We start from the raw sequence: 57,671 nt of genomic DNA, 5'->3' as shown, positions 1-57,671 counted from the left end.
TATGAGAAGAGCTTTTGGAAAAATACAAAACAGTCTGATCTGTATGGCGAATTTGTAAATCAGGATCGTTTTGCGCTTGGATTTACTTATAGCGCCAAAAAGAATGTTAGAAGATACTGGGATCGAGTAGGGTATGCTGCTGGTGTAAATTTTGACAACGGTTACCTCGAAGTCGATGGACAGCGTGTTAATAGCGCATCTGTTTCTATTGGACTAAACCTACCAATTGAAAATACATTTTCGTCACTCAATATTTCCTATTCTTACGGGCAGAAAGGTAGAATCGCGAATGATTTGATAAAAGAAAATTACCATAAAATATCACTCAATTTATCGTTGGACGGAATTTGGTTTGTCAAGCGAAAGTTTGAATAATACTTAAAAGTCTTTTTTGATTACTGGATATTTATGTTCTAAAATTGATTCTAAAACTTTAGGGTCTGAGTTTACATAAAATATTGGATCGTGATCTGTACTTTCAGAAAAACCAACCTTATCACGAAGCAGATTTTTTGTCTGGCGTGCAACAGCTTCTCCTGAATCTATTATTTTAATATGATCTGGGAGAATTTTTTTTATTTGAGGAATTAAATAAGGGTAGTGGCTACATCCTAAAACCAAATAATCAATATTGGCTTCAATCATAGGCTGAAGGTAAGACTCTAATAATTGTGTCATTTCTGGAGAATACAAATTGCCATCTTCAATAAGCTGTACAAGTCCATGACCAACTTGCTCAATGATTTTTGTATTGTGAAACATCTCAGCAGTTTTATTAAAGAGCTCACTGTTAAGTGTTCCTTTTGTAGCTAAAATTCCAATTACCTGTGTTTGAGAATTGGTTGCAGCTGGTTTAATAGCTGGCTCAATCCCTACAAATGGAATGTTGTAATCTGCACGAAGTTCTAGTATAGCATTTGTAGTTGCAGTATTGCAAGCAACGACAATTAATTTGCAATTATTCTCTAATAAAAACTCTACGTTTTTTTTACTTAACGCAACAATTTCTTCTTTGGTTTTTTGTCCATAAGGCGCATTTTTGCTGTCAGCTAGATAAATGGTTTTTTCATTTGGAAGAAGATCATGAATGGCGCTCCAAATGGAAGTTCCGCCAATACCAGAATCAAAAACGCCTATAGGATTATTGTTTATCATAAAGCAAATTTAAATATTTTTTAAATAAATTGTTATTCTAAGTTAAGTCAAATCTTGAAATAATACGAAAGATTAGCTTTAATTTTTTGTAAAAAAAAACTGCTCAAATTATACAAATTGAGCAGTTTAATTATAGGGATTTAATTTCTTAGAATCCTAAATCTTTTTTAACGTCAGCAGTGATGTTTGGACCATCAGCTAATAATAAAGTAGAACCGTCTAATACATATTGGAAACCTTTAGCTTTTCCAACTTTTTGGATAGAAGCTCTAACTTTTTCCATTAATGGTTTTACGATATCAGTTTCTTTTTGTTGTAATTCTTTTTGAGCATTGTCTCTGTAATCAACAATTCTCTTTTGCATATCTTGAACCTCTTTAGAACGCTCACCGTTTACAGCATCAGTTACAGTTGCAGCTTCAGCTTCGTACTTTTTGATTTTTACTTGATATTCGTCAACCATTTTTTTGTATTCAGCATCATATGTACCACTTAATTTTTGCAGTTGATTTTGAGCATCTAGCATAGCAGGCATTTTCCCCATGATCTCGCTTACATCAACATGTGCTACCTTCGCTTGCGCGTTCATTGTGTTACTTGCTCCTAAAATAAGAATTGCAGCAATTAGTAAAGTTTTGATTTGTTTCATCATTTTTAAAATATTAATTAATTATTGGTCGTATTTGCTTTTTGCGTTTCGGCTTCTTTTGCTTTTTTAGCCGCTTCTCTTTCTTCTAAAATTTTCTTTCTTCTTTCTTCCAATTCTTTTTTACGTTGTTCGTAAAGTAATTGTCTTTCTTCTGCTTTTGTCATTGCAGGCTGTTCTCCGGCAGGTGTTTCTCCCGTAGCTGCAGGTGTTGCAGTTTTAGCAGTTGAGCTTGTTTTAGCGTCACCTGTTGTTGCGGCTGCACCAGGAACTGCTGTTGTAGCTGTTCCAGAAACCGTGCCATTTTTTTTCGCTTCTCTTTCTTCTTGCAGTGCTTTTCTTCTGTCGTCGTATTCTTTCTTCTTAGCTTCCTGTTCTAATTTTCTGTCCTGAATTAGCTTTTCTCTAGCTGCTCTTTTCTCATCTAGTGCTTTTTGGCGATCAGCCATTGCTGGATTTTCGTCAATTGCATTTTCAATATTTTCTTTAGCTTCTTGTTCTTTCAATTGTTTTTTAGACAGTTGCTCACGTTTTTCAGTACGGTTTAAAATTCTTAAAACCTGATCGCTAATATCGAACCTTTTATTGCTAAAAAGCATGGTAAGATCTGACGATTTATCAAAAACAAAATCATAATTTTTTGCTTCTGCTATATCTTGCACAGCAGTAAAAACCTGATCTTGTATTGGTTTTGCTAAAGCTGCTTTCTGTCTCATTAGATTTCCATCAGAACCAAATTGTTTCTGCTGATAATCCATCATTTCTTGTTCAAGAAACTTAATTTCTGTTTCTCTTTCTTCTATTAATTCTTTTGTAAGTAAAGCTTTTTCTGTTTTTAAGCTTTCTTTCAAATTATTTATATTTAATTTTTTAGCCTCTACTTCTTGTTTCCACTTTTGAGCTTTTTGCTCTAATTGTGATTTAGCTTCTTTATAATCGGAAACATTTTCTAAAATATATTCCATGTCGATGTAGCCAATTCGAGTAGTCTTTCCTTGTGCCTGACTTGTATTTGCTACAATCAAGGCTAAAAATATAAATAAAAATTGTTTTCTCATAACATAACTTTATTTGATGATTTTTAACCAAACGTTATTTCACTAAAATTGTTGTCCAATAATAAAGTGTGTTTCCCATCCATTAGCTTTTGTTTGTCCTGGAAGAGCGTCAAATCCGTAACCAAAGTCAATACCCAATAAACCAAATGCAGGCATGAATACACGTAAACCAGCACCAGCAGAACGATTTAAATCGAATGGATTATAATCTTTAAAAGTTGGGTATGATGAACCTGCTTCTAGGAACGTTAATGCAAAAATAGAAGCCGATGCTTTTAATGTAATTGGGTAACGTAATTCCATTGAGAATTTGTTGTAAATCGTTGCTCCAATTGCATCACCTGCAGCATTTACAGGAGTTAAAGAGTTGTTTGGATAACCTCTTAACTGGATAGTTTCTCTACCATCCATTGAGTAGTTGGCCATACCATCACCTCCTAAGTAAAAACGTTCAAACGGAATTACACCTCTTTCTTGATTGTAAGCTCCTAAGAAACCAAACTCTGTAAGTGTTCTTAATACTAATTTTCCATAAACTTTAGTATACCAGTCTCCTCTAAATTTAACTTTATAATATTCTAACCAGTTGTATTTTTTCTGATCGACTTTTGCTACATCTGTATCAGCACTTGCATAATCTGATCCAACACTTACAGTTTTTCCAGAGGCATCTGTTTTGATGTAATCTCCAGTATTAAGTGGCTGGCCATAATCATCAGATGTATTTACACCTGTGTATTGTGATTTGTATTCTTTTTGGTTTTTCAAATCACCATAATCAATACCATTAAATAATGAATATGGAGGCGTAACTTTTGCAGTAATACTAAATTCAGAACCATAAGTTGGGAATATTGGGTTTACCCCTTTATTACTTCTTGAAAGTCCAATAGTATAAGCTAAGTTTCTTGAGGCTCCGTTACCAAAAGTAAACAAACCTGTATTATAATTGTTCAAGTCATAGTGCTGATAACTTACAGATTGTGATAGTACAAAGTAGTCATCTGGCACAGTTAACCTTTTTGCTAAACCAACTTGTACTGTAAAAATATTAAAACTTTTGCTTTTATCAACAGTTCTAGTGATGTAATTGTTAAGAAATTGCTTACTGTACGAAAGAGATGAACTAAACTGTACTGGTTTTTTTCCTCCAAACCATGGCTCTGAGAAAGATAAACTATACGTTTGGAAGTATGTACTTCCTTGCAAACGTAGAGCAACTTTTTGTCCGTCTCCCATTGGTAAAGGCTTGTAAGCCTCTTTGTCAAAAATCTTTCTCGCCGAGAAGTTGTTAAACGAAAGACCTAATGTTCCGATGAAACCTCCACCGCCATAACCTCCTTGAAGTTCGACCTGGCTAGATCCTTTTTCGACTACGTTATATTCAATATCAACAGTTCCAGCTCCGGCATCAACATTTTTAAATTTAGGATCAATTGCCTCTGGGTCAAAGAAACCTAATTGTCCAATCTCACGGATAGTTCTAACCAATTGTTCTTTACTGTATTTTTCACCTGGTTTAGTTCTTAACTCACGGTAAATAACGTGGTCATTTGTTTTATCGTTTCCAACAACAGTAATTTTGTTGAAGTAAGCAATAGGACCTTCAGTAACTCTAATTTCAAAATCAATAGTATCGTTAACTGTTTTTACCTCTACAGCATTAATGTTTGAGAACAAATAACCGTTGTTTTGGTATAAGTTGGTAATGTCTTCTGCGTCTGGTTTTGACTTATCAGCAATTCTTTTTTCTAGTAAAACTCCGTTATAAGTTTCTCCTTTTTTGATTCCTAAATAACGATTTAAAAGCTGATCTGAATAAACTGTATTACCTAAGAATTTAATATTTCCGAAGTAATACTTGTTACCTTCTTCTACATTAATCTTAATTGCTAGAGTATTCTTTTTCTTGTTATACTGAACAGAATCATAGATAATACGAGCATCGCGATATCCTTTTTCTTTGTAGGCAGAAATTACTTTTTCTAAGTCAGTTTTGTACTTCTCTGGAATAAACTTAGAAGCCTTAAATACGCGAATGAAATTTTTCTGCTTAGTGTCTTTCATCGCAGCACGCAATTGACTGTCTGTAAGTTGTTTGTTTCCAGTAAAATCAATACTGCTGATTTTAACTTTATCTCCTTTATCTATTCGGACAAGCATATTAACTTGGTGTCCGTTAATACTATCGGGAGTATTGGTAATAGTAACTTTTGTGTTATAAAAACCTTCTTTTTTGTATTTGTTTTCGATGTAATTTTTGGTAGTGGTAATTAAGTTTTCGTTGACAATTTTGTTCTTTGTCAAGTTATTGTCTTTAATTAAGCCTTCTATTTTACTTTTCTTAACACCAATGATTTTAACCTCATTTAATTTAGGAAGTTCAACAATATCTAAATCTAAATAGATACTGTCGTTTTCTACTTTATTAACGTAGAATGCGATTTCGTCGAAAAGACCTAGCTTGCCTAATTTTTTAATTGCACTACTAATTTCTTCTCCAGGAACAGTGATTTCCTGACCTTTTTGAAGTCCTGAAAAGGTTACAACAGTTTGCTCATTGAAGCTTATTTTACCAACAACAGAAACTTTAGCTAAAATATATTTTTTTCCTTGATCAAAAGGAACTCTTTCTTGTGCTTTAATTTGTGAAAAACTACCCAATAGTAAAAGGGTAAAGACTATTTGTATTTTTTTTTGCAACACTAAAAAATTATTTAATTTGTTCACTGGTTTTTCCAAATCTACGTTCTCTTTTTTGATAACTAATAATAGCCTCATATAAATCTTGGTCTTTAAAGTCTGGCCACAAGACATTAGTAAAATACAATTCTGCATAGGCAATCTGCCACAGCAAAAAATTACTTATTCTATGTTCTCCACTTGTTCGTATTAATAAATCTACGTCAGGTAAATTTTGCGTGTAAAGATGCTCATTTATAATTGAATCGTCAATAGTGTCTATTGAAATTATATTATTTTTAACTTTATCACTAATTGACTTTACGGCATTTACCAGTTCCTCTCTAGAACCGTAGCTTAAAGCGAGAGTAAGAGTTAAGCGAGTATTGTTTTTCGTTTTTTCCATAACATCCAAAAGTTCTTTTTGGGCTGTTTTTGGTAATTTATCAAGATTTCCAATTGCATTAAGTCTGATATTGTTTTCTTGAAGGGTAACTAGCTCTTTTTTTAATGAATTAATCAATATTTTCATTAACGCCTGAACCTCAAGTTTTGGACGATTCCAATTTTCTGTAGAAAAAGCATATAGAGTTAAATATTCAATTCCAAGCTTAGCTGAGGTTTTGATTATCTCTTTTACAGATTTAGTGCCATTTTCGTGGCCAAACGCGCGCATGAAACCTTGTTGTTTTGCCCAGCGGCCGTTACCGTCCATAATAATGGCTAGGTGTCTAGGTAAGTTTTTGTGATCTATCGATTCTATTAAATTCATTTTTTAGTATGCGCAATAGCATGGTTTTTTTCCAAAGGTATAGGTTAAAGTCATACCAGAAAAAATATACCAGTCATTATTATTTAAATTTCCAAATTTCATAATACTTGGATTGCTTGTATTTGGATTGCTTCCGTCAATATTATCCGTAAATGTATAGCGTGCGCCAACTTCGGCAGCTAAAACAAAACGTGGAGATATATTTGATTTTATACCTAATGTAATAGGTATAGACATAGAACTTCTGTTCTTTAGCTCGTATACGGTATTGGGAGTTGCAGTGTATCGGTATAAATTATTGAAGAAAAAATAATTTAAACCAGTAAACACGTAAGGTGTTATTTTTGTGTGATAATCGTGCAGATTAAAATCGAAAAAATTAAATTCTAAACCAGCAGAAAGCTCTTTTATGTCATTGTCAAAACGATAGCCTCTTTGATTTCTTCCTGTTTCATCAGATTTGTAATCATTTCCACTAATATTTGACTGTGTATATGAGAATCTCCATGCGTGTCTTGGGCTTCTGTTCCATTTGTAAAGAACACCAAAAGCTAATTTTTCTGGAGCGATATAAGTTGTTTTTCCAACATCGCCTACAAAGTTGCTTCCGCCAAGAAAAACACCAATCTCATTGATCTGAGCATTAAGTGTAATAAAGGGGAAAAAACATAACAATAAATTAAAAATTTTCTTCATTTAATTCAAAATTGCGTGCAAATATAATAATTATCAATACGAATCAAAGTTCCTTTAGTTAAATGTGCTTTTTTTTCAATTTACGTTATGATTTTGAGCCATTTAATGATGATTCACTACATGCAGAACGAGAAAATGTGGTATTATCGTATAGTGAAGAATCAGAAAAGAGTTTAATTTCTTTTATCTTCTCCCCAGAGCAGTTTGTTTCTCAAGGTTTTTAAGAAAGTCTCGTCTGGTATTTCAACCATTTTAATTTTGTAATCTGTTTTTTTAATTTTTAAAATAGACTCGTTTTTTACCGAAGAAATTCTTGAGTCTAAAGAAACCAAATATTGGTCTTCTCTTCCTGTTACGCGCAAAGTAATTTCTGTATCGTCGGGAATAACAAGAGGTCTGGCAGTTAAATTATGTGGGGCAATTGGCGTAATTACTAAACTTTTGACATCTGGCGTTAAAATTGGTCCGCCACAGCTTAAAGAATATCCTGTAGAACCGGTTGGCGTTGAAATGATTAATCCGTCTGCCCAATAAGAATTTAGATATTCGTTGTTCAAATAGGTTTCTACAGTAATCATCGAAGTGGTGTCTTTTCTACTCACTGTAACTTCATTCATAGCGAAATTAAGTTCTTTAAAAGCTTCGTTGTAAGGTTCGCATGTGATTCCTAATAAAGTTCTTTCAGAAGTGGTGTAGTTTTGATCAATAACGTATTGAAGTAAAATATCTATATTTTCTTTCTGAACTTTGGCAAGAAAACCTAATCGTCCAGCATTTATACCTAATAAAGGTACTCCAGAATTACGAACAAAAGCAGCGGCTCTTAAAATCGTTCCGTCGCCTCCAATACTAATCAACATTTCGAAACTATTATCTAAAGCAGTACTTGGCGAAAAAGTTTTGTATTCTTTTTTTATAAGCTCTTTTTCATAAAGCATATTCAGGAAATTTTCTTCAATTACCATTTCGACGTTGTTGGTATTGAAAAATGTGAAAATGTCTTTTATAATAGGTTCAGTGCTATTCTGATAGTATTGTCCGTAAATGGCTATTTTCATTCGTTGTAAATTAGATAATTTGTCAATGTGTCAATTAGATAATCTGGAAATGCGAAAATTATCTAATTAACTAATTCTCTCATTGGCACATTCATAATTTATATGTTGAGATATTTGTCTAAATAATCTGATCGCTCTTTTAAGCTATTGATATAGTTGTCTTCTTGATGCTCTGAAATAATTTCGTAACCATATCTTCTATACGTCTGAATAATTTCGTTGATTGCTCCCAAGCCAATTTTTACAGTGATTTGAACATTTTCTGTATCAGCTTCAGAAACAAAACAGCCTAAAATTTTACCATTATTGCTTTCTACAATTTGAGTTACTTCACTCATAGAATAATCCAAAAGCCCTTTTTGTACAATAATAATGGCACCAGGTTCTTTTAAAAATGGAGTTTCCTGAAAAAACTTCATGATGTCTTCCATTTCGTAGTAGCCTATATAATTGTTGTTTTCATCAAGAATAGGCAGGATATTCGTGTGGTTTTTTGCAAAAACCTCTAGAACATCTAGCCAAATCATCGATTTTCTGGCAAAGAAACGTTCTAAAGCATATTTGTAATCAATTGCTTTTTTATCAGTGTCAAATGTTTCAACATCATCAGAAGAGATGCTTCCAATAAAAATACCATCTTCTAAAATCGGAAAATGAGAAAAATTTACATCGATAAAAAAGTCCTGAATCGAGGCAATTGTTTCCTGACTGTCAATTGCTCTGAAATCGTTTGTGATATAGTTTGTAATTTCTGTCATAAATCAATTGAGGATATTTGATGCAAAATAATCAAAAAATACCGAAAACCGCTCTGTTTTACTTTGTATTTTTGTCGTAACAAATATAAGATTACTAGAATTAATATCTATTTATATGACAAAATTAAGTGTAAATATCAATAAAATAGCAACGCTTCGAAATGCTCGTGGCGGAAATGTTCCCGATTTATTAAAAGTAGCTGTAGATATTCAGCGTTTTGGCGGACAAGGAATTACAATTCACCCACGTCCAGATGAGCGCCATATTCGTTATCAAGATGCACGCGATTTAAAAACAGTTGTTACCACAGAATATAATATTGAAGGGAATCCGCAGCATAATTTTATCGATTTAGTTTTAGAATGCAAACCAGATCAGGTTACCTTAGTTCCAGACGCAATTGGTGCAATAACCTCTTCTGCTGGCTGGGATACAATCAAAAATCAAGAATATTTGACTGAAGTGATTCAAGAGTTTCAAAGAAACGGAATAAGAACTTCAATTTTCGTTGATCCAATTTTAGAAATGATTGAAGGCGCGAAAAAAACAGGAACAGATAGAATTGAGTTGTACACAGAATCTTTTGCACATCAATATAGTTTAGGAAACGAAAAAGGAATTGATCCTTATGCTAAAGCTGCAGTGTTGGCAAATGAATTGGGGTTAGGAATCAATGCTGGACACGATTTGAGTTTAGATAATATCAAATTTTTTAAAGAAAACATTCCAGGTTTATTAGAAGTTTCTATTGGCCATGCTTTAATTTCGGAGGCACTTTATCTTGGTTTAGATAATACTGTAAATATGTATCTGAATAAATTGAAATAATTCTTTAAAAAGAAAAAATTAAAAATATGCTTTATTCAAAAATAGAAGGAGAAGGAAAACCATTTGTCATCATGCACGGATTTCTCGGAATGTCTGATAATTGGAAAACTTTAGCTGGGCAATATGTAGAAGCCGGATTTCAAGTTCATATTTTAGATTTAAGAAACCACGGTCGCAGTTTTCATTCAGATGAATGGAGTTATGAAGCCATGGTTCAAGATGTGTACGAATACTGTCAAGCAAATAATCTGACTAGAATAGATATTCTAGGACATTCGATGGGAGGGAAGGTAGCGATGCTTTTTGCTACGACACATCCAGAAATTGTAGACAAATTGATTGTGGCAGATATTGGTCCGAGATTCTACAAACAGCATCATCAGGATATTTTGGCAGGATTAAATGCAGTAGATTTTTCTGTAAAACCAAGCCGAAATGATGTAGAAGCAATTTTATCTCAATATGTTCCAGATTTCGGAACGCGTCAGTTTTTGCTAAAAAATCTATATTGGAAAGAGCCGGGACAATTGGCCTTTAGATTTAATTTAGAAGCTTTTAATAATAATCTGGATGCGATTGGAAAACCTTTGGCAGATCATTTGGTTTTTAATAATCCGACATTATTTATTAGAGGCGGAAATTCTGGCTATATTCAAGATGCCGATCTCGATGGAATTCGCAAGCATTTCCCAAATTTAAAATTAGAAACCATTCCAAATGCGGGACATTGGCTTCATGCTGAAAATCCGAAAATGTTTTTTGAATTGACAGCAACGTTTTTAAAAGAATAAAACACTTTTGATAAAATTTTATTATTTTTAAATAAATTTTAAACCTAAAAACTATGAAATTATTACTTAGACTTCTCGTTACGGCTGCTTTGGTTTTATTATTGTCTAACATTTTAACAGGGGTTCATGTTGCTAGTTTTGGTACAGCAGTAATTGTTGCAGTAGTTTTAGGATTGCTGAATATCTTTATTAAGCCAATTTTAGTGTTGTTAACTTTGCCAGTAACGTTTGTTACGCTTGGTTTATTTTTATTAGTCATAAACGCGGTAATTATTTTGCTGTGCACTAATATTGTAGGCGGTTTTGCAGTAAATTCATTTTGGACAGCATTAATATTCAGCATTATTCTATCTATACTTCAATCTCTTACTTATAAAATACTAGGAGACGATAAATAAAACAAATCAGCAGATTAAAACTGCTTCAAATACAATACATTAAAAACTTGGTTGGGTTGCAAAAATTTTATAATTTTGCAACCCAATTTTATTATGTAAATTAAAGAAGAAGATGGATATTAAAAGAGTAGCAATAGACGCTGTAAACGAGACAATCGTTATGAACGTTGTTCATATGGATTATAAAGGTCAAGTAGCAAAAAGAATTAACGAAAAAATGCCTTTAGCGCAAGTAAAAGGATTTAGAAAAGGTGCAGTGCCTAAAGATCTTGTTGAAAAACAATACGGAAAAGGTATTAAACAAGAAGAGGTTAAAAAAGTAGTTGATTTGGCTTTAGAGCGTTATATTCAATCTGAAAGATTAAATCTTTTAGGAACTCCTCTTGCTAAAGTAAACGAAGATTTTAACTGGGATGCTGAAGAATTAACTTTTGAATACGAAATTGGTTTAGTGCCAAATTTCGAAATTGATCTTGAAGCTAAAAACAATATCGTAAAATATATCGTTACTGCTGACGATAAATTAATCGACGGACAAGTAGAGCGTATCCAAAAACAATTTGGAAAAGCAGTTCCTCAAGAAGTATCAGATGCTAAATCTGATTTAACTGGAACTTTCTCAAACGAAGCAAACGGAATCAATAATACAACTACAATTTCTGTAGATACATTCAGCAAAAAAGCTCAAAAACAATTCACAGGTAAAAAAGTTGGAGATGTTGTTACAGTAAGTACAAAAGGTTTATTTGAAGACGATCACCAATTAATGGATTACTTAAAAGTAGGTCACGAAGGTGTTCACGGTTTAGATGTTGAAGTAAACTTTACTATTGAGGCAATCAACGGTTCTGAACCAGCTGAATTAAACCAAGAATTATTCGACAAACTTTTTGGCGAAGGAAAAGTAGCTTCTTTAGAAGATTTAAAAGCTAAAATTAAAGAAGATGCTGAAGCTCAATTCGCTCAGCAAGCTGACCAAAAATTATTATTAGATGTTCAAGATTTCTTGATCGAAAACACAAAATTCGATTTGCCAGCTGAATTCTTGAAAAAATGGTTACAAACTGTTGGAGAGAAAAAACTTTCTGCAGAAGAAGCTGAAGTTGAATACGCAAGATCTGAAAAAGGTTTACGTTTCCAATTAATCGAAGGAAAAGCTTTAGCTCAAAGCAATATCCAAATTACATTTGATGACTTGAAAGAGTTTACATCAAACGCAATCAGACAGCAAATGGCTCAATTTGGTCAAACTAACCCAACTGACGAAGAAGTTCAAGGAATCGTGGCTAGAGTTTTATCTAACCAAGACGAAGTGAAAAGACTTTCTGAGCAAGTTGTAGCGGCTAAAATGTTAGATATCTTCAAAGAAAAAGCTAACCCAACAACTAAAGAGGTTACTTACGAAGAATTTATTGCAGCTTCTTACGGAGAATAAATTTTAGTCTGAAAGTCAAAAGTTGTAAAGTCGAAAGTTAAGAAGTATACTTTTTAAAAATTAAGATTTTATTACAGAAACTGAAAGATAAAAATAATTATATTTGAACGTCAATGGAATTTTTTATTCTGTTGACGTTCTTTTTTTGTTTCAGGTTTGAAGTTGGTAAACGTTTCTTAGAAAGAAAAACTTAGAACCTTAGCAGCTTAGAATCTTAGCATCTTAAAAAAGACGACAAATTGGCATTTCTTATAAAAAGGTATGAACTTTGTTTAATTCGTTTAAGTCACTTGCTGACTTTAGACTTTTCAACTTTAAACTAAAAATATGAACTACGGTAAAGAATTCAAAAAATTTGCTACAAAGCACCAAGGAGTAAACGCAATGTATTACGATAAAATCGTAGCAGCAATGACTCCAACAAACATGACTCCATATATTATCGAAGAGCGCCAATTGAATGTTTCTCAATTAGACGTTTTCTCAAGATTAATGATGGACAGAATTATCTTTTTAGGAACAGGCATCGACGATCAGATCGCTAATATTGTTCAGGCTCAGTTATTATTCTTAGAAAGTGCTGATGCTTCAAAAGATATTCAAATTTATTTAAACTCTCCTGGAGGAAGTGTTTATGCAGGTTTAGGAATTTACGATACAATGCAATACATCAAACCAGATGTAGCAACAATCTGTACAGGAATGGCAGCTTCTATGGGAGCAGTTCTATTATGCGCAGGAGCAGCAGGAAAACGTTCTGCATTGCCTCACTCAAGAGTAATGATTCACCAGCCATCTGGAGGAGCACAAGGTGTTGCAACAGATATGGAAATCAACTTACGCGAGATGTTGAAATTAAAAGATGAATTATACAACATCATTTCTCACCATTCAGGACAAACTTTTGATAAAGTGCACAAAGACAGTGAACGCGATTACTGGATGAAAGCAGACGAAGCAAAAGAGTACGGAATGATTGATGAAGTATTAAGAAGAGGATAATTTTTAGGTTCTAAGTTGCTAAGGCACTAAGATTCTAAGTGTTCTTTGTAATTTTAAAATCAAATAAAAAAATAAAAATATTAAGCTGTAAAGAGCTAAGTTTTTAAGTTTTAGGTCAAAAAGCTTAGAAACTTAGTATCTTTGCAGCTTAGTAACTTAAATAAAGAATGGCAAAAGTAGTATTAGAATGTTCGTTTTGTGGAAGAAAAAAGCCAGAAACTAATTTATTAATTGCAGGTATCAATGCACACATTTGTGATAAATGTATTGAGCAAGCACACGGAATTGTTTTAGAAGAATTAAAATCTAGCGGAAGCGCAAAATTAGTTGGGGACTTAATTTTAAAGAAACCAAAAGAAATTAGAGCTTTCCTAGATCAATATGTTATTGGTCAGGATCAGACTAAAAAAGTAATGTCGGTTGCGGTTTACAATCACTACAAACGTTTAATGCAACAGCAATTAGACGATGAAGTAGAGATCGAAAAAAGTAACATCATCATGGTTGGTCAAACAGGAACAGGAAAAACATTAGTGGCAAAAACGATTGCTAAAATGTTAGACGTTCCGTTGGCAATTGTTGATGCGACAGTATTAACAGAAGCAGGTTACGTTGGAGAAGACGTTGAAAGTATTTTGACACGTTTGCTTCAAGCTGCAGACTACGATGTAGCAAAAGCAGAAAGAGGAATCGTATTTATTGATGAGATTGATAAAATTGCTCGCAAAAGCGATAATCCGTCAATAACGCGTGATGTTTCTGGAGAAGGTGTTCAGCAAGCATTATTGAAATTGTTGGAAGGAACGGTTGTAAATGTACCGCCAAAAGGAGGACGTAAGCACCCGGACCAAAAATTTGTTGAGGTAAATACTCAAAATATCTTGTTTATTGCAGGAGGAGCTTTTGATGGTGTTGAACGCATTATTTCAAAACGCTTAAATCGTCAGGCGGTTGGTTACTCAACTTCTAAAAATGTTGATAATATCGACAAAGACAATTTATTGCAATACATTATTCCAAAAGATATTAAAGATTTCGGATTGATTCCAGAGATTATTGGTCGTTTACCAGTTTTAACACACATGGATCCTTTGGATAAAGAGACGCTTCGTGCCATTTTAACACAACCTAAAAATGCATTGATCAAACAATATCAGAAATTATTCTTGATGGATGATGTTGAGTTTACTATTACAGATGAAGCTTTAGATTTTATTGTAGACAAAGCTTTAGAATATAAATTAGGAGCTCGTGGATTACGTTCTTTATGCGAAGCAATTTTGACAGATGCCATGTACGAACTGCCAACTTCAGATGATACAAGCCTGACAATCGACAAAGAATATGCAGAACATACGCTAAGCAAAAACTTGCTGAAACGTATGGAAATTGCTTCTTAAGCTATAAAATCAACTTTGACAAAGTTCAATTATAAAACCTGTTCATTTATTTGAGCAGGTTTTTTTATTTTCTTTTTTGTTTAGTTTCATGAAAACTTAACTTCTGTTTTAGCCCTGATCGAAACGGCAATCCTTTTGCTGTGGGGTTCACAGCAAAAGATACAGTGAAGAGCAGGACAGATGTTCTTTTGGAAACGAAATGTGCTGCTTTTAATAAAATTATTGCACTCTAAATTTCTCGCGATATTCAATTGGTTTCATGCCAACCATTTTATAAAAAACCTTTCTAAAGGCTTTTGGATCGTTATAGCCAGTTTTTTCGATAATTTCTGAAATCGAAAGCTGGGTTTGCTCTAGATATTTCTTTGAACTTTCGACTCTAATATTTTGTAGATATTCAATTGGCGGAATTCCGGTTACTTGTTTAAAACGGCGTGTCATGTTTCTGGCACTTGTCGGAATGTCTTTTGTAATTTCTTCTAGTTTTTCGATGGTGTGATACTGGCTTTCAATTTTTTGCTGTAGCATGGCAACCAAAGTGTCATTGTGTAAATGGTTTGGTCTGAAAGTGCTAAAATAGCTTTGCTTGTATCGGTTTAAGTCGATAGAAAATATTTTAGCAATTTTAACTGCCATTTCGTTGCCGCAGAATTTTTGAATCAAAAGAATCAATAAATGAAAAGTTGAGGTAGATCCTCCGCTTGTATATAAACTTCCGTCGGCGGTTAAAGTTTCTTCTGGTTTTAATTTCACCATCGGAAAGGCTTTTGTAAAAGCGCTGCAAGCATCAACATGGGTTGTGGCAAGTTTTTCGTTTAATAAACCAGATGCGGCAAACAAAAATGCGCCAGTACAAAAACTGGCTAATTCGGCTCCAGTTTTATGTTGTTTTTGAAGCCAAGGAATAAAGTTTTTATTCTTTTTAATCATCTCGCTCATATTATCAGTAGTAAAAGCGGGAATTAAAATTAAGTCTAGAATAATTTCTGAAGTTTCAATGGAATTACTTTTATATCCAAATATATTTCCTTGATCGTTTTGCTCTTTAGACTGAAAAATCATTATTTCAAATGGTTTTTCTGTTCCCGATGTAAGTTTATTTGCAGTTTCAAAGACTTCTAATATCGCGGCTATACTTAATAATTTATAGTCGTGAGGTACGATTAAACCTAGTTTCTTGCTCATGATATTTGTTGTTTTTGGAATTTCAGTTAACACAAAAATAAGCAAATTGTCTTAAATGCCCCTAAAGTTGACTTTTATTGTCGTTTTAAACTAATCTTAAAATTTTACATTTGCTTTGATTAATTTGTAATTTTATAAAGATGAAAACAAAGATATTCTTAAATCTTGCGGTAAAAGATTTAAATCGAGCAGTGAAATTTTTTAATGAACTTGGTTTTTCTACAAATCCAAAGTTCACAAATGAACAGGGAGCTTGTATAGTAATTAGTGATAACATTTTTACAATGCTTTTGGTTGAAGAGTTTTATCAAACCTTTACTCCAAAGAAAATTTGTGATTCTACTACAACAAGCGAAGTCCTTATTTCTCTTTCTATGGAATCACGTGAGAAAGTAGATGAAACAATTGAGAAAGCGGTAAAAGCTGGTGGAACAGATTATCAAGAAGCAAAAGATTATGGTTGGATGTACCAAAGAACATTTCTAGATTTGGATGGACATCATTGGGAAGTCTTCTTTATGGATGAAAGTCAAATTCCAGCCAATTAAAGATGATTTCGGTAGAAGTTATAATTAATGCGTCAATAGAAAAAGTTTGGGATTTTTGGATTACGCCAAAACATATCCAAAACTGGAACAGTGCTTTTGATAATTGGTATACGTCTTATGCTGAAAATGATTTGCAAGAAAAAGGAAAGTTTAGATATGAAATGAGATCAAAAGATAAAGATGAAAGTTTTGATTTTGAGGGAATATATACAAAAGTTGAAAAATTTCAGTTAATAGAATATAAGCTTTCAGACAATAGAATCGGAAGCGTTCATTTTGAAGATTTTGGAAACAATGTAAAGCTTGTTGAATATTTTGAGCCCAATAAAACTGATTCTGAAAATATGCAAAAGCAATGGTGCCAAGATGTGATTGATAACTTTAAGAAATACACAGAGAGATTTTAAAACGAAATTTATTTATAATAATGATAACAATAAAAAATACTGTAAAAGCATCTGCAGAGAAAGTTTGGAAGTTTTGGAATACACCAGAACATATTACTAAATGGAGTTTTGCTTCTCCAGATTGGCACACGCCTCACGCAGAAGCAGATTTAAGAGAAGGAGGAAAATTTAAATCGACTATGGCTGCCAAAGATGGGAGTATGAGTTTTGATTTTGGAGGTGAATTTACTTTAGTAAAACCAAATGAAGCACTTTCGTATGTTCTAGGAGATGGAAGAAAGGTTGAAATTACTTTTACAGAAACTTCAGAGGGTGTAGAAATTGTAGAAAGTTTCGACCCAGAAACTCAAAATCCAGAAGAAATGCAGCGCGCAGGCTGGCAGGCAATTTTGGATAATTTTAAAAGTTACGTAGAGGCTAATTAATTTTAGCTTCAAAGTCTCAAAGGTCAAAGATTACAAACTTAAATTAGCTTATATCAATTATATGGTTTAAAAGAAATAAATATCTAACCCAACAAAAAAAAACAAAAAATGACAAAACAAATATGGTTGAATCTTCCTGTAAAGGACGTAGCAAAAGCGAAAGATTTTTTCTGGAAAATTGGTTTTTCGTTTAATGAACAGCATGACACCCCAAGCTCTACTTGTATGGTTGTAGGTGAAGGACATTTTGTAGTAATGCTTTTTGAAGAAATGCTTTTTTCTAGTTTCTCTCAAAATAGTATTACTGATACTAAATCGAGTTCGGAAGTATTGATTTCAATCGATGCTGAAAGCAGAGAAGAAGTTGATGAACTAGCTGAAAAAGTAAAACAAGCTGGCGGAATTGTGTTTGCTCCTCCTGCAGAGAGTCAGGGTTGGATGTATGGTTGTGGTTTTGCCGATTTGGACGGTCATCGTTGGAATGTCTTATTTATGGATTTTAGTAAATTACCAGATTAAAATGGAAAAATTAGTTTTTAATATCAAGATCAAGGCTCCCAAAGAAAAGATTTGGAAAGTCTTATGGGATGACGAAACTTATCGAAAATGGACAAGTTCTTTTTGTGGAGAAAGTTACGTTGAATCGAGTTGGAACGAAGGCGACAAAATTTATTTTTTGGGCGCAGCTGGAGAAGGAATGAATAGTTTAATTGAAAAAAAAATCCCAAATGAATACATGGCTTTTAAGCATTTAGGTGAACTGAAAGATTATAAGGAAGTTCCGCCAAATGCAGAAACAGAACAATGGACTGGAGCCATGGAAACCTATCGTTTAGATCAAAAAGGAGATTTGGTTGATCTTCATGTGGAAGTTGATGTGATCGAAAAGCATATAGACTATTTTAAAGAAGCATTCCCAAAAGGATTGGAGACCATTAAAGAGTTATCTGAGAAATAGAGAATGTAGAAGAAAGAAGCGAAAGCAAGACTTTGTTTTGTGCTTCAAACGGAATTAACAATTTATAGTTAACAATTAATAATTTAAAAAATGGCAGCAATAAATCCATATTTAATGTTTAACGGAACTTGCGAAGAAGCGTTCCTGTTTTATAAATCGGTTTTTGGAGGAGATTTTCCGTATATCGGAAAATTTAAAGACGCTCCAGCAGAAGAAGGAGAAGTGCTTTCTGAAGAAGCATTAAATCGCATTATGCATGTTTCGCTTCCAATTGGAAATACCATTTTAATGGGAAGTGACAGTCATCCTAGATACGGAGACGTAGGTTTTGGAGATAATTTTTCGATTTCTATTAATACAGAAAGTACAGACGAAGCAGATAGAATTTTTAACGGACTTTCGGCTGGAGGAAAAGTTGAAATGCCAATGAACAATACTTTCTGGGGATCTTATTTCGGAATGTTTAAAGATAAATTTGGTGTTAATTGGATGGTGAGTTTTGATAAAAACATTCCAAATCAATAGCCAAAAAGTTACGTTATTTTAATAATAAAAGATAATTGTTAAATTACTCGAAAAAGCACATTTATATGTGCTTTTTCTTTTCAAAAAAACAAGGATTATTCTTTTTTATCAACGAGAGATTGCCGATTTTTGTCGCTTCAAAATCAAGAAAGAAAAATGGCAGCAGAAGATAAAGAGATAATTTTATTAAAAGTTTCAGGACACGATAAAATTGGAGTTACAGCAGGTTTAACGGCTGTTTTAGGAGCATACGACGCTAATATATTAGATATCGGCCAAGCTGATATTCATGACACACTTTCTTTAGGAATTTTGTTCGAAATTGCAGCAGGTTCATCTTCGGCTCCGGTTTTAAAAGATCTTCTTTTCAAAGCTTATGAATTAGAAATCAAAGTAAAATTTATTCCGATTTCTATTGAAGATTACGAAACTTGGGTAAAATCACAATCTAAGCAACGATACATCATTAATATTTTGGGCGAAAAACTAGCAGCTTCTCAATTGGCAGCAGTTACCAAAATCATGTCAGATCAAAACCTAAATATCGATTCTATTATCCGATTAACAGGAAGAACTTCTATTGTAGAAAAAGAAGAATATCCACGTTCTTGTATTCAATTGTCTGTGACAGGAGAGATTGTAAATAAAATTGTCATGACAGCAAGTTTTATGGAAGTCTCTAGAGCACTAAATGTCGATATTTCTTTCCAAGAAGATAATATTTATAGAAGAAACCGTCGCTTGGTTTGCTTCGATATGGATTCTACTTTAATCCAAACCGAAGTAATCGATGAATTGGCAGAATTGAATGGAGTAGGAGATCAAGTTCGCGCCATTACGGAATCGGCTATGAATGGCGAAATCGACTTTAATGAAAGTTTCAAAAAACGTATGGCACTTTTGGAAGGTTTGAGCGAAGAAGTATTGCAAAATGTAGCAATCAATTTACCAATCACGCAAGGAGCGCATCGTTTAATGAAAGCTCTAAAATATTACGGTTATAAAACCGCTATTCTATCTGGAGGATTCACTTATTTTGGAGAATATCTTCAAAAAGAATTAGGAATAGATTATGTTCATGCCAATCAATTAGAAATAAAAGACGGTAAACTGACAGGTAAATATTTAGGCGATATTGTTGATGGACAGAAAAAAGCTGAATTCTTGAAAGCAATTGCCGAAAAAGAAGGAATCCACATTAACCAAACCATTGCAGTTGGAGATGGAGCAAACGATTTGCCAATGCTAAACTTAGCAGGTCTAGGAATTGCTTTTCATGCCAAACCAAAAGTAAAAGAAAGCGCATCAACATCAATTTCAAGTTTAGGTCTTGATGGTGTTTTATATTTGTTAGGTTACCACGACAGATATATAGATATGATGTAAAAGTCTAGTTTGTCATTTCGACCGTAGGGAGAAATCACACTAGCAATTCCACAATCAAAATAAAAAAACAAAACCTCAGTTTTCTTCAAAAAAGAGCTGAGGTTTTTTCATTTGAGCATGCCCCTTCGGGTCGGGCTATCCGTTGCAATCTTTTGTACCGAACCTCGCCGCAAAAGGATTTCCACTTCTATCCCTCATGCGGGTTTAGTGGAATTAGCGTTATTATGAACCTTCATAAAAGAGAGTTAAGAAATCTAAATTAAGTTTTGTGATTTATCTGTCTTTTATACGTGTTGTAATTATCTTCATAGAAATAAAAATAACTTCTAAAAACTTTATTATATAAGACATTGTTATGAATGTCAAATGAAAAAGGAGAACTCGTGCCTAATTTTATATATATATATTCAATAATTTTTCGGCAACAATAAAGTCATCTTTTTTCAAACATCTTATTCCGAAAAAGAACATATCATTTTGATCCGTTGGATCTTTTTGTAAATCAAAATATGCAAATACTTGTTCATCATTTTTTGAATGTATAACTTCAACATCATGATTGTTTTGATCTTGATATTTCGTTATTAAAAACGTTTTTTCAAAATTTATATTTAAAAAATTAAGTAATTCAGCTATTTCTGTGCCATCTAAATTAGTTTCCCAATATGAATTTTCAACATTTAAAATTTCAAAAAAACAAGCATAAAAATAAAATTCTACATAATTTAAAGTATGCGAAAGGTTCTTTATTCCGTAATGTAAGTTCTATATCCTCTGAATTCATGATTACTATTTTCTCGATTCCAACTCTCGTTTAATTTCTTTTAAATTTTTCAGATTTAAATAAAGGATAAACAACAAAGCAACCGGAATAATATTCATTGCGCTAAAACCTTTCATAAAAACAATGAATATATTAAGAACAAATAAGACAAAAAGGACAACACAAAATATAGCATTGACAGTTTTTAATGTCTTCTGATTTTTTATCAGCTCCTCAGTAGTCAGGTCACTAAATTTTGTTTCTTTCATCTCTATTAAATAAAATTGTTTAACACATTTCCTTTAACTGTTCCAAATAATCTCTCTGATTGGATAGCCTCGGAATTTTATGTTGTCCGCCCAATTTATCTCTTTCTTTCAACCAGTCATAAAAAAGATTTTCGCGAGCAACATTAATTACCAAAGGATTCAAAGTCATATTATTGTAGCGTTTTGCTTCGTAATCTGAGTTTAAAGTTTGCAATGTTTCATCTAAAACCTTTTGGAAAAGACCAACATCGGCTGGATGTTTCTTAAATTCGATCATCCATTCGTGTGCGCCTTTTTCTTTGTCGTGCATAAAAATAGGAGCAACGGTATAATCTATAACTTCAGTCTGCGTAACCTGGCAAGCTTTTGCAATTGCTTGATCGGTGTTTTCTACCATTAACTCTTCACCAAAAACATTGATATGATGTTTTGTTCTTCCTGTAACTCTAATCCTGTACGGATTCAGTGATGTAAAACGAACCGTGTCACCAATCAGATAACGCCACAAGCCAGAATTTGTTGTGATAACAATAGCATAGTTTTTATTCAATTCTACATCTGCTAAACGAATTACTTTTTGGTTTGGAGTTCCAAAAGTGTCCATTGGAATAAATTCGTAGAAAATTCCGTAATCCAACATTAGCAATAAATCACTTGAATTATTTAAATCCTGAATCGCAAAAAAGCCTTCAGAAGCGTTATAGATTTCGTAGTATCTAAAATCTTTGCTTGGCAGCAGTTTTTTGTATTGTTCTTTATAAGGAGAAAAACTTACGCCACCATGAAAGTAAACTTCCAAATTTGGCCAAAGTTCCAATAAACTTTGTTTTCCAGTATTTTCTAAAACTTTATTCATTAAAACCAGCATCCAAGAAGGAACTCCTGCAAAACTGGTTACGTTTTCATTTTTTGTTTCGTTAATGATGGCAGCGATTTTAGTTTCCCACTCGCTCATAAGTGAAGTTTTACTGCTTGGTGTGCTGCTAAATTCAGCCCAAATTGGCATATTTTCAATTAAGATTGCCGATAAATCGCCAAAGAAAGTATTGTTGTTTTCGTAAATTTGAGAGCTTCCTCCTAAACGAAGACTTTTTCCTAAAAACAATTCAGAATCTTCATTATTATTCAAATAAAGGCATAAAAGATCTTTGCTTCCTTTATAGTGGCAATCTTCCAGCGCTTCGTTACTTACAGGAATAAATTTGCTTTTTGCATTTGTTGTTCCGCTAGACTTAGCAAACCATTTAATTGGTGTTTCCCAAAAAACGTTCTGCTCACCCAAACGTGTGCGCTCAATTAATGGTTGCAATTCTTCATAAGTCGCAATAGGAACTCTTTCTGCAAAGGTCTGATAGGAATTGATACTCGAAAATTCATATTGTTTTCCAATAACTGTATTTTCAGATGCCGTCAATAAGTTGTGCAATAATTCTTCTTGAACTTCATTTGGGTATTTTAAAAAAAGCTCTATTTGATGAATCCTTTGTTTTAGGACCCATGATGCAAACGAATTGATAATAGATAAAGGCATGAATTTGGTTTTTAGTTAACTAATTTTAGGTTTTAAATCTCACAATCTATAGTAAAACTAAAAACTTAAAATTTGAATATCGAGAGACAAGTAGTAACTTTGTATTCATATCAAAAATAATATTTTTTTGTAAAAAACAATTCGATTTGAAGTAAAGATTCTACCCAATAAGTCGAATTTTAACACAAAAAACTTTAAATCTTTTAATAAATCCGAATCAGCAATTATAAATAAAAATACGAATGCAATATCAAGGCGTACTGACAAAAATGCAAACTGAACTTGGAAGCCCAATCCAATATTATTTGGTCTTTGAAGATAGTTTCTTAAATGTTAATCAATTATTAGATAAAGAAATTGAAATCAATTTTGTAGGCTGTCAATGCTTAAATTGTGGTAAAAAGAAAAAAATATACCGACAAGGTTTTTGTTACGAGTGTTTTTATTCAAGTCCTGCTGTTGGAGATTGGATTATGAGACCAGAATTGAGTACAGCGCATTTAGGAATTGCAGATAGAGATTTAGAATATGAATCTAAAGCGCAATTGCAACCGCATATTGTATATTTGGCTTCGGCATGCGAAATAAAAGTTGGTGTAACTCGCAAATCACAAGTTCCAACTCGTTGGATCGATCAAGGTGCTTCTCAAGCTATTGCAATTGTTGAGGTTCCAAATCGATATCTAGCAGGAATTACAGAGGTCGCTCTAAAAGATCATTATACAGACAAAACCAACTGGAGAAAAATGTTGCAGAACTCTGTTCAAAGTTTTGATTTAATTGCAGAAAAAGCGAAGATTGAAAGTTTGATTCCAGCAGAAGTTAAAGATTATTTTTATGCACAAAAAAATGATGTTTACGAGCTTCAATATCCTGTTTTGAGTTATCCAGCCAAAGTGAACAGTTTGAATTTAGATAAGACACCTTCTTTCAGCGGAAAATTAACTGGAATTAAAGGTCAGTATTTATTATTTGAAAACGGAACTGTCTTTAATATTCGAGGATCAGAAGGTTATGTGGTTACAATAAACGTCTAGATTTATTGGGAGATTGTCGATGTTTTTAGTGTAACTATCTAATTGTTTGTTGATTACAGAATAATTTATTGTAATTTTATATCGCTTCCAAAAGCAAAAATGTGAATATTGATACATTTGGTTACAATTTTGTAACAAATGCTTATTGGAAGAATTTATTTTTAGAAAATAAAAGAGACTAGATTTGAGTCTGTCACTTTTTCTAAAATTTAATTAAGATTTTATAATTCGTAAATTATTCCATAAATGAGTGTTTTAAGCAAAATAAATGTACATAGGCGTAGCATAATGCGCAACCTGACTAAGAATGTTGGAAAAACAAATATGCAGAACGATTTTATTTTGGTTGATAAAAGCGAAATTAAAAGAGTTCTTATTTGTAGGCCAAATGGAAGGTTAGGAAACCTTTTATTAATTACGCCACTTGTTCAGGAAGTGTCTGAAATGTTTCCAAATTGTAAAATTGATTTATTTGTAAAAGGAACATTAGCGCCTATTATTTTTGAAAAATACGATACTGTCGACAAAATAATCCATTTGCCTAAAAAGCCATTTAAAAGCTTAATTGCCTATTCAAAGGTTTGGATTTCGTTAAAAAAAACTCCCTATGATCTAGCGATTAATGTAGATCAAAACTCTTCTTCAGGCCGATTAGCGGTTCAGTTCTCAAATGCCAAATACAAGTTTTTCGGAGATTCAAATGATGAAATCGCAGAGAAAAAAAGTGATTTTGAACATATTGCAAAGTATCCTGTTTATAATTTTCGAAATTATTTGGCAAAATTGAGATTGCCAACAAGTAGTAATAAAATAATTGCTCCTTTAGATCTTAAATTAACAGCTTCTGAAATTTCAGAAGGAAGAAAAATATTAGGAGAACTAACAAATAACGACAAAAGAACAATCTGCATTTTTACCTACGCAACAGGTGCAAAATGCCTTTCAGAAGAGTGGTGGGAAAAGTTCTATTCTCAACTTACCGCAGAATATAAAAACTACAATATTATTGAGATTTTACCTGTAGAAAATGTATCTCAAATCGCATTTAAAGCTCCGACATTTTATAGTAAAGATATCCGAGAAATAGGATCTGTTATTGCAAATGCCGATTTGTTTATTGGGGCCGATAGTGGAATTATGCATTTATCAAGCGCAGTGCATACACCAACAATTGGGCTGTTTTCGGTATCTAATTTGAAAAAATATGAACCTTATGATAATTGTAGTGTTGGAATAGATGTTAATCTGTACACGAAAAAAGAATATATAAAAACGATAAATTCAATTTTGAGTAGCGGTACCTTAAATATTTATTCGAGAGCAATATAGAAACAAAAAAAAATCCTGTTCGAAAGAACAGGATTTTTTTTGTTTCTAAGTTTCTAAGTTTCTGAGTTTCTGAGTTTCTGAGTTTTTTTTTAGAGAAACTCAGAAACTTAGAAACTTAGCATCTTTCTAAGGATTCTTCTTCTTAAACAATCCATTCAACAAATCACTTGCTTTTTTAGTCACTTCTTGAGTTTTTTGCTCTTTTTCAGTTTTAGCAGCTTGAGTTGTATCTTTTGCTTTTGTGTTTTTGTTGATTAAATCTGTAAGCGCTGATGTTCCTTTTTGAGTAAGTTTTTCTTTTTGCTGATTAACCAATTGTGTAGTCAAATTGCTTACGGCAGTTTTCATATCGGTACTGATTTTCGGATTTGAAAAATTGCCAGTCAAAGAAGCATTGATTGGTATATTATCTAGTTTTGCAGCATCTGCAGGAGATAATTTCGCAATTAAATTGTTGGCTTCGGTTCCTAAATATTTAGCAGGAACATCAAACTTAATCGTGTAATTCATTGTTTGGTCAAAACCGTGAGTTCCGCCAATTGTAGCTTTAATGTCTTGATATTTAATATCGAATGGTTTTACATTTACTTTTCCATTCTCAAAAGACAATGCCATTTTCAAATCGTTTAGATTCAATTTGTTTAAATCTAAGAACTTAACATTTGAAGTAAGCGAATTTAAAACTGTAGAGTTTTTAGCATTTACAGTAGTTGATAATAATTGGCCTAATAAATCTCCTGATATTGATTTTAAATCTGGAGTCAATTCTTTGGCGTCCAAATTACCATTCAATTTAATAGTCGAATTTAATTTACCGTTAATGATTCCTGCAATTGGAGCGATCTTTTTCATCATATCCAATTGTGTAAAAGTCTGTGCGATATCAACTTGATTGAATCCTAAATTCATATCAAAAGTTGGCACTTTTTCTTTTGTAGAAACAGCTCCATTAAGTCCAATTGATCCGCCGAAGATATTTGTTTTAAAGTTTTCAAGAGTAGCTTTTTCGTCTTTAATAATCAATCTTCCAGCAACATCTTGAAGTTTTAAGTTGTCGTATAAAACAGTTGTAGCTTTTGCATTTAATGTACAATTTAAGAAAGCCGGAATCTTCATTGCATCAGCTGGTTTTGCAGGAGTTTTGGTTTCTTCTTTTGCAGGTTCGCCAGAGGTCATAAAGTCATCAACAGCCAATTGTTTAGAACTCATATTAAAGTTTCCTTTAAGTTCTTGTTTTTTAAACATAAAACCATAGAAATTCTCTAAAACTCCATTAATGCTGATATCACTTTTTCCAGTTGTAGCATCAAATTGTTTTAAGTTGATCTTACTCGGATTAAATTCAACCAAAGCCGTGCTGATGTTCATCGATTTGTTGTTTTCGTCGGTATATTTAAATCCTGACAAACTCATTGTACCAGCATTTTTGATATTTTGATATTCGCTTTTTTCTACAGAAGCCATATCAAAGTTTGTTATAACGTCAGCTTTTAAAATACCTGCTAAAGGTTTATCCATTTTAATTGGATATGCTTTAGAAAGATTAGCCAAGTTGATTGTTCCTTTTAAAGCTGCGTCAACAATTGGATTTACAGTTATGTTTTTGATATTCGCTTTAGCGTTAAAAACATCTTGATCAATTCTAAAAGACAACTTATCTAGATTGACATAAGTATCATTTAAGATTCCAGTTTCGTTGATGATTTTGGTGTCAATTACAATATTTTGAACCGATTTTGGAAGATTAGGATATTGGAAAGAAGAATTGTTTGAAGCGATTTCGATATTAAATTTAGGAACCGTAGTGTCTGTCAATTCACCTTTTGCAAAACCATTTACAGTAAAATCTCCAGTCGTTTTTACACCTTCTAAGCTAGATGCATAAGCCGAAGGAATTAAACCTAAGAAATTGGTAAACGATGAAGTAGGGGTTTTAAATTTCAAATCATAAATCTGCGCTTTTTCAGCCATTTGAATAAATCCGTCAAACTCTAAAGGCAATTGATTGATAAGAGCCTTGTTTTCTTTAAAAGTATATTTGCTTTTTTCTAAATCAATTCCAAGAACAGCATCTAAAGTTAGTTTTACATTTTTCATGTAATTCATTTTATCCATGTCCAATGAAACTTTTGCAGAAGATTTTGTTGTTAAATCTAATTTTGAATTGGTAAAATCTCCAGTTCCTTCGTGGTTTAAACTATCAATTACCATTCTAATTTTAGAACCTTGATCGATATATCTAAAAGTAAAATTCTCGATTTTATAATTCTGAATTTTCAATGCAAGTGGTTTGCTTGCTTCGTCTTTCGTTTCTTCTTTTTTGTCTTTTAAGGCGATATCGAAGTTTCCTACACCATCTTTATTGAATATAATGTTTATTAATCCGTTTGTTGAACTAATTCCCTGAATGCTTAAGGGTTCATCTTTTCCTTTAAAAAGTTCTTTCACGCTCATTTTTAAATTTAGTTGGCCTAAAGAAACCAGCGTGTCGCCTTCAAAAGGAGCTTTGTTGATAATAACTAATTTCTCGATTCCAACTGTTGCGTTAGGGAAATTCTTGAATAAACTTAAATCTGCATCTGTAAAACTTACTTTAGCATCAACACTTTCATTGATGGCTTCAACGATTTTAGCCTTGATTTGATCTTTAAATAAAAACGGAATGGCAAATAATGCAGCAACAAATACCACAATGACTATGGCACTTATTTTTAAAACTTTTTTTAGCATATAAATAGATTTGAGGGTTTAACGTGTTAAAATCGACTCTTGCAAAAATAGTTTTTTTTACTAGAGTTTGAAGATAAAGTTTTTTTAATTACGTAAGAATTTTATTAAAATTTTCATATAAAAAAATCCGTTAAGAACTATTTTCAAAACGGATTTTTTAGGGTGTTTATTTTATTATTTCTGAATAAATGAAACTATTTTTTCAACTAGGATTTCAGAAATAGGAAGTGTTTCATTATTGTAACTGGCTAAATTATCTTCCTGATTGCCATCAATGATTTTCATAATATGATTCATCTTGTCAATTATCTGTAGATCTACATTTTTATTAGCTTGTTTTAAATTTTCTGCATCTTTTACAGCAATCTGCATGTCATTATTTCCTTGCAGGATTAAAACTGGAATAGTAAGCTTTTGAATTTCGGTCTGCGGATTGTATTTAAACCAAGAAATCAAATAGGGCTGAATGCTTGGCCTGAAAAGAGAATTAAGCATAGGATCTACTTTTTTAACTTCAAATCCGTTTTTTAAACTATCAATAATAGGGAAGGTCAAGTCATTAAGTGGTTTCATTGACTTGGCGCCAATTTGAGTTTTTAAGATTTGATCTGCAGGTTCGCCTGCGCCTGCAATAGAAACAAACTTATCTGCTTTTGTACTGGCCACCATTCCAATCAAAGAGCCTTCACTGTGACCGATTATAATTACTTTAGAAAAACGCTTGTCCTGTTTTAAATAATTAATCCAGCTTTTGGCATCTTGAATATAATTTTCAAAAACCAGACTGCTTTCAGATCCGCCAGCTGCTTTGCTTTCTCCAATAGCTCTTTTATCGTATCGCAATGATGCAATTCCGTTTTTAGCCAAAGCTTCTGCCAGCATTTTTAACGAGTTGTTTTTCATCATCGGATTGTTCCCGTTTCTATCCGTTGGACCAGAACCGGCAATAATTAAAGCAACCGGAAATTTTTTGGTCAAATCTGGAGTTGTCAGCGTACCAAAAATCTGATCGTTGTTAATCTTTAATATTGCTGGTGTTTCCTTAAACGTGGTTTCTTTTTTGTCTTGAGCGTTTATGAAACTCCAAAACAAAACCGTCAAAAAAAGAATTATTTTATTCATCTTAATTCAATTAATAAATATTGATTCCGTAAGGCAATATTGCTTGCACTCCTTTTTGTTTTTGAAATTTCTTAACCTGCTCTAGAAGTAGGTAATTTTCTTCTCCAATTTCTTCTTTTATAAAAGCTTCTTTAGATTTTGCAAAAGGTAGATTTCCTAGCAAATCGTTAAGTGTTTTTTCATATTCAGGATAATTTTGAGTGCTATATTTTTTTAGTTTAGCAATTTTAGCTGCTTCAGCAATCGCGTCATTTAATCCGCCAATTTTATCAACTAAACCAATTTTTAAAGCTTCGGTTCCAGACCAAACTCTACCTTGAGCAATTGAATCAACTTGTGAAAAAGTCATTTTACGTCCTTCTGCAACATGAGTAACAAACGTGTTGTAGATTTTTTCGACTCCTTCTAAAGTAAAAGCTTTAAATTTCTCGTCTACAGGCAAGAACGGACTATAGTTTGCTGCGTTTTCATGAGTTTTAACCTGCTCAGAATTGATTCCTAATTTATTAGCCAACGGACTAAAATTTGGCAACATTCCAAAAACTCCAATAGATCCTGTAATAGTATTGTTTTCAGCAAATATTTTATTGGCGTTGCAAGCAATATAATAACCGCCAGAGGCAGCATAGTTACCCATAGAAACGACAACTGGTTTTACTTTTTTTGTAACTTCAATTTCTCTCCAAATTAAATCAGAAGTAAGAGCACTTCCGCCTGGGCTGTCAATTCTAAGAACGATAGCTTTAACGTCATCATTTTTTCTGGCTTCTTGCAAAGAACGTCTCATAGAGCCTTCTCCAATTGTGTTTACATCTCCTTCGCCGCTTCCGATTTCGCCTTGAGCGTAAATAATCGCAATTTGATCGCTTGAAGCATTATCTAAAGCTGTTGCTAAGTGATTTTGAGTATAATCTGAGATTGAAATTTTATTGTAATCTTCATCTTTATCTACTTTCAGCGCTTTTCTAATGGCATCGTGATAAACATCTTCGTAAGCAACAATATCTACTAAATGCTGTTCTTTTGCCATTTCTGGAGTTCTAGCCAAAAGTCCGTTTGCAATTTCGTTTAGTTTAGGTAACGGAATATTTCTGCTTTTTGAAATATCAGCAGAAACGGTTGTCCAAATTGAGTTTAAAAGTGCGGTTATCTGTTCTCTGTTGGCATCGCTCATTTTATTATCTAAGAAAGGCTCAACGGCACTTTTGTATTTTCCGTGACGAATAACTTCCATATGGATTCCAGATTTATCTTGGAAATCTTTGAAAAACATAACTTCAGAAGAAAGACCTTTAAAGTCTAAATCTCCGGCAGGATTTATATAAATAGTATTGGCAACAGAAGTTAAATAATATTCTTTTTGCGAATAAGTATTGGCGTAAGCCCAAACAAATTTACCCGATTTTTTGAAGCTTTCTAGAGCGTTTCTTAAATCTTTATATTGCGCAAGACCAAGAGAAGATTCATCATTTAAAATCGAAATTCCTTTAATGTTGTCGTCTGTTTTTGCTGCTTCAATAGCATTGATTACATCGGTCAAACCTATGCCTTTTTTGTCTGAAAAGACACTTACCCAAGGATCTTTGTATTTTCCTGCGTAATCGTTTTTAATTTCTTTTAAATTGAATTCAATAACCGAATCCGATTTAACAGAAACACTGTCGTCTCCACCAAAAACAACTCCGATAAAGATTGCTCCAAAAAAGAAGAGCATGATAAAAATAAAAATACCGATAACTGTGGCAATTACATTTCCTAAAAACTTCATATGTATATTTTTTTAATAAGTAGCAAAAAACGTCAAAACGTTACAAAAGAGACATCTAAATTTCTGATTGGATTTGAGACGTCGTTTCACAAATATATTGGTTAATTCTAAAATAGTTTTAGTTAATTTGCATTAATTATGAAATTACAGCATCAAGTCGTTTTATCGATAGGCAGCAACCAAGGCAGCAGACTAGAAAACATTCAGAATTGTATTGATTTGATACATCAAAATGTGGGGACTGTTATTGAGGTTTCTAAACTTTATGAAACTCCTGCATGGGGTTTTGAGAGTGATGCTTTTTATAATTGTGCGCTTCTTTTGCATACCAATTCATCTGCGCAAAAAATATTAAATCAAATTTTAAAAGTCGAAAAAGAATTAGGAAGAATCCGCTTGAATCAAGAAGGATATCAGTCTAGAATTATTGATGTTGATTTAATTGCTTTTGATGATGAAATAATAGATACAGAAAAACTTCAGGTTCCGCATCCACTAATGCAAAACAGAAATTTTGTTTTACTTCCGATGCAAGATTTAAAGTTAGATTGGAGGCATCCAATTTTGCAAAAAACAATTCCTGAGTTGATTGCAATTACTCCAGATGAAAGTGTTTGTACAGTTGTGCAAAAGTTGAAAAGCCCGATTGATAAAATTCCTTTAAATCAATTCAATTATGTTGCTTTTGAAGGAAATATTGGAGCGGGAAAAACTACTTTGGTGCATAAAATTGCAGAAGATTTTAACGGAAAAACAGTTTTAGAACGATTTGCAGACAATCCGTTTTTGCCAAAGTTTTACAAAGACCAAAACCGATATGCATTTCCGTTGGAAATGTCTTTTTTAGCCGACCGCTATCAGCAATTAGCCGATGATTTGGCGCAATTTGATTTATTTAAAGATTTTATAGTTGCTGATTATCATATTTTTAAATCGCTGATTTTTGCCAAAATAACGCTTGCAGAAGATGAATATCGTTTGTATAGAAATCTATTCGACATTATTTACAAAGAAATGCCAAAGCCAGATTTGTATGTTTATTTGTATCAGAATACGGAAAGATTGCTGCAAAACATTAAAAAACGCGGACGTATTTATGAGCAGAATATAGAAGCAACATATTTAGAAAAAATCAATAACGGTTATCTCGAATACATAAAATCTCAAACCGATTTAAATGTTTTAATAATTGATGTTTCTAATCGCGATTTTGTAAAAAAACACGAAGATTACCTTTATATACTGAATGAAATTAAGAAGAAATTGGATTAAATGTGTCAATCAGAAAATTTGATAATTAGAAAATTCCAAAAACAATTCTCTAATTATCAAATTGATATATTCTCTCATTAAAAACTATCTTTTCAGAGTAAAATGCCCTCTTAAAACTGGCATTGAATCATCTACTTTTAAAGCATACCAATAATCTGAAGCAGGAAGTGGAATTTGATTTAAAGTACCGTCCCAGCTCATTTTAAAACGGCTTAATTGTGCGACTAGTTTTCCATAACGGTCAAAAATCATAACTACTGCTTGAGGATAATTTTCCATTCCAGTTACTTCCCAAACATCGTTGTACGTATCGTTGTTTGGTGTAAAAAATAGAGGAAATACAAGTACTACAAATTGTTTAGTAGTTCCTCCACATCCGCTTTTTTCTCTAGCATAAGCCGTCTGAAGTCCGCCGGGAACATCATAAAAGATAGTTGAATCTTGAAAATTTACGCCATCTACAGAATATTCAAAATAGTCTTCGGCTTTTACAGGATAAATAATAGCTCTAGTTCCTTCAACATCAACACGTGCAATCTGCGGAACTTTATGTTCTTCTACTGTGATTGTTTTTGTACTCGTACAATTTTCTGGAGACGGACTTGTTACAGCAACAGTGTATTTTCCGCCGGTATTGACACTGATAGTTTGAGTTGTAGCGCCATTTGACCATAAATAATTCATTCCAGAAATTCCAGCATCTAATGTCATGGATTGAAATTGGCACAAAGGCAAAGTTTCATCAGAAACAGCTGGTGGAGTATAAATCTCAATATTTATTGGAATCCTAGTCGTATTTATACAAGTACCGTTTGATGCTTCAGCATAATAAGTTGTGTTTGATGAAATTTTTGGAGTTGTAAAAGCGGTACCCATATAAAGACTCGTTCCACCAGTTGCTGTATCGTACCAGTTTATAGATCCAACATTTGAAGTTGCTTTAATGGTTAAAGAACCTGGACCGCAATTAGTGTAAGTATCTTGCTCTGCAATAGGATCTGAGGGAGTTGTATTTACAGTTGCTTTTACCGATTTACGATTTGATTCGCAGCCAGCATCAACATAATATGTTGTAGTTGTACTTAATGTCGGAGTAGTGTAGGTGGAACCTGTTGCTAATAAATTTCCGCCAACCGCAGCATCAAACCATCTGATTGTTGCTCCAGCACTTGCACTTGCATTAAAGGTAAAACTTCCAGAATCACAAACAGGAGTTGGATCAATGGCAGGTGTTGCAACAGGAATTGTGATTTTAGTGCTGGTTGCAATCTCTAATGGAGCTTCTCCTGGCATTCCGCCATATTCTACAATATATCCTTTTGGTTGATAAGCATCACCAGGTGTAAGTGAACCAGTATTTGATAAATCATTCCAAGAGCCTTGTATTCCAACACCGGGTTGAGTGATGTGCGCATAATCTTCATCACCTTGGTTGTTTGGCTCTCCTGTGTTCCAGAAAGCAAAATTTGGTGTAGAGCCATTTGCGTTTCCATTCCAAAAAATAGTTCCTGCTTCAGGACCTGTAACCCATTTCCAAACACCTTCTGTTTCGGCATCACTTCCTCCAATCCATCCGGTTCCAGAAGCTTGTTCTCCAATTAATTTAGCTTCATCTGCAGATAAAATAGTTGCTAAATATCCTTTAAGGCCATAATAAGTACGAGTTGCTGCTGCATCTCGTGCCGCCGTCCATGTAATGGCAATATTTGGAACATATTCGTAATAATGTTGTGTAGATGGTAAATAATTTGCCTTGCCCATTGTTATAGAAAATGTTCTAATTCCAGAAGCTGTCGCAGAAGAATTTGTGAAAACTACATCTTTAATAGCATCAACATAATCAGAATATAAAACATCAGCTCCCGTCGGACTTGATAATGTTAGTTTTCCTGCCACGGCATCCCAGCTTGTAATAATAGTTGGGTGCGAGGTAGGATTTGAAAGTTCAAGTTTGTCAAAACCGCTTGAATATCCTGAAGAAACTTGAATGTAGATGGCTTCAGTTCCTGTTTCTAAAGGGTCATGAGTTATCGTGACATCTGTTACAATTTTTATAGTACCCTGTGGACAGTACAATTGGTCGCCAGTGGCTTTGATTACTGGCGGAGCAATAGCAGAAAATTTACTGCAATCGTTAGAATAACTAGCTGTAGCATCTTTGTAAGTAGACCATCTGGTATCGGAATAGTTTGCATCGTCTACCTGAATGCACTTAAGGCTTGGGTTGGAGACTAAACTTAAATTGTAAATAGATGTATTGTTTCCGTTTTTTAAATTTAAAGAAGTTAATGAATTGCTATTGCAAATAAAAGAGGCTAATTTAGGATTCTTAGAAACATCTAAAGAAGTTAATAAGGTGTTAGAGCAATATAATTGTGTAAGTTTAGGATTTTTAGAAACGTCAATGCTAGGAACATTTGTTGAGCTAAATCGCAATATCTCTAATGCGCCATTGTTTGTAACATCTAGATTTGATATAGAATTGCTACCAATATTTAAATTGTTTAAGCTTGAATGTTTGGTTACATCAATACTAGTTAGTTGATTGTTGCCAGCATCTAGAGCAAATAATTGAAGATTTTTAGAAATATCCAAGACACTTACCTTATTACTGTTTAAAGCTAAAGATTTTAATATGGTGTTATTGCTGACATCTAAACTTGTAATTTCATTGACATCACATGTTATGCCTTGAATAATTGTGTTTTGGCTAACATCGAGACTAGTTAATTTGTTGAAACTAGTAGATAGAAAATCCAATTTTGTGTTTTTACTAATATTAAGACTTGTTAGTTGATTGTAGTTAGAGATTAAAGAGGTTAATGCTACATTATTAGAAAGGTTTATATCTGTTAATTTGTTTCTGTCAAAATTTAAAATTTCTAAAGCTGTATTTTGGGTTACATCTAGATCTGTAAAATTATTGCTGCCACAACTAAAAACCCTTAAAAGTTTATTGTTGGAAACATTTATGCTGTTTAATTTATTGCCAACGATATGCAATTCGGTCAGATTGATGTTTTTTGATACATCAAGACTTGTTAGATTATTGTAATAGCAACTTAAGTACTTGAGTTTTGTATTTTTGGTAATATTTAAAGAACTGATTTTGTTGTTCCTATTAGGATCATTGTTAATTACCCCCAAGTCCAAGCTTTCTAAATTTGTAAAGTATTCAATTCCTGTTAAATCTAGAATATTTTTTCCTCGAAGCTCTAATGTTTTTAAATTTATAATGTTTGCAGTCAGGACTTGACCGTCAATAGCTCCACTATCAATATTTAAATCGATTAAAGCTTGTTCAAAATTAGAGTCAGGAATGGAAGTATATTGTTGTGCAGAACCAATAAAATTGGACAGCAGTAAAATGAATAAAAAAGATATTTTTAGAGAGTAATTATTTTTCATTTTATAAAAGTATCACTTTTATAATAATAAAAAAATATATTTACATTTCTAACAATTTAAGGCTTAAAAATATTTTAAAATCACATTTTTTTAATAAAAACAGAGAAGGATTTTATTAAGGCCAGTTCATTTTTTGAAACAAATCCCAAACCACAATTCCGGCGCTTACAGAAATATTTAGAGAGTGTTTTGTTCCTAATTGTGGAATCTCAATACAGCCATCACAAATTGCAACAGCTTCTTGAGAAACGCCATAAACTTCATTTCCGAAAACTAAGGCGTATTTCTGATCTTTTTCAATTTTAAAATCTTGAAGAAAGACAGCACTTTCAACTTGTTCGATAGCCATTGTTAATACATTTTCTTTCTTTAAGTTTTCAATAACTTCCAGAACACTTTCGTGATGTTCCCAAGCAACAGTTTCAGTCGCGCCAAGAGCAGTTTTATGAATTTCTTTATTTGGAGGAGTTGCTGTAATGCCGCAAAGAATTATTTTTTCAATCAAAAACGCATCAGCAGTTCTAAAAACAGAACCAATATTATGCAGACTTCGAATATCGTCTAAAACTAATATTAAAGGGGTTTTCTCCGATTTTTTAAAATCTTCAATTGATTTACGGTCTAGTTCGCTGTTTTCGAGTTTTCTCATTGTTTTTAAATTGTAGTCATAAAAAAAGCTTCCAAAGATAAGGAAGCTTTTTGATTATTTTAAATGTTTCTCAGATTAGCTTTTTACTGGATCTGGTAAAACTGTACCTTTAATAGTAAGGATTTTTGTTGGTTGTCCTTCTGCGTTAGAAGTTACAGTTACAGTTTTTGTAAAAGCACCAACTCTGTCAGTAGCATATTTTACACCAATAACACCTTTAGCTCCTGGAGCGATTGGTTCTTTTGGAGTAGTTGGAACAGTACATCCACAAGATCCTTGAGTGTTAGTGATAATTAATGGTTTTGTTCCATTGTTAACAAAAACGAATTCACGTTTTCCATCAGCATTGTGTGCGATAGTTCCGTAATCAATAGTTTCTGTTTCGAAAAGCATTCCAGCTCCTTCAACTTTAGCAACTTTCTCAGCTTTAGCTTTTTTAGTTGTTTGTGCATTAGTAGCTGTGATACCAGCTACAGCTAACATAGCGAATAAGATTATTTTTTTCATCTTTAAGGGTCTTTTTTTTAAATGATAAACAAAGCTATATAAAATTCTTAAATCACAACCTAAAAATATCTTAAATTATTTTAATTTTTGAAGCTTTCGATATACCACTAAAAAAGCATAAATTCGCTGTCTTAATTTTTTCATTTAAAATATAATAATTTGGCAGCTAAAGAAAAAGTGGTGAAAGAAACACCTTTAATGAAACAGTACAACGAGATCAAGGCTAAATATCCTGATGCATGTCTGCTTTTCAGAGTAGGAGATTTTTATGAAACCTTTGGAGAAGACGCCATTAGAGCTTCTAAAATTTTAGGGATAACCTTAACTAAAAGAGGAGCTGGATCTGATACAGAAACAGCATTAGCAGGGTTTCCACATCATTCTGTAAATACTTATTTGCCAAAATTGGTAAAAGCTGGGCTTCGTGTAGCAATCTGCGATCAGTTGGAAGATCCAAAAATGACGAAAACTATTGTAAAAAGAGGTGTAACGGAGCTTGTAACTCCTGGAGTTTCTTTAAACGATGAGGTCTTACAGTCAAAATCGAATAACTTTTTAGCATCTGTTTATTTTGCGAATAAAAATATCGGAATTTCATTTTTAGATGTTTCGACAGGAGAGTTTTTAACGGCTCAAGGAAATGCAGAATACATCGATAAATTATTGCAAAACTTTAATCCGAGTGAGGTTTTAGTGCCAAAGAATAATAAAGGCGATTTTAAAACTGCTTTTGGAGAAGATTTTCATAGCTTTTATTTAGAAGATTGGATCTATAAAGAAGATTATGCATTAGAAACCTTAACAAAGCATTTCCAAACGAATTCCTTAAAAGGATTTGGTGTCGAAGAATTGAAAGAAGGAATTATTGCTTCTGGAGCAATTTTGTACTATTTGTCAGAAACACAGCATAATCGTGTGCAACATATTACAGCGATTCAGCGTATAGCAGAAGATGCTTATGTTTGGATGGATCGCTTTACGATTAGAAACTTAGAGTTATATCACAGCTATAATCCAAATGCAGTTACGCTTTTGGATGTTATCGATAAAACGCTTTCTCCAATGGGAGGGCGTTTATTAAAACGTTGGTTAGCATTGCCGTTAAAAGATGCTAATAAAGTTAAAAGCCGTCATGAAGTTGTGGCGTATTTAAAATCTAATCCTGAAATCCTTCATAATATCCAATATCAAATCAAGCAGATTTCAGATTTAGAACGTTTAATTTCTAAAATTGCTGCTGGAAAAGTTTCTCCTCGTGAAATCGTGTATTTAAAGGAATCTTTGGATGCCATTATTCCAATTAAAACTCTTGCGTTAGAAAGTCCGCAGGAAGCAGTAAAAGTTATTGGAGACAGTTTGCATGCTTGCGATTTGCTTCGTGAAAAAATTAAGACTACACTAAATCAAGATGCTCCAGTTGCTATTTCAAAAGGAAATGCTATTGCGAGCGGAATAAACGAAGAACTGGATGAACTTCGTGCGATTTCGACTTCAGGAAAAGAATTTTTAGAAGGAATTGAAAAAAGAGAATCTGAAAGAACTGGAATTTCGTCATTGAAAATTTCTTTTAATAATGTTTTCGGATATTATATCGAAGTTAGAAACACGCATAAAGATAAAGTCCCAGAAGAATGGATTCGTAAGCAGACTTTGGTAAATGCAGAGCGATATATTACCGAAGAATTAAAAGAGTACGAAACGAAGATCTTAGGAGCTGAAGAAAAAATCTATAAAATAGAAAGTGAGCTTTTTGAGCAATTGGTAGCTTGGATTTCTACTTATATCAAACCAGTTCAAATGAACGCGTATTTGGTTGCGCAATTGGATTGTTTGTGTTCGTTTACGCAAATGGCTGTCGAAAATCAATATGTGCAGCCTGAAATCGATGATACATTCGAATTGGATATCAAAAATGGAAGACACCCTGTAATTGAAAAGCAATTGCCAGTTGGAACGCCGTATATTGCCAATGATGTTTTCTTAGATAGAGAAACACAGCAGATTATTATGATTACCGGGCCAAACATGTCGGGTAAGTCGGCGATTTTAAGACAAACGGCTTTGATTGTGCTTTTAGCTCAAATGGGAAGTTTTGTTCCTGCTGATAGTGTTAGAATGGGAATCGTAGATAAGATTTTTACTAGAGTAGGAGCTTCAGATAATATTTCGATGGGAGAATCTACTTTTATGGTAGAAATGAACGAAACAGCTTCTATTTTGAATAACTTATCAGATAGAAGTTTGGTATTGTTAGATGAGATTGGAAGAGGAACAAGTACTTATGATGGAATCTCAATTGCTTGGGCAATTGCGGAATTCTTGCACGAGCATCCAGGAAGAGCAAAAACACTTTTTGCAACGCATTACCACGAGCTAAATGAAATGACAGAATCGATGCCGAGAATCCAAAATTTCAATGTGGCAGTAAAAGAGCTTAAGGATACTGTTTTATTTGTTAGAAAACTGGTTAAAGGAGGAAGCGCACATAGTTTTGGAATTCATGTGGCTAAAATGGCAGGAATGCCTCAATTGGTTATTTCAAAAGCGCAAAAGCTTTTAAAGAAATTAGAAAAGAATCATTCAAGTGATGCTTTAAACGGAATAAAATCTGCAAATGAAGAAATGCAGATGAGTTTCTTTAATCTAGATGATCCTTTGTTGGAAGAGATAAAAGAAGAAATTTTAAATCTCGATATTAATGCAATTACACCAGTAGAAGCGCTGATGAAATTGAATGAGATTAAAAGAATGCTGGTAAAGAAATAAATTTTAAAAATTTTTCAAATTTAAACTTTAGGTTATCAGAACGTTATAAAATAAGTGGATTTTTTTTTGAAAAAACGCTTGTGTAATTGAATAAATGTCCTAAATTTGCACTCGCAATACGAAACAAAACAAGTGTTGCAGTTCTTAATAAATTTGAAAATGCGAAAATAGCTCAGTTGGTAGAGCGCGACCTTGCCAAGGTCGAGGTCGCGGGTTCGAGCCCCGTTTTTCGCTCTAAAACCATACAATGCTCGGATGGTGAAATTGGTAGACACGCTGGACTTAAAATCCAGTGAACAGCAATGTTCGTGCGGGTTCAAGTCCCGCTCTGAGTACTAAAGCCTCTTCTTTTGAAGAGGCTTTTTTTATTTGCAGACTTGCAGAAGATAAATTTACGCAGTAAATTTATTAGAATCTCAGAATCTCAGAATCTCAGAATCTCAGAATCTCAGAATCTCAGAAAAAAAATCAACAATCTAATATCTAAAATTTATAAATGGGTGCTTTTGTAATTAGCAAGCGATTTAATGATGAATATAAGTTTACGTTTACTTCTCGAAAAGGGAAGGTGATCTTTACGAGTTTGAGTTATGAATTACGATTTGAATGTGAAGAGGATATTGAAAAGTTTAAAGCGAATATAGAGCTTGCGAAATTCTTGAAGTTTAAAGGTTCTGGAGGAAAGTATTTTTTTAAATTGATGCTAGGTGAGGTTCATTTTGCTACAAGTCGAAAATACAGCACGGAATTGCTTTTGCAGAAAGGGATAAAAGAAATTGTAACATATTCTTCTAAGTCGGAAATTTTGGATTTCTCTTCGAGTGAGTCGATTTTTGGAGATGATGAGGTTGAAGAAGAAATGGAAGAGGCGGCTGAATAAATAAAAAAAAAGCGTTCATAATTTATGGACGCTTTTTTTTGTTGCTTGTGAATTAATGTAAAAATTAATCACAAAAAAAACCATCTAAAAGATGGTTTTAAAATCGTTAGAACTTAGGTTCTAATTATTTTTTTACTTCTTCTACTTTAGCAGCAGCAGAATCAACTTTAGCAGCAGCAGAATCAACAGTTGCAGCAGCAGAATCAACAACAGCAGCAGCTGAATCAACAGCAACAGCAGTAGAATCTACAGCAGGAGCTTCAGCAGCAGCGTCAGCTTTTTTACAAGATACAACAGTTAATACAGCAACAACAGCTAAACTTAAAAATACTTTTTTCATCTTACTTTATTATAAAAGGTTAATTATTAATTCGTGGCAAAGATATAAATTTTTTAATATGTAAAATATTTTTTCACTTTTTTTTTAAAATATTTTCCTTACTCACGTTTATCTTATTTATCAAAGAATATGCCAAAACTACAAAATTTTCTTAAATTATCTAATTTATAGGCTAAATAATTTTTTGTTGAATATTCTTTATAAAAATGGGCTATTTTATTTCTCTGATTAATGGTTTTTCTGATTTTTTAAGACTATTTATTTAGGTTTTCAAATGTAAAAAGTGGTCTTAATTGTTTTGTTTTTCTAAATTTAATACTTTTTATTGGTGCAAAAGGCTATACAACTAGTTTTATGATAGTCTCGGTTGCACCTTTGTTGGTTTGAATGAATGATCTAGAGATTTTGCTTTTTTCTTCTAGAAAGTTTTTGTCGTTCAATAATCTATCAAAAATTTCTTTTAGTTCCGAACTTGTTGATATTGGTATGCAACCTCCAATTTCGACTAAGGCGATAGCTTCTGCAAAATTTGAATAATTAGGGCCAATTACGATTGGCATTCCAAAAGTTGCTGGTTCAAGAATGTTGTGTATTCCAGGATTTCCAAATCCGCCACCTACATATGCAATCGTTCCGTAACTATAAATCTTGGTTAAGATTCCGACAATATCAATTATAAAAACATTGTAGCCGGATAGGTCTTTGTTTTCTTTTTCTGAAAATAAAATTGTCGACTTTGTAATTTTTGATTGAAGATCTGTAATCTGATCTGGCTTTATATTGTGCGGAGCAATTATGAATTTTACGTTTTCTGACGCCTGATTGATGTATTCGGCTAGCAAAGCTTCATCTTTTGGCCATGAGCTTCCAATAACAATTGTCTGCTGATTGTTTTTGAAGTTTTCTATATAATCCAAACGATTGTCTCTTTCTAAAATAGCATTTACACGATCAAAACGGGTGTCGCCAGAAACAATTACATTTTTAAAACCTAAACTTTCGACTTTTTCTTTCGATTTTTCATTTTGAACAAAGAAATAAGTAAAAGCTTTTAAGGCATTTCTGTAAAATCCGCCATACCATTTAAAGAACATTTGATTGTCTCTAAAAATTCCTGAAATCAAATAAGTTGGAGTTTTATGGTCTTCAAGTTCTTTTAGATAATTAAGCCAAAATTCATATTTAATAAAGAATGCTTTTTCTGGATGAACAAGTTTGATGAATTTTTTTGCGTTGCTTTTAGTGTCCAATGGGAGGTAAATGGTAACGTCAGCAACTGTATTATTTTTACGCACTTCGTATCCAGATGGTGAAAAAAAGGTTACAATAATTTTATGGGAAGGATATTTCTCTTTGATTTTTTCTATAACAGGAAGTCCTTGCTCATACTCTCCCAAAGAAGCAGAATGAAACCAAATCGTTTTGTCTTCTGGTTGTATTTTTTCTTTTAGTGTGCTAAAAACACTTTTTCGGCCTTCTACAAAAAGCTTAATTTTCGGACTAAACAAGGATATGATTCTTAAGAAAAATCCTGCGATATATATGGCTAGATTGTATAAAAAAAGCATGTAATTTTTTTTGCAGCTAAATTACATTTCTTTCGACTATTTTCATTGGTTTGAAGCTATTAATAACTATTTTTGTTCTTCCTTTTAGAGATTTCTGTCCGAAAACAGTGTCTTTAATTTTTTTAAATACATTCAAAATGAAAAAAATACAAATGGTTGACTTAAAGAGTCAATACGAAAAAATAAAATCTACTGTAGACGCTTCAATTCAAGAAGTTTTAGATACAAATACTTATATCAACGGACCTTTAGTTCATCAATTTCAAAAGAATCTTGAAGATTATTTAGGTGCAAAACACGTTATTCCTTGTGCTAACGGTACAGATGCGTTGCAGATTGCCATGATGGGATTAGATCTGAAACCAGGAGACGAAGTGATTACTGCAGATTTTACTTTTGCTGCAACTGTTGAGGTTATTGCATTGTTGCAATTAACTCCAGTTTTGGTTGATGTTGATTTGCATAATATGAACATCGATATCGAAGCGGTTAAAAAAGCAATTACACCAAAAACAAAAGCGATTGTTCCGGTTCATTTATTTGGACGTGCAGCTAATATGGATGCAATTATGGAAATTGCTAAAGAGCATAATTTATATGTAATTGAAGATAACGCTCAAGCAATTGGTGCAGATTATATTTCTAAATCTGGATCAAAAGTGAAAGTAGGAACAATTGGCCACGTTGCGGCAACTTCATTCTTTCCTTCTAAAAACCTTGGATGTTATGGAGATGGAGGAGCAATTTTTACAAATGATGATAAACTAGCACACATCATCCGCGGAATTGTAAATCACGGAATGTATGAGCGTTACCACCACGATGTTGTGGGAGTGAATTCTCGTTTGGATAGTATTCAAGCAGGAGTTTTAAATGCTAAATTACCGTTGTTAGATGAGTATAATGCAGCGCGTCGTTTGGCGGCAACAAAATACAATGCAGCATTTGCTGGAAATGCAAAAATTATCACTCCAGATTTTGATGCAAACGAGAATGATCACGTTTTTCATCAATACGTTTTAAGAATTTTAGACGCAGACAGAAATGCTTTAATGCAGCATTTATTAGATAAAGGAATTCCGTGTGCAATTTATTATCCAATTCCATTGCATTCTCAAAAAGCATATTTAGATCCTCGTTATAAAGAAGAGCAATTTCCGGTTACAAACCAATTAGTACAGGAAGTAATTGCTTTGCCAATGCACACAGAACTTGACGACGAACAAATTAAATTTATTACCGATTCTGTTTTAGAATTTTTGAATAAATAAAGATGAGAAAAGTTAGTCTTTTAATTTTAATGATTCTTTTACAGTTTTCGGTTTTGGCTCAAAAAACGAATTCTAAAGAAGAGAATGCCGTTAGCGGTCAAGTCGAAATTTTGCGTCAGGCAATGATTGATGCTGATGGAGCGAAATTGAAAGCGCTAACTTCGGACAAATTAAATTATGTCCACTCAAATGGTAATTTTCAAAACCAAGCTGAATTTATAGAAGGAATCGTAAGTGGAAAATCTGATTTTGTTTCGATCGATTTTCAGAACCAAACTATAACTATTCAAAATGATGTTGCCATAGTTCGACATGTTTTATCGGCTCATACCAAAGACGATGGAATAGATCGAGATATTAAAATAGGAATAATGCTCGTTTGGCAGAAACAAAAAGGCAAATGGGTTTTAATTGCTAGACAAGCTTATAAATTAACTACATAAAACAACCACAAAAAAATGAAAGTATTAGTAACAGGAGGATTAGGATTTATCGGTTCTCACACCGTAGTCGAATTACAAAATGAAGGCTTCGAAGTGGTGATCATTGATAATCTTTCTAATTCTTCAGAAGATGTTTTAAAAGGAATTACCGCGATTACAGGAAAAACGCCTTTATTCGAGAAAATTGATTTAAGAGAGAAAAGTGCCGTTCGGGATTTTTTTAAAAAACATAATGATGTTACTGGTGTCATTCATTTTGCCGCTTCAAAAGCAGTTGGCGAAAGTGTTGAACAGCCTTTATTGTATTATGAAAATAACATTAGCAGTTTAGTTTATCTTTTACAAGAATTACAGCAAAAACCTGAAGCAAGTTTTATTTTTAGTTCTTCTTGTACGGTTTACGGTCAAGCCGAAAAAATGCCGATCACAGAAGATGCTCCGGTTCAGGCAGCAATGTCTCCATACGGAAACACAAAACAGATTGGAGAAGAAATTATTACAGATACAGCTAAAGTTACCAATATCAGTGCTATTTTATTGCGTTACTTTAATCCAGTAGGAGCACACGAATCTGTTGAAATTGGAGAATTACCATTAGGAGTTCCGCAAAATTTGGTTCCGTTTATTACACAAACTGGAGTAGGATTGCGTCAGGAATTATCGGTTTTTGGAAATGATTATCCAACACCAGACGGAACTGCTGTTCGTGATTACATTCACGTCGTAGATTTAGCAAAAGCACACGTAATTGCTTTACAGCGTTTGTTAAACAAAAAGAACTTGGCAAAAGTAGAAACTTTCAATTTAGGAACAGGAAAAGGAAGTTCTGTTCTAGAGGTCATTCATAGTTTTGAAAAAGTCAGCGGTAAAAAACTGCCTTACAAGATGATGCCTCGTCGTGAAGGTGATATTACTGAAGCTTATGCAAATACAGATAAGGCAAATAATGTCTTAGGATGGAAGGCTGAACTAAGTTTAGACGAAGCAATGGCAAGTGCTTGGAAATGGGAACAAAAAGTGAGGAACAAATAGTTTTTTAAATAAAATTATAAATTTTTAAGATCCCAAATTATAGCAATATAGTTTGGGATTTTTTTTAACGGGCATTTTATGAAACAGAATTTAGATTATAAATTAATTATAGCCCTTGCAGCCGTTGGAATTGTTTGGGGTACAACATTTTTAGGAATTAAGGTAGCAGTTGAAACGATCCCGCCTTGGTTTGTAACTTCAATTCGTCAGGGACTGGCGGGATTGATTATGATGACGATTTTATTATTCAAAAAAGAATTAGAATGGATTGGTTGGGAGAATTTCAAACAACAGCTTATAGCTTCGGTTTTAATGCTTGTGATTGCAAATGGTTTTACAACAATTGCAGAGCAGAATATCCCAAGCGGACTAGCGTCGGTCATAAATGCGCTGACTCCAATTCTTATTTTCTTGAGTAGTATTATGTTTGGATTGCAAAAAATGAGTTTAAAGGGATTTACTGGAGTGATTATTGGTTTTTCTGGTGTAGTTTTTATTTTTAAAGATGGACTTGTATCGTTTTTAGATGCCAATTACAGAACAGGAATGATGTTTATGGGATTTGCAATTTTGGCTTGGGCAGCAGGGACAATTTATACCAAAACGCATGCTAATAAATCGAAGAATATAACTCTTAATTTATTTTATCAATTTACAATCGCATCTTGCATTCAGTTAGTTTTGGCTTCGATTTTTTCGCCAAATCCTGACTTTAGTTCGTGGAGTACAAGAAGTATTTTTGCGGCTTTGTATTTATCAATCTTTGGATCTGTGATTGCTTTCTTCTGTTATAATTATGCTTTAAAACATGTTACAGCAGTTCAAGTTTCTATTTTGTCCTATATCAATACTATAATTGCGGTTTTCTTGGGCTGGTTGCTTTTGGATGAAATAATTACAATTGATTTTATTATTGCTACAGCTCTTATTATCCTTGGGGTTTTTATTGTAAATTACAAAAAGAAGGAAAAGAAAGCTGTATAAATTTTGATTCAATTTATTTTGTAAATTTGTAAGATTAAAATGTAGGAATGATGAGTTCGGATAAAGAAAATAAAAAGAATAACAAGGTCGAAGAACCAAGAGTAGAATACGAAGTTCAAAAACCAAGGCGACAAGGTATAGATCTCGAAACTTTTGATTTTGATGCTGAGTTTGCAAAAGGGTTAACACCGGAGGAGTTTAAAGCTGAAATGTCTAAAAGAATAAAAGCTTATCCTTGGAAAAAATAATTTTTTAAAATAGCGTTCTAGAATATTTTGATAATTTAGTTTTTGTTCTTTTTGAAAAAGAGTATTTCGGGTTCGTTGAGTCAGCCCAAATTTATATCAACAAAATAGTAGATTATATTAAATCAAATATATCAACCTTTCCACACAACAAAACTCCAGATTCTCTCCGTTCTCTAGGTTCAAATTATATTTTCTATAAAACTAGCTCAAGAACAACTTGGTATATATTTTTTGAAAAGAGTAATCAAAACTACCTGATTACTGGAATTCTAAATAATTATAATGAAGAAGCAAAGGAATTATAAAATAAAATCCTCATATACTTTGATAAGTTTATGAGGATTTATTGTTTTATACAGTTAACCACTGAAAACTGTCAATAAGACTGAACACTTAAAAATTAAGCATTAGCAACAGCAGTTTCTTTATCAATTTTAGTAATCAATCCAGTTAATACTTTTCCTGGACCAACTTCAGTAAACAAAGTCGCACCGTCAGCGATCATTTGCTGTACAGATTGTGTCCATTTTACAGGAGCAGTCAATTGAATGATTAAGTTCTTTTTAATTTCGTTAGCATCAGAAACTGCATTTGCAGTTACGTTTTGATACACTGGACAAATAGGAGTAGAGAAAGTAGTTGCTTCAATTGCAGCAGCCAATTCTTCTCTTGCTGGTTCCATCATTGGAGAGTGGAAAGCACCTCCAACAGGTAAAATTAAAGCACGTTTTGCTCCAGCAGCTTTCATTGCTTCGCAAGCTTTTTCAACAGCAGTAGTTTCACCAGAAATTACCAATTGACCTGGGCAGTTATAGTTAGCAGCAACCACAACACCATCGATAGAAGCGCAAACTTCTTCTACAACATTATCAGCTAAACCTAAAACAGCAGCCATTGTAGATGGAGTGATTTCGCATGCTTTTTGCATTGCAAGAGCACGTTGAGAAACCAATTTAAGTCCATCTTCAAAAGATAATGTCCCATTAGCAACCAAAGCTGAAAATTCACCTAAAGAGTGTCCTGCAACCATTTCCGGTTTGAAATCTTCTAAAGTTTTCGCTAAAATAACAGAATGTAAAAATACTGCAGGCTGTGTAACTTTAGTTTCTTTTAGTTCTTCGGCAGTGCCTTCAAACATGATATCTGTAATTCTGAAACCTAATATTTCATTAGCTTTTTCGAATAATTCTTTGGCTAAAGCCGAATTTTCATAAAGGTCTTTACCCATTCCTGTGAATTGTGCACCTTGACCTGGAAATACGTATGCTTTCATTTGTCTAATTTGTTTTTTATTTTTTTTGAAATTGAAAATTAGCTTCAATTGAAAGGCAAAAATAATACTTTTTTATTTCGTATAATCCTTAAACATGTAAATCCATGCTAATCTGGAAAATCGGAGATTGAAAGAAGTTAATAAAGTAATTACAACAGCAATAATGGGAATGATTCTCAAATCGAAATTTTTCTCAAAGAAAAACTGTGCAATACAATAGGTGGCAATTCCTTGAGCGACTGTTAATCCGTAGTTTACATACATTGCTCCAAAGAAATAACCAGGTTCTTTTTGGAATTTATAATTGCAATGACTGCAGTATTCATTCATTTTTGGTAAACCAAAATTAAAGAAAATATTTTTGTCTGTAAAAACTTTTCCTTTATGACAAATAGGACATTCGTTGCTTAAAATATGAGTTAATGCGCTTGACATGACTTTGTTGTTTTTTGTTTATACAAAGGTAATTCAGAGGTTTATAAAAGTCTTTTTTATATCTTCGCTTATTGTAGCACAATAAAGACATTTTTTATGAAACGATATCCGATTTATAGTGTTCAGAATTTTAGCTGTAACGATATTCACCGTGATTTTTATGTCAATACTTTTACAGAACATTTAAAGAATCACAGTTTTGTCGAAGAACCGCATCGTCATGATTCGTATTTAATGGTTTTTTTTACAAAAGGTTCTGGATTACATGAAGTCGATTTTGACCAATTCGAAATCAAAAGAGGAAGCCTTTTTGTGCTACAGCCAGGACAAATGCATCATTGGAATTTGTCTGAAGATATCGAAGGTTTTGTTATTATCTTTTCTCAGGAATTGTATAATTTGTATTTCGGACAAAAAAAGATTAATGATTACAATTTTTATCATTCCATTCATAATCGACCAGAAATGGTTTTTGAAGAAAATGAAATCCCAAAAATCCTTCCATATTTCGATTTACTGATTCAGGAAAACAGTCAAAATAGTAAACATCAATTAGATAAATTGTTGAATTTGTTAGATTGTATTCATATTGAAGTCGCTCGAAAATACAATGAAACTTATTCGCATCAAGCGCATTCCTACAATATCAAAATCAATGCATTTGAATCCATTTTAGAAGAATATTTCAGAACCCAAAAATTGCCATCATTTTATGCAGACAAGCTAAATATAACGCTGAAACATTTAAACAGAATCTGCAACGAGATTCTCCAAAAAACAGCAACAGAAGTAATCACAGATCGTGTAATTCTGGAAATAAAAAGAATGCTGATCGATAAACAATTAGCGGTAAACGAAGTTGCCTTTAAAGTAGGCTACGAAGATTATTCCTATTTCTCCCGCTTCTTCAAAAAACAAACAGGAATGTCGCCAACTGAATTTAGAAACACAGTACGATGAATTTTGAGGTTTGCCACTAATTACACGAATTTCCACGAATTTTTTCTTCTCAAATCCGAAATTTTGCCACAGATTTAAAGGATTTCCACAGATTAAAAAATCCAAATAATCTTTTTAATCTGTGGCTAAAAAATAATTCGTGGAAATTCGTGTAATTCATGGCAAACAAAAAGCCCTGCAAAATGCAGAGCTTCAATAACCAACCAATTAAATCCGAGAATGCTTAATTAGGCTTGTTTTACAAATTGTAATTCAATGTTCAAACGAACTTCTTCGCCTACTAAAACACCACCTGTTTCAAGAGCTGAGTTCCAGTTTAAACCCCAATCTTTACGATTAATTTTTCCTTCTATGCTTAAACCTACTTTTGTATTTCCCCAAGGATCAGTCATGATTCCGCTAAATTCAACTGGGAATTTTACTGTTTTAGAAACACCTTTAATGTTTAAATCTCCAGTTAATTCAAATTCACCATCATTGATTTTTTTGAAAGAAGAAGATTTGAAAGTTAATTTTGGATGATTCTCCGCGTCAAAGAAATCACCGCTTCTTAAATGTCCGTCACGATCTGCATTTGCAGTATCTACTGAAGCGATATCAGCAGAAAAACTGAAATCTGCATTATCAAAACTATCTCCTTCTGTGATTGCAGAAGCTTCATAAGTTCCAAATTTTCCTGAAACATTTGTAAACATCATGTGTTTAACTTTAAAACCAATTTCTGAGTGAGTTGGGTCAATTGACCATTTTGTAGTTGCCATAATTTTATTTTTTTAAATATTTTAAATAATTAATTTCATTTTGATAGGACAAAGTTACGGTGACAGTTGTCCTAGAGCACTTAATCTAGATTAAGAAATAAAAAAGATGATGTGTTTTTGTCGCAGATTACAGGGAGTAAAAAAAAACATGTTGCCACAAATTGCTCTAATTACCACGAAATAAATTGAATCAAAATTTGTGAAAATTTGTGCAATTTGTGGCAAAAAAAAATCACTTTAATCTGTGTAATCTGTGGCAAAAAACTATGCAAAAGGCTTAGGTTTTATTATTCATATAAAATGTCAACGCTCCCGACGGACATTTATTAACAGTAGAAATTATTTTCTCAGTTGTAGATTTTTCTGGAGTAATCCAAGGTTTTTCTTTTGGACGAAAGACATCTGGATTGTTTTTGACACAATTTGTCGAATGAATACATTTTCCAGATTGCCATACAATCGTAACTTCTCCGTTTGTATATTCTTTAATGAGGTTGTTTGGATTCATGGTTTAAAATTTTAAGGATGAATTTAATTTTAAAGTCAGACCAATTTTCTTATTTATAAAGTTAGTCTTTCTTTTTTAAAATTGAGCAAAAAAAGAAACGATAATAGTCTGATTTACAGATTTATTATCGTTTCAAGGTACAGGTATTAATTGTTTTTGTTTGAATTAATAATTCATCGGAATGTCCATTAATAAAAATTCAGCATCTGTATTGGCTTTAATATTCAAAGTATCAGTTCCTGAAATTCCTACTGCATCACGAGTATTTAATTCTTGACCGTTGATGGTTACATTTCCTTTTAAAACGAAAGCATAAACTCCGTTTCCTTCTTTTTTGATTTTATATTCAGTTGCAGTTCCTGCATCAAAATTTCCCATGTTGAACCACGCATCTTGGTGAATCCAAACTCCTTCGTCATCAGCATTTGGAGATAAAACCTGAGCTAATTTATTATGTCTGTCAGCAACATTTAAAGTAATTTGCTGGTAACGTGGCGTAACATTTCTTTTGTTTGGAAATAACCAAATCTGCAACAATTTAGTCTGTTGATCTTCATTTGGGTTAAACTCGCTATGCTGAATTCCAGTTCCCGCACTCATAACCTGAATATCGCCGTTTTTAATTACTTCAGTATTTCCCATGCTGTCTTTGTGAGCCAAATCACCTTCTAACGGAATCGTAATAATTTCCATGTTATCGTGAGGGTGAGTTCCAAATCCCATTCCAGCTGCAATCGTATCGTCATTCAAAACACGAAGTGCTCCAAACTGAATTCTGTCTGGATTGTACCAGCTCGCAAAACTAAAGCTATGATAAGCGTTCAACCATCCGTGATTAGCATTTCCTCTTGATTCTGCTTTGTGCAATACTATATTTTCCATGATTTTGTCTTTTATTGATTTTGATAGTACAAAGATACAGCCGATGTAAACGAAAAGCACTTAATGTAGATTAAGAAAAGATTCTTAGGCTCTAAGGTGCTAAGTTTCTAAGTTTTTTTCTGAAGCAGATATTTTCGTTTTCAAAAGACGTTTAGTCCCGCTATCCGTTGCAATCTTTTGTGGTGAACCCCACCACAAAAGGATTTTCACTTCTATCGGGGCTATGCGGGAAGTTTCATTTTTATAAGAAGGTTCAAAGGTGCAAAGTTACAGAGGTTCAAAGGTTTTATCTCAAAGTAACCACTGTCATTTCGACGAAGGAGAAATCTTCGCAAGTAACTCTACAAAGATTAGAAATTACAATGTTTTTGACCTCAAAGTAACCACACGCTTTTGTCATTCCGAGGAACGAGGAATGACAAAAGCGTGTGGTAAAAGACCTGAATAAATTATTTTATTCTAATCAATTTTCCTTTCCCAACCACTTCATCAAGATAATTTACAGAAGAGCTTTTTTTATCATGCATGAAAAAAGGAATCGTATCTTTTTCGATTTGATCTTTAGCAATACTTATAACTAAATCGGTATTAATGAAATTATCCAATACTATTTTGTTGCCATAAGAAACCTTTCCTTTTGGCATAAACTTGTTATCAAAAACAAAAATACTATCCTTAAAAGTGATTTTATCTTTTTGGATATAAGAATTGTCATCTTCAACCAAGTAATTGTAACGGCCAGTAAGTTTTTCCGTTTTTTGACTGAAGTTAATAGAAATCAAACTAAAAAGTAAAACAAAATATTTCATGACATTCTAACTATATTGATTTATAAACTGCTGCACAACTGCATCTGTATTCTCATGGCGTTTCTCTCTTTCTAAAACAGTCGGAGGAGCACTTCTTTCCAAACAATCTTTTACAGCGCAAGTTTCGCAAGTTACACCTACAATTCGTTTTACCAAAGGTTTTCCATCAATGAATTTAAATTTCTTTTTCATTGTCGGATTAATTAGGATTCCGACAGAAATACTTCGAATAAAATTCTCGGCAAAAGGATCTTTTGTAGCCGAAGAAAAAACCAAATATTCGTTTCCACTATTGGCATAGCTCGAAATCTGGGCATCAAAAAAATGAGATTTATTTTGTTTGATGGCTTCGTCAATCGTTTTAACCGAAACCCATCTCCTGCAATAATGTTCGTTGGTTTCGTTGGCGTGCGGTTCTTGCTGATGTGTAATATGTAATTCTTTATTGATCTGATAAAAATCTGAACCGATTTTGTGTGACAATCTTAAGAAAAATAAGTTTTTTAGCTGAAAATCTTTTGGCAATAAATTGGTCAGTCGCTGATAAAAAGATTCTGGTGAAACTTTAAAGCTTTCGATTAATTGAACAAATTCTTCTGGTTTTGGATTTTCATTTTCTAAAAAAGTATTGATTTTATTTACAACCAATTTTCTTGGCAATAATAAAGCACCAGCAAAATAAGAAGCATAAAAATTATTTAGAACCTGATCGAAATTATCAAATTTAATCCAGCTGAAAGTTAGCAGACGATCTGAAATTTTCAAATAATTATAAGCTATTTCTTTGGCTAAAATAAAAGCCTTTTGTGGATCATCCAATTCAGTTGAAAGCAGTAAAGTCCTGCTTTTCGGAACATAAATCGAACGCAAATCATCCAAAGCTTCCTGATCTGTAAAAGCAATTTCTTTAATATTGTATTCGTATTCCTCTTTTAAAATCGCTTCCAGTTCTTCAATGCTGATTTTAGAATCCAGATTTATTTGAAACGACTTCGAAAACAAAATTACTTTTTCTTCTAAATCTTCAAAATAATTGCTGTGAGCTTCTTGATACGAACGCAAAGCGGCTAAAAAGAAACTTTCGCGGCTTAAATTATAATGCTGTGCAATTTCGATAATCGTACTAATAAAAGCATTGACTTTTGCCGGAGCATTGGCAATAATATCAATTAAATCGGCTTCCTGAATGCCGAAAAGTTCCAGCGGAATCTCTTTTAAAATACCTGATTTCAAGATTTCACCAATAGGAGCGAGGTTGTTGTCGAGTTTTAAAGACACCATTTGGTCGTAAGTCACGTCCAAATGTTCGCAGAGCAATAAAATTTTATCTGTTTTTGGATATTTTTTTCCCTTTTCAATCTCGTTTAAGTACGATTTTGAAAGATTTGTCAATTTGGCCAAGCCAAAAAGTGACAAGTTTTTTTGCGTTCTGACTTGCTTCAATTTTAATCCGAAGATCAGCTTTATATAGTCTTTTTCGATATCCATGAACCAAATATAGCTATTCTAAAAATAATCGCCAAAAAATTATTTTTCATTTTTAGCGAACGTTCGCTTGTTTTGTAAAAAACTTTTTTCTAATATTGTGGTGTAGAAAATATTAATTATCAGTTTGTTATGTATTTATGTTTTTGAAAAACATATAAACGATTCAATTGCTGCTAATGAAATTAAAAACCACAGCTATGAAAAACCAATTAGAAATTACCGAAACGGCAATGGAATTTTTAGCCGAAAAGAAGCTTCGTTATCCAAAGATCTGGACAGAAGAAGCCATTGTTTTTATAACTGAATTGCATAGAAAATTCGAATCACAGCGAAAACTATTGCTTTTACAGCGCGAACAAAAACAAGTCACTTTTGATCAGGGAATTATGCCGGTTTTTATTCCAGAAACCAAAAGTGTGAGAGAAGGCAGTTGGAAAGTTGGAGAAATTCCGAAAGATTTACTGGATCGAAGAGTAGAAATTACTGGACCTGTTGATCGAAAAATGATCATCAACGCTTTGAATTCGGGAGCTAAGACTTTTATGGCCGATTTTGAAGACAGCACTTCGCCAACCTGGCAAAACCTGATGGACGGACAGGTAAATTTGATTGATGCGGTAAACAAAACAATTACGTATACTGATTTGGTGAAACAGAAATCATATCATTTAAATGAAAAAATCGCAACGCTAATTGTACGCCCGAGAGGTCTGCATTTGCCAGAAAAACATGTTCTAGTTGAAGGAAATGAAGTTTCGGGGTCTTTGATAGATTTTGGATTGTATGTTTTTCATAATCATAAACGACTTTTAGAAAACAATTCTGGGCCGTATTTCTACATTCCGAAATTGGAACATTATCTCGAAGCGCGTTGGTGGAATAACGTAATCGATTTTACGGAGGATTATTTGAAACTGAACAAAGGAACAATAAAAGTGACAGTTTTAATTGAAACCATAACGGCAAGTTTTCAGCTAGATGAAATTATTTACGAATTGAAAGAGCATATCGTTGGTTTGAATTGCGGACGCTGGGATTATATTTTCTCATACATTAAAAAGTTTAGAAAAAATCCAAAATTCATTGTTCCAGATCGTGATCAGGTAACTATGACTTCGCCTTTTATGAATGCCTATTCAAATCTGGTAATTCAAAGATGTCATAAAAGAGGGATTCATGCGATTGGCGGAATGGCAGCACAGATTCCGATTCGAAATAATGAAGAAGCCAATGCAATTGCTTTCGCAAAAGTAAGAACCGATAAAGAACGTGAAGTTAAAAATGGACACGACGGAACTTGGGTAGCGCATCCGGATTTAGTTGCAATTGCAAAAGAAATTTTTGATAAAGGAATGCCAACTCCAAATCAGATTCATGTAAAGAGAGAACATCGAAAAATTACAGAAGCCGATTTGATTGAACCGCCAATTGGGCTGATAACCGAAAACGGTGTTCGAAAAAACATCAATGTAGCCGTTTTATATTTGGCTTCATGGCTGAACGGGCAAGGTGCTGCCGCATTGCACAATTTGATGGAAGATGCCGCAACGGCCGAAATTTCGAGATCGCAATTATGGCAATGGCTTCAAAATAAAGTGATTTTGGATAATGGACGAAAATTAGATTTGGCTTATTATCATGAATTGGCTTTAGATGAATTTAGAAAAATCAAAGCCGAATTAGGAGAAGAAAATCACGAAAAACAGCAATTTCCACTAGCTGAAAAAGTATTGGAAAGATTAGTTGTAAATCAAGATTTCGTTGATTTTTTAACGATTCCGTGTTATAAATATTTATAAAAGAATTGATTGCAATTCCTGCAAGGTTTCCAAAACCTTGTAGGTATCTTGATAGATTGCAAATACCTACAAGGTCAAAAAAAGACCTTGCAGGAAATCACATAACACTATTACTTACTAACCAACTTAACTATACTATTTATGAAAACAACAGAAGACAGAATTCAGGAATTGATTAACGATTGGATTACGAACCCGAGATGGAAAGGAGTTGAGCGTCCTTACACTGCAAGCGAAGTAGTAACGCTTCAAGGGTCTTATAAAATTGAGCATTCTATTGCCAAAATGGGTGCAGAGAAATTATGGAGAAAGTTAAAAAGTCAGGATTATGTTGCGGGTTTGGGAGCGTTAACTGGAAATCAAGCGATTCAGGAAGTGGATGCTGGTTTAGAAGCAATTTATTTAAGCGGATGGCAAGTTGCTGCTGATGCAAATCTGGCTGGAGAAATGTATCCTGACCAATCGCTTTATCCAGTAAACAGTGTTCCGATGGTGGTAAAAAAGATCAATAACGCTTTATTGCGTGCTGATCAGATTCAGACTGTAAATAATATTGAAGATAGAAAAGATTATTTAGTTCCAATTGTAGCTGATGCTGAAGCTGGTTTTGGTGGAAACCTAAATGCTTTCGAATTAATGAAATCTATGATTGAAGCTGGAGCTTCTGGAGTTCATTTTGAAGATCAGCTGAGTTCTGCTAAAAAATGCGGACACTTGGGTGGGAAGGTTTTAGTTCCAACGCAAGAGGCGATTAATAAATTAATTGCGGCACGTTTGGCATCAGATGTTATGGGAGTTTCAACTTTAATTGTAGCTCGAACAGATGCCGATGCAGCTAATCTATTAACAAGCGATGCCGATCCTAGAGATAGAAAGTTTTTAACAGGTGAAAAAACGGCTGAAGGTTTCTTCTATGTAAAAAACGGAATCGATCAGGGAATTGCAAGAGGTTTAAGCTACGCACCATACGCAGATTTAATCTGGATGGAAACAAGTAATCCCGATTTAGATTATGCGAGAAAATTTGCAAAAGCAATGAAAAAAGAATTCCCAGATAAAATGTTGGCGTATAATTGTTCTCCTTCTTTCAATTGGGCAGCAAAATTAACTGTTGCCGAAATGGAAACGTTCAGAGAAGATTTAGCAGCAATGGGATATAGCTTCCAGTTCATTACTTTAGCAGGATTCCATGCTTTAAATACAAGTATGTTCGAATTGTCAAGAGCTTATAAGGAACGAGGAATGGCAGGTTATTCTGAATTGCAGGAACGCGAATTTGCTTTACAGAAAAACGGATTCAGAGCCGTAAAACACCAGGCTTTTGTTGGAACTTCTTATTTTGATGCCGTTCAGAACACAGTAATGTTAGGAAAATCAGCAATAACGGCGATGGAACATTCTACAGAGGTTGAGCAATTTTAATTCACTATACACGGTTCATTTTTGAGCCGTGTTTTTTTTAGCCACAGATTTCACAGATTGAAAGGATTAAAAAATGTTGCCACGAATTACACGAATTTCCACAAATTTTTTATTCAATTTAATTCGAGGAAATCCGTGTAATTGCTTTGCCTGTTCGCTATCGCTCGGGTCGTGGCTAAAAAAAATCACTTTAATCTGTGAAATCTGTGGCAAAAACTATTTCTTCAAAAGCCGAGCTTTCATTTTGCTGAAGAATTCTGGTGTTACTCCAATGAAAGAAGCGATTTGTTTTTGAGGAACTTTGTGTACTAATGTTCCGTATTTTTTAGTGAATTTTTCGAAACGTTCTTCCGCAGGTAAACTCAAGTTGTCCATTAATCGCTGTTGATTCGCAACCAATGAATTCTCAATTAAAATTCTAAAAAATCGCTCCAATTTTGGAATCTCAAGATACAATTGTTCTTGATTTTCTTTAGATAAAGAAACGACTTCAGCTTCTTCTAAAACTTCAATAAAAAGTTGTCCAGGTTTTTGCGAAAAGTAACTGTACATATCACTCATCCACCAGCCTTCACAAGCAAAAGAAAGTACATGTTCCACAATATTATCGTTGATATTGAAACTTCTTAAAATTCCTGAGTTTACAAAATAAGAATGTTTGCAGACTTCGCCAGCGTTCAATAAAACCGTTTTAGCTTTGTAAGTGTTTGTTTCCAGTTTGGATAAAAAAAGCGCCTGTTCTCCTGGTGTCAGAGAAACGTGTTTGGCAATGTTTTCAAGAATTAATGCCATTATTTTTTATCGTCGATTAAAGTAAATGAAGTTGCTTTGAATCTGTCTCCTTTAATTTCTCCTGTAACTAAAGCTTTGCTTATTGCATTACAGAAACCTTTTTCAGCGTGAGCGTCTCCATGATCATGAATAGTTGTTCCGTCAACAAAATAGCTTTTACCATCTATACGAACTGCTAAATCACAGCTTTTACCTTTCATTCCAAATTGGCATTCCCCGCAAGATGCTTCCACAATTGTTGGTTTGTCAAATTTCTTTTTAGTTTGAGCTTGTACTGCAATTCCAATAAAAAGGAATGCTGCTAATATTATATTTTTCATGATTAAGAATTTACAGTGATTAATTTCGCCGTTTCTTTGGCGCGTTCTATTACTTCGGTAATTGGAGTTGAAAGTGTATCGTGGCTTAAAACAACTCCCATTCTTCGGTAAGGTCTAGAAGTTGGTTTTCCGAAAATTCTGAAATCAGTTTTTGGTAAAGCGGCTACTTTTTCGATTCCGGTAAAAGTTGG

55 protein-coding genes and 2 tRNA genes (2 of these 57 cut by a window edge) are annotated in these 57,671 nt (G+C 33.1%); 29 read left to right on the top strand and 28 right to left on the bottom strand.

Going from position 1 to position 57,671, the window contains the following annotated elements; genetic code table 11:
• Positions 1-375, top strand: the 3' portion of a protein-coding gene (bamG, locus tag AC1Q5Z_RS20210) for a BamG family beta-barrel-assembly machinery protein (protein WP_492446577.1). It extends 861 nt beyond the left edge of the window; the window shows 375 of its 1,236 coding nt (coding positions 862-1,236); the start codon falls outside the window, past its left edge; its stop codon occupies positions 373-375.
• A gap of 3 nt (positions 376-378) precedes the next feature.
• On the opposite strand, the gene murI is transcribed toward bamG, so the two are convergent.
• The 8 genes from murI to AC1Q5Z_RS20170 form a co-directional block, all read right to left on the bottom strand.
• On the bottom strand, positions 379-1,155 hold the full coding sequence (gene murI, locus AC1Q5Z_RS20205; protein WP_198854447.1) for a glutamate racemase: 777 nt from the start codon (positions 1,153-1,155) through the stop codon (positions 379-381).
• Positions 1,156-1,303: 148 nt separating this feature from the next.
• Positions 1,304-1,807, bottom strand: a complete 504-nt coding sequence (locus AC1Q5Z_RS20200; protein ID WP_198854446.1) for an OmpH/Skp family outer membrane protein — start codon at positions 1,805-1,807, stop codon at positions 1,304-1,306.
• Positions 1,808-1,821: 14 nt separating this feature from the next.
• On the bottom strand, positions 1,822-2,859 hold the full coding sequence (locus AC1Q5Z_RS20195) for an OmpH/Skp family outer membrane protein (protein WP_198854445.1): 1,038 nt from the start codon (positions 2,857-2,859) through the stop codon (positions 1,822-1,824).
• A 42-nt stretch (positions 2,860-2,901) separates the two neighbouring features.
• The gene (gene bamA / locus AC1Q5Z_RS20190; protein WP_198854444.1) at positions 2,902-5,640 is read right to left on the bottom strand and encodes an outer membrane protein assembly factor BamA; all 2,739 of its coding nucleotides are present in this window, start codon (positions 5,638-5,640) and stop codon (positions 2,902-2,904) included.
• Positions 5,573-6,313 (bottom strand): undecaprenyl pyrophosphate synthase, encoded by a 741-nt coding sequence (gene uppS, locus AC1Q5Z_RS20185; RefSeq protein ID WP_198854443.1) that lies wholly within the window; start codon positions 6,311-6,313, stop codon positions 5,573-5,575. Before uppS ends, bamA begins: the two co-directional genes overlap by 68 nt.
• Positions 6,314-6,316: 3 nt before the next feature.
• Positions 6,317-7,009 carry a type IX secretion system protein PorG gene (porG, locus tag AC1Q5Z_RS20180; protein ID WP_286969279.1) on the bottom strand — a complete coding sequence of 231 codons (693 nt, stop codon included), beginning with the start codon at positions 7,007-7,009 and terminating at the stop codon, positions 6,317-6,319.
• 173 nt (positions 7,010-7,182) lie between these two features.
• Positions 7,183-8,067 (bottom strand): NAD kinase, encoded by an 885-nt coding sequence (locus tag AC1Q5Z_RS20175; RefSeq protein WP_492446573.1) that lies wholly within the window; start codon positions 8,065-8,067, stop codon positions 7,183-7,185.
• A 98-nt stretch (positions 8,068-8,165) separates the two neighbouring features.
• Positions 8,166-8,825, bottom strand: coding sequence for a CBS domain-containing protein (locus AC1Q5Z_RS20170; RefSeq protein WP_198854440.1), 660 nt, complete (start codon positions 8,823-8,825; stop codon positions 8,166-8,168).
• A 115-nt stretch (positions 8,826-8,940) separates the two neighbouring features.
• Between AC1Q5Z_RS20170 and AC1Q5Z_RS20165 the strand changes: the two genes are divergently transcribed.
• The 6 genes from AC1Q5Z_RS20165 to clpX all read left to right on the top strand — a co-directional run bounded on the left by AC1Q5Z_RS20165 (position 8,941) and on the right by clpX (position 14,680).
• A complete protein-coding gene (locus tag AC1Q5Z_RS20165; RefSeq protein ID WP_492446571.1) occupies positions 8,941-9,654 on the top strand; it encodes a pyridoxine 5'-phosphate synthase in 714 nt (237 codons plus the stop codon).
• 26 nt (positions 9,655-9,680) lie between these two features.
• Positions 9,681-10,445, top strand: a complete 765-nt coding sequence (locus tag AC1Q5Z_RS20160) for an alpha/beta fold hydrolase (protein WP_492446570.1) — start codon at positions 9,681-9,683, stop codon at positions 10,443-10,445.
• A 53-nt stretch (positions 10,446-10,498) separates the two neighbouring features.
• Entirely contained in the window at positions 10,499-10,843 is a 345-nt protein-coding gene (locus AC1Q5Z_RS20155; protein ID WP_198854437.1) for a phage holin family protein, read from the top strand.
• 112 nt (positions 10,844-10,955) lie between these two features.
• Positions 10,956-12,278 (top strand): trigger factor, encoded by a 1,323-nt coding sequence (locus tag AC1Q5Z_RS20150; protein ID WP_343589475.1) that lies wholly within the window; start codon positions 10,956-10,958, stop codon positions 12,276-12,278.
• A gap of 327 nt (positions 12,279-12,605) precedes the next feature.
• On the top strand, positions 12,606-13,280 hold the full coding sequence (gene clpP, locus AC1Q5Z_RS20145; protein WP_198854435.1) for an ATP-dependent Clp endopeptidase proteolytic subunit ClpP: 675 nt from the start codon (positions 12,606-12,608) through the stop codon (positions 13,278-13,280).
• 167 nt (positions 13,281-13,447) lie between these two features.
• Positions 13,448-14,680: an ATP-dependent Clp protease ATP-binding subunit ClpX gene (gene clpX, locus AC1Q5Z_RS20140; protein WP_144215416.1), complete on the top strand. Its 1,233-nt coding sequence runs from the start codon at positions 13,448-13,450 to the stop codon at positions 14,678-14,680.
• 219 nt (positions 14,681-14,899) lie between these two features.
• Here the strand turns inward: clpX and AC1Q5Z_RS20135 are convergent, their stop codons facing one another.
• Positions 14,900-15,865, bottom strand: coding sequence for a GlxA family transcriptional regulator (locus tag AC1Q5Z_RS20135; protein ID WP_198854434.1), 966 nt, complete (start codon positions 15,863-15,865; stop codon positions 14,900-14,902).
• Positions 15,866-16,005: 140 nt separating this feature from the next.
• Between AC1Q5Z_RS20135 and AC1Q5Z_RS20130 the strand changes: the two genes are divergently transcribed.
• The 7 genes from AC1Q5Z_RS20130 (at position 16,006) to serB (ending at position 20,114) form a co-directional block, all read left to right on the top strand.
• Entirely contained in the window at positions 16,006-16,413 is a 408-nt protein-coding gene (locus AC1Q5Z_RS20130; RefSeq protein ID WP_492446567.1) for a VOC family protein, read from the top strand.
• 2 nt (positions 16,414-16,415) lie between these two features.
• Positions 16,416-16,820 carry an SRPBCC domain-containing protein gene (locus AC1Q5Z_RS20125; RefSeq protein ID WP_286969271.1) on the top strand — a complete coding sequence of 135 codons (405 nt, stop codon included), beginning with the start codon at positions 16,416-16,418 and terminating at the stop codon, positions 16,818-16,820.
• Positions 16,821-16,840: 20 nt separating this feature from the next.
• On the top strand, positions 16,841-17,245 hold the full coding sequence (locus tag AC1Q5Z_RS20120) for an SRPBCC family protein (protein WP_286969270.1): 405 nt from the start codon (positions 16,841-16,843) through the stop codon (positions 17,243-17,245).
• A 108-nt stretch (positions 17,246-17,353) separates the two neighbouring features.
• Positions 17,354-17,764 (top strand): VOC family protein, encoded by a 411-nt coding sequence (locus AC1Q5Z_RS20115; RefSeq protein ID WP_492446565.1) that lies wholly within the window; start codon positions 17,354-17,356, stop codon positions 17,762-17,764.
• A gap of 1 nt (position 17,765) precedes the next feature.
• Positions 17,766-18,203 (top strand): SRPBCC family protein, encoded by a 438-nt coding sequence (locus AC1Q5Z_RS20110; protein WP_198854429.1) that lies wholly within the window; start codon positions 17,766-17,768, stop codon positions 18,201-18,203.
• Positions 18,204-18,293: 90 nt separating this feature from the next.
• Positions 18,294-18,728 (top strand): VOC family protein, encoded by a 435-nt coding sequence (locus AC1Q5Z_RS20105; protein WP_343589487.1) that lies wholly within the window; start codon positions 18,294-18,296, stop codon positions 18,726-18,728.
• A 156-nt stretch (positions 18,729-18,884) separates the two neighbouring features.
• Entirely contained in the window at positions 18,885-20,114 is a 1,230-nt protein-coding gene (serB, locus tag AC1Q5Z_RS20100; protein WP_198854427.1) for a phosphoserine phosphatase SerB, read from the top strand.
• Between the two features lie 1,051 nt (positions 20,115-21,165).
• Here the strand turns inward: serB and AC1Q5Z_RS20095 are convergent.
• Positions 21,166-22,677 carry a GH3 auxin-responsive promoter family protein gene (locus AC1Q5Z_RS20095; RefSeq protein WP_286966057.1) on the bottom strand — a complete coding sequence of 504 codons (1,512 nt, stop codon included), beginning with the start codon at positions 22,675-22,677 and terminating at the stop codon, positions 21,166-21,168.
• Positions 22,678-22,919: 242 nt separating this feature from the next.
• Between AC1Q5Z_RS20095 and AC1Q5Z_RS20090 the strand changes: the two genes are divergently transcribed.
• Together AC1Q5Z_RS20090 and AC1Q5Z_RS20085 are read left to right on the top strand one after the other, a co-directional pair.
• Complete coding sequence (locus tag AC1Q5Z_RS20090) at positions 22,920-23,714, top strand: DUF2797 domain-containing protein (protein WP_343589493.1); 795 nt, start codon at positions 22,920-22,922, stop codon at positions 23,712-23,714.
• Positions 23,715-23,960: 246 nt separating this feature from the next.
• Positions 23,961-25,043 (top strand): glycosyltransferase family 9 protein, encoded by a 1,083-nt coding sequence (locus AC1Q5Z_RS20085; RefSeq protein ID WP_343589495.1) that lies wholly within the window; start codon positions 23,961-23,963, stop codon positions 25,041-25,043.
• Between the two features lie 126 nt (positions 25,044-25,169).
• On the opposite strand, the gene AC1Q5Z_RS20080 is transcribed toward AC1Q5Z_RS20085, so the two are convergent.
• The 3 genes from AC1Q5Z_RS20080 to sppA all read right to left on the bottom strand — a co-directional run bounded on the left by AC1Q5Z_RS20080 (position 25,170) and on the right by sppA (position 30,663).
• Positions 25,170-27,773: an AsmA family protein gene (locus AC1Q5Z_RS20080; RefSeq protein ID WP_492446562.1), complete on the bottom strand. Its 2,604-nt coding sequence runs from the start codon at positions 27,771-27,773 to the stop codon at positions 25,170-25,172.
• 174 nt (positions 27,774-27,947) lie between these two features.
• Positions 27,948-28,895: an alpha/beta hydrolase family protein gene (locus tag AC1Q5Z_RS20075; RefSeq protein ID WP_492446560.1), complete on the bottom strand. Its 948-nt coding sequence runs from the start codon at positions 28,893-28,895 to the stop codon at positions 27,948-27,950.
• A gap of 10 nt (positions 28,896-28,905) precedes the next feature.
• Complete coding sequence (sppA, locus tag AC1Q5Z_RS20070) at positions 28,906-30,663, bottom strand: signal peptide peptidase SppA (RefSeq protein WP_343589501.1); 1,758 nt, start codon at positions 30,661-30,663, stop codon at positions 28,906-28,908.
• Positions 30,664-30,801: 138 nt separating this feature from the next.
• On the opposite strand from sppA, the gene folK reads away from it, so the two are divergent.
• Positions 30,802-31,935 (top strand): 2-amino-4-hydroxy-6-hydroxymethyldihydropteridine diphosphokinase, encoded by a 1,134-nt coding sequence (gene folK, locus AC1Q5Z_RS20065; RefSeq protein ID WP_198854417.1) that lies wholly within the window; start codon positions 30,802-30,804, stop codon positions 31,933-31,935.
• An 84-nt stretch (positions 31,936-32,019) separates the two neighbouring features.
• On the opposite strand, the gene AC1Q5Z_RS20060 is transcribed toward folK, so the two are convergent.
• From AC1Q5Z_RS20060 to AC1Q5Z_RS20050, 3 genes are all read right to left on the bottom strand, one after another.
• Positions 32,020-35,343, bottom strand: coding sequence for an Ig-like domain-containing protein (locus AC1Q5Z_RS20060; protein ID WP_492446558.1), 3,324 nt, complete (start codon positions 35,341-35,343; stop codon positions 32,020-32,022).
• 115 nt (positions 35,344-35,458) lie between these two features.
• On the bottom strand, positions 35,459-35,992 hold the full coding sequence (locus tag AC1Q5Z_RS20055) for an RNA methyltransferase (protein WP_343589505.1): 534 nt from the start codon (positions 35,990-35,992) through the stop codon (positions 35,459-35,461).
• Between the two features lie 75 nt (positions 35,993-36,067).
• Positions 36,068-36,499: a DUF1573 domain-containing protein gene (locus AC1Q5Z_RS20050; RefSeq protein ID WP_198854415.1), complete on the bottom strand. Its 432-nt coding sequence runs from the start codon at positions 36,497-36,499 to the stop codon at positions 36,068-36,070.
• Between the two features lie 159 nt (positions 36,500-36,658).
• Between AC1Q5Z_RS20050 and mutS the strand changes: the two genes are divergently transcribed.
• The 4 genes from mutS (at position 36,659) to AC1Q5Z_RS20030 (ending at position 40,145) form a co-directional block, all read left to right on the top strand.
• Entirely contained in the window at positions 36,659-39,265 is a 2,607-nt protein-coding gene (gene mutS, locus AC1Q5Z_RS20045) for a DNA mismatch repair protein MutS (RefSeq protein WP_343589507.1), read from the top strand.
• Positions 39,266-39,426: 161 nt separating this feature from the next.
• Positions 39,427-39,499 (top strand) — tRNA-Gly (locus AC1Q5Z_RS20040).
• A gap of 15 nt (positions 39,500-39,514) precedes the next feature.
• Positions 39,515-39,600: transfer RNA gene (locus AC1Q5Z_RS20035), tRNA-Leu, on the top strand.
• Between the two features lie 161 nt (positions 39,601-39,761).
• On the top strand, positions 39,762-40,145 hold the full coding sequence (locus AC1Q5Z_RS20030; protein WP_492446555.1) for a DUF1508 domain-containing protein: 384 nt from the start codon (positions 39,762-39,764) through the stop codon (positions 40,143-40,145).
• A gap of 124 nt (positions 40,146-40,269) precedes the next feature.
• On the opposite strand, the gene AC1Q5Z_RS20025 is transcribed toward AC1Q5Z_RS20030, so the two are convergent.
• Both AC1Q5Z_RS20025 and AC1Q5Z_RS20020 read right to left on the bottom strand, forming a co-directional pair.
• Positions 40,270-40,485 (bottom strand): PG1828 family lipoprotein, encoded by a 216-nt coding sequence (locus AC1Q5Z_RS20025; protein ID WP_008467260.1) that lies wholly within the window; start codon positions 40,483-40,485, stop codon positions 40,270-40,272.
• Between the two features lie 338 nt (positions 40,486-40,823).
• Positions 40,824-42,053: a 3-deoxy-D-manno-octulosonic acid transferase gene (locus tag AC1Q5Z_RS20020; RefSeq protein ID WP_492446554.1), complete on the bottom strand. Its 1,230-nt coding sequence runs from the start codon at positions 42,051-42,053 to the stop codon at positions 40,824-40,826.
• A gap of 137 nt (positions 42,054-42,190) precedes the next feature.
• Here AC1Q5Z_RS20020 and AC1Q5Z_RS20015 point away from each other — a divergent pair, with 137 nt between their 5' ends.
• The 5 genes from AC1Q5Z_RS20015 to AC1Q5Z_RS19995 all read left to right on the top strand — a co-directional run bounded on the left by AC1Q5Z_RS20015 (position 42,191) and on the right by AC1Q5Z_RS19995 (position 46,031).
• Complete coding sequence (locus AC1Q5Z_RS20015; RefSeq protein ID WP_286969052.1) at positions 42,191-43,324, top strand: DegT/DnrJ/EryC1/StrS family aminotransferase; 1,134 nt, start codon at positions 42,191-42,193, stop codon at positions 43,322-43,324.
• Positions 43,325-43,326: 2 nt separating this feature from the next.
• Entirely contained in the window at positions 43,327-43,767 is a 441-nt protein-coding gene (locus AC1Q5Z_RS20010) for a nuclear transport factor 2 family protein (RefSeq protein ID WP_492446552.1), read from the top strand.
• Between the two features lie 15 nt (positions 43,768-43,782).
• A complete protein-coding gene (gene galE, locus AC1Q5Z_RS20005; protein WP_177210867.1) occupies positions 43,783-44,799 on the top strand; it encodes a UDP-glucose 4-epimerase GalE in 1,017 nt (338 codons plus the stop codon).
• Between the two features lie 78 nt (positions 44,800-44,877).
• A complete protein-coding gene (locus tag AC1Q5Z_RS20000) occupies positions 44,878-45,783 on the top strand; it encodes a DMT family transporter (RefSeq protein WP_492446549.1) in 906 nt (301 codons plus the stop codon).
• Between the two features lie 47 nt (positions 45,784-45,830).
• Positions 45,831-46,031, top strand: a complete 201-nt coding sequence (locus tag AC1Q5Z_RS19995; RefSeq protein ID WP_492446548.1) for a hypothetical protein — start codon at positions 45,831-45,833, stop codon at positions 46,029-46,031.
• 400 nt (positions 46,032-46,431) lie between these two features.
• Here AC1Q5Z_RS19995 and fabD read toward each other — a convergent pair whose 3' ends face one another.
• Together fabD and AC1Q5Z_RS19985 are read right to left on the bottom strand one after the other, a co-directional pair.
• On the bottom strand, positions 46,432-47,304 hold the full coding sequence (gene fabD, locus AC1Q5Z_RS19990; RefSeq protein ID WP_492446546.1) for an ACP S-malonyltransferase: 873 nt from the start codon (positions 47,302-47,304) through the stop codon (positions 46,432-46,434).
• A gap of 72 nt (positions 47,305-47,376) precedes the next feature.
• Positions 47,377-47,739 carry a DUF983 domain-containing protein gene (locus AC1Q5Z_RS19985; RefSeq protein WP_198854405.1) on the bottom strand — a complete coding sequence of 121 codons (363 nt, stop codon included), beginning with the start codon at positions 47,737-47,739 and terminating at the stop codon, positions 47,377-47,379.
• Between the two features lie 96 nt (positions 47,740-47,835).
• Between AC1Q5Z_RS19985 and AC1Q5Z_RS19980 the strand changes: the two genes are divergently transcribed.
• Positions 47,836-48,699, top strand: a complete 864-nt coding sequence (locus AC1Q5Z_RS19980; protein ID WP_343587618.1) for a helix-turn-helix domain-containing protein — start codon at positions 47,836-47,838, stop codon at positions 48,697-48,699.
• A 227-nt stretch (positions 48,700-48,926) separates the two neighbouring features.
• Here AC1Q5Z_RS19980 and AC1Q5Z_RS19975 read toward each other — a convergent pair whose 3' ends face one another.
• The 5 genes from AC1Q5Z_RS19975 to AC1Q5Z_RS19955 form a co-directional block, all read right to left on the bottom strand.
• The gene (locus AC1Q5Z_RS19975) at positions 48,927-49,460 is read right to left on the bottom strand and encodes a YceI family protein (protein WP_177210862.1); all 534 of its coding nucleotides are present in this window, start codon (positions 49,458-49,460) and stop codon (positions 48,927-48,929) included.
• Between the two features lie 277 nt (positions 49,461-49,737).
• Positions 49,738-49,968, bottom strand: coding sequence for a (4Fe-4S)-binding protein (locus AC1Q5Z_RS19970; protein ID WP_198854402.1), 231 nt, complete (start codon positions 49,966-49,968; stop codon positions 49,738-49,740).
• Positions 49,969-50,133: 165 nt separating this feature from the next.
• Entirely contained in the window at positions 50,134-50,850 is a 717-nt protein-coding gene (locus tag AC1Q5Z_RS19965; RefSeq protein WP_012023811.1) for a pirin family protein, read from the bottom strand.
• 449 nt (positions 50,851-51,299) lie between these two features.
• Positions 51,300-51,659, bottom strand: a complete 360-nt coding sequence (locus AC1Q5Z_RS19960) for a hypothetical protein (protein ID WP_492446544.1) — start codon at positions 51,657-51,659, stop codon at positions 51,300-51,302.
• Between the two features lie 6 nt (positions 51,660-51,665).
• Positions 51,666-53,147 carry a helix-turn-helix domain-containing protein gene (locus AC1Q5Z_RS19955; protein WP_343587610.1) on the bottom strand — a complete coding sequence of 494 codons (1,482 nt, stop codon included), beginning with the start codon at positions 53,145-53,147 and terminating at the stop codon, positions 51,666-51,668.
• A gap of 197 nt (positions 53,148-53,344) precedes the next feature.
• Here AC1Q5Z_RS19955 and aceB point away from each other — a divergent pair, with 197 nt between their 5' ends.
• Complete coding sequence (gene aceB, locus AC1Q5Z_RS19950) at positions 53,345-54,946, top strand: malate synthase A (RefSeq protein WP_343587607.1); 1,602 nt, start codon at positions 53,345-53,347, stop codon at positions 54,944-54,946.
• Between the two features lie 141 nt (positions 54,947-55,087).
• On the top strand, positions 55,088-56,368 hold the full coding sequence (aceA, locus tag AC1Q5Z_RS19945; protein ID WP_343587606.1) for an isocitrate lyase: 1,281 nt from the start codon (positions 55,088-55,090) through the stop codon (positions 56,366-56,368).
• Between the two features lie 216 nt (positions 56,369-56,584).
• On the opposite strand, the gene AC1Q5Z_RS19940 is transcribed toward aceA, so the two are convergent.
• The 3 genes in view from AC1Q5Z_RS19940 to purT are tightly spaced (at most 2 nt apart) and all read right to left on the bottom strand, a layout consistent with a single transcriptional unit that may run on beyond the window.
• Positions 56,585-57,160 carry a Crp/Fnr family transcriptional regulator gene (locus AC1Q5Z_RS19940; protein WP_343587604.1) on the bottom strand — a complete coding sequence of 192 codons (576 nt, stop codon included), beginning with the start codon at positions 57,158-57,160 and terminating at the stop codon, positions 56,585-56,587.
• On the bottom strand, positions 57,160-57,480 hold the full coding sequence (locus AC1Q5Z_RS19935; RefSeq protein WP_198854396.1) for a DUF6370 family protein: 321 nt from the start codon (positions 57,478-57,480) through the stop codon (positions 57,160-57,162). The genes AC1Q5Z_RS19940 and AC1Q5Z_RS19935 overlap by 1 nt, the downstream gene beginning before the upstream one ends.
• Before the next feature lie 2 nt (positions 57,481-57,482).
• On the bottom strand, positions 57,483-57,671 hold the final stretch of the coding sequence (purT, locus tag AC1Q5Z_RS19930; RefSeq protein WP_492446542.1) for a formate-dependent phosphoribosylglycinamide formyltransferase. The gene runs 972 nt beyond the window's last position; the window shows 189 of its 1,161 coding nt (coding positions 973-1,161); the start codon falls outside the window, past its right edge — the gene reads right to left on this strand; the stop codon is at positions 57,483-57,485.

Source organism: Flavobacterium sp. GW823-FHT06G12 (assembly GCF_058794775.1).
Note: the sequence above shows the minus strand (reverse complement) of the source record. Positions and strands in the feature narration are given on the sequence as shown.

What these genes read in the sequence shown, in the direction of transcription:
- porG (WP_286969279.1), bottom strand. Translation starts at nt 7,009, where the DNA reads ATGAAGAAAATTTTTAATTTATTGTTATGTTTTTTCCCCTTTATTACA.
- aceA (WP_343587606.1), top strand. Translation starts at nt 55,088, where the DNA reads ATGAAAACAACAGAAGACAGAATTCAGGAATTGATTAACGATTGGATT.
- AC1Q5Z_RS20105 (WP_343589487.1), top strand. Translation starts at nt 18,294, where the DNA reads ATGGCAGCAATAAATCCATATTTAATGTTTAACGGAACTTGCGAAGAA.
- AC1Q5Z_RS19975 (WP_177210862.1), bottom strand. Translation starts at nt 49,460, where the DNA reads ATGGCAACTACAAAATGGTCAATTGACCCAACTCACTCAGAAATTGGT.
- sppA (WP_343589501.1), bottom strand. Translation starts at nt 30,663, where the DNA reads ATGAAGTTTTTAGGAAATGTAATTGCCACAGTTATCGGTATTTTTATT.
- AC1Q5Z_RS20170 (WP_198854440.1), bottom strand. Translation starts at nt 8,825, where the DNA reads ATGACAGAAATTACAAACTATATCACAAACGATTTCAGAGCAATTGAC.
- AC1Q5Z_RS19985 (WP_198854405.1), bottom strand. Translation starts at nt 47,739, where the DNA reads ATGTCAAGCGCATTAACTCATATTTTAAGCAACGAATGTCCTATTTGT.
- AC1Q5Z_RS20055 (WP_343589505.1), bottom strand. Translation starts at nt 35,992, where the DNA reads ATGAGAAAACTCGAAAACAGCGAACTAGACCGTAAATCAATTGAAGAT.
- AC1Q5Z_RS20150 (WP_343589475.1), top strand. Translation starts at nt 10,956, where the DNA reads ATGGATATTAAAAGAGTAGCAATAGACGCTGTAAACGAGACAATCGTT.
- AC1Q5Z_RS20155 (WP_198854437.1), top strand. Translation starts at nt 10,499, where the DNA reads ATGAAATTATTACTTAGACTTCTCGTTACGGCTGCTTTGGTTTTATTA.
- AC1Q5Z_RS19980 (WP_343587618.1), top strand. Translation starts at nt 47,836, where the DNA reads ATGAAACGATATCCGATTTATAGTGTTCAGAATTTTAGCTGTAACGAT.
- galE (WP_177210867.1), top strand. Translation starts at nt 43,783, where the DNA reads ATGAAAGTATTAGTAACAGGAGGATTAGGATTTATCGGTTCTCACACC.
- AC1Q5Z_RS20125 (WP_286969271.1), top strand. Translation starts at nt 16,416, where the DNA reads ATGATTTCGGTAGAAGTTATAATTAATGCGTCAATAGAAAAAGTTTGG.
- AC1Q5Z_RS19995 (WP_492446548.1), top strand. Translation starts at nt 45,831, where the DNA reads ATGATGAGTTCGGATAAAGAAAATAAAAAGAATAACAAGGTCGAAGAA.
- AC1Q5Z_RS20095 (WP_286966057.1), bottom strand. Translation starts at nt 22,677, where the DNA reads ATGCCTTTATCTATTATCAATTCGTTTGCATCATGGGTCCTAAAACAA.
- AC1Q5Z_RS20200 (WP_198854446.1), bottom strand. Translation starts at nt 1,807, where the DNA reads ATGATGAAACAAATCAAAACTTTACTAATTGCTGCAATTCTTATTTTA.
- AC1Q5Z_RS20165 (WP_492446571.1), top strand. Translation starts at nt 8,941, where the DNA reads ATGACAAAATTAAGTGTAAATATCAATAAAATAGCAACGCTTCGAAAT.
- AC1Q5Z_RS19935 (WP_198854396.1), bottom strand. Translation starts at nt 57,480, where the DNA reads ATGAAAAATATAATATTAGCAGCATTCCTTTTTATTGGAATTGCAGTA.
- bamA (WP_198854444.1), bottom strand. Translation starts at nt 5,640, where the DNA reads ATGAGGCTATTATTAGTTATCAAAAAAGAGAACGTAGATTTGGAAAAA.
- murI (WP_198854447.1), bottom strand. Translation starts at nt 1,155, where the DNA reads ATGATAAACAATAATCCTATAGGCGTTTTTGATTCTGGTATTGGCGGA.
- clpP (WP_198854435.1), top strand. Translation starts at nt 12,606, where the DNA reads ATGAACTACGGTAAAGAATTCAAAAAATTTGCTACAAAGCACCAAGGA.
- AC1Q5Z_RS20195 (WP_198854445.1), bottom strand. Translation starts at nt 2,859, where the DNA reads ATGAGAAAACAATTTTTATTTATATTTTTAGCCTTGATTGTAGCAAAT.
- AC1Q5Z_RS19970 (WP_198854402.1), bottom strand. Translation starts at nt 49,968, where the DNA reads ATGAATCCAAACAACCTCATTAAAGAATATACAAACGGAGAAGTTACG.
- AC1Q5Z_RS20120 (WP_286969270.1), top strand. Translation starts at nt 16,841, where the DNA reads ATGATAACAATAAAAAATACTGTAAAAGCATCTGCAGAGAAAGTTTGG.
- fabD (WP_492446546.1), bottom strand. Translation starts at nt 47,304, where the DNA reads ATGAAAGCATACGTATTTCCAGGTCAAGGTGCACAATTCACAGGAATG.
- uppS (WP_198854443.1), bottom strand. Translation starts at nt 6,313, where the DNA reads ATGAATTTAATAGAATCGATAGATCACAAAAACTTACCTAGACACCTA.
- clpX (WP_144215416.1), top strand. Translation starts at nt 13,448, where the DNA reads ATGGCAAAAGTAGTATTAGAATGTTCGTTTTGTGGAAGAAAAAAGCCA.
- AC1Q5Z_RS20130 (WP_492446567.1), top strand. Translation starts at nt 16,006, where the DNA reads ATGAAAACAAAGATATTCTTAAATCTTGCGGTAAAAGATTTAAATCGA.
- AC1Q5Z_RS20025 (WP_008467260.1), bottom strand. Translation starts at nt 40,485, where the DNA reads ATGAAAAAAGTATTTTTAAGTTTAGCTGTTGTTGCTGTATTAACTGTT.
- folK (WP_198854417.1), top strand. Translation starts at nt 30,802, where the DNA reads ATGAAATTACAGCATCAAGTCGTTTTATCGATAGGCAGCAACCAAGGC.
- AC1Q5Z_RS20135 (WP_198854434.1), bottom strand. Translation starts at nt 15,865, where the DNA reads ATGAGCAAGAAACTAGGTTTAATCGTACCTCACGACTATAAATTATTA.
- serB (WP_198854427.1), top strand. Translation starts at nt 18,885, where the DNA reads ATGGCAGCAGAAGATAAAGAGATAATTTTATTAAAAGTTTCAGGACAC.
- AC1Q5Z_RS20085 (WP_343589495.1), top strand. Translation starts at nt 23,961, where the DNA reads ATGAGTGTTTTAAGCAAAATAAATGTACATAGGCGTAGCATAATGCGC.
- AC1Q5Z_RS20080 (WP_492446562.1), bottom strand. Translation starts at nt 27,773, where the DNA reads ATGCTAAAAAAAGTTTTAAAAATAAGTGCCATAGTCATTGTGGTATTT.
- aceB (WP_343587607.1), top strand. Translation starts at nt 53,345, where the DNA reads ATGAAAAACCAATTAGAAATTACCGAAACGGCAATGGAATTTTTAGCC.
- AC1Q5Z_RS20115 (WP_492446565.1), top strand. Translation starts at nt 17,354, where the DNA reads ATGACAAAACAAATATGGTTGAATCTTCCTGTAAAGGACGTAGCAAAA.
- AC1Q5Z_RS20090 (WP_343589493.1), top strand. Translation starts at nt 22,920, where the DNA reads ATGCAATATCAAGGCGTACTGACAAAAATGCAAACTGAACTTGGAAGC.
- AC1Q5Z_RS20020 (WP_492446554.1), bottom strand. Translation starts at nt 42,053, where the DNA reads ATGCTTTTTTTATACAATCTAGCCATATATATCGCAGGATTTTTCTTA.
- AC1Q5Z_RS20015 (WP_286969052.1), top strand. Translation starts at nt 42,191, where the DNA reads ATGAAAAAAATACAAATGGTTGACTTAAAGAGTCAATACGAAAAAATA.
- AC1Q5Z_RS20050 (WP_198854415.1), bottom strand. Translation starts at nt 36,499, where the DNA reads ATGAAAAAAATAATCTTATTCGCTATGTTAGCTGTAGCTGGTATCACA.
- AC1Q5Z_RS19955 (WP_343587610.1), bottom strand. Translation starts at nt 53,147, where the DNA reads ATGGATATCGAAAAAGACTATATAAAGCTGATCTTCGGATTAAAATTG.
- AC1Q5Z_RS20160 (WP_492446570.1), top strand. Translation starts at nt 9,681, where the DNA reads ATGCTTTATTCAAAAATAGAAGGAGAAGGAAAACCATTTGTCATCATG.
- AC1Q5Z_RS20060 (WP_492446558.1), bottom strand. Translation starts at nt 35,343, where the DNA reads ATGAAAAATAATTACTCTCTAAAAATATCTTTTTTATTCATTTTACTG.
- AC1Q5Z_RS19965 (WP_012023811.1), bottom strand. Translation starts at nt 50,850, where the DNA reads ATGGAAAATATAGTATTGCACAAAGCAGAATCAAGAGGAAATGCTAAT.
- AC1Q5Z_RS19960 (WP_492446544.1), bottom strand. Translation starts at nt 51,659, where the DNA reads ATGAAATATTTTGTTTTACTTTTTAGTTTGATTTCTATTAACTTCAGT.
- AC1Q5Z_RS20075 (WP_492446560.1), bottom strand. Translation starts at nt 28,895, where the DNA reads ATGAATAAAATAATTCTTTTTTTGACGGTTTTGTTTTGGAGTTTCATA.
- AC1Q5Z_RS20030 (WP_492446555.1), top strand. Translation starts at nt 39,762, where the DNA reads ATGGGTGCTTTTGTAATTAGCAAGCGATTTAATGATGAATATAAGTTT.
- AC1Q5Z_RS20110 (WP_198854429.1), top strand. Translation starts at nt 17,766, where the DNA reads ATGGAAAAATTAGTTTTTAATATCAAGATCAAGGCTCCCAAAGAAAAG.
- AC1Q5Z_RS20175 (WP_492446573.1), bottom strand. Translation starts at nt 8,067, where the DNA reads ATGAAAATAGCCATTTACGGACAATACTATCAGAATAGCACTGAACCT.
- AC1Q5Z_RS19940 (WP_343587604.1), bottom strand. Translation starts at nt 57,160, where the DNA reads ATGGCATTAATTCTTGAAAACATTGCCAAACACGTTTCTCTGACACCA.
- AC1Q5Z_RS20000 (WP_492446549.1), top strand. Translation starts at nt 44,878, where the DNA reads ATGAAACAGAATTTAGATTATAAATTAATTATAGCCCTTGCAGCCGTT.
- AC1Q5Z_RS20010 (WP_492446552.1), top strand. Translation starts at nt 43,327, where the DNA reads ATGAGAAAAGTTAGTCTTTTAATTTTAATGATTCTTTTACAGTTTTCG.